Origin of the sequence: Moraxella sp. K127 (assembly GCF_015223095.1) — a bacterium.
Taxonomy (GTDB): Bacteria; Pseudomonadota; Gammaproteobacteria; order Pseudomonadales; family Moraxellaceae; genus Moraxella.
In genome coordinates, this window is record NZ_JADFBZ010000015.1 from 1 (window position 1) to 50367 (window position 50367).

Annotated in this window: 44 protein-coding genes and 1 pseudogene; 19 read left to right on the forward strand and 26 right to left on the reverse strand. The window is 44.8% G+C overall.

Features of this window, described 5'->3' with window-relative positions; all coding sequences use genetic code 11:
• Positions 1–192: hypothetical protein (locus IM753_RS12965; protein WP_227713075.1), on the forward strand; the 192-nt coding region annotated here is incomplete at its 5' end.
• Positions 193–241: 49 nt separating this feature from the next.
• On the opposite strand, the gene purF is transcribed toward IM753_RS12965, so the two are convergent.
• From purF to xthA, 11 genes and pseudogenes are all read right to left on the reverse strand, one after another.
• Complete coding sequence (purF, locus tag IM753_RS04700) at positions 242–1756, reverse strand: amidophosphoribosyltransferase (RefSeq protein ID WP_194108790.1); 1515 nt, start codon at positions 1754–1756, stop codon at positions 242–244.
• A 103-nt stretch (positions 1757–1859) separates the two neighbouring features.
• Complete coding sequence (locus IM753_RS04705) at positions 1860–2363, reverse strand: CvpA family protein (protein ID WP_062499396.1); 504 nt, start codon at positions 2361–2363, stop codon at positions 1860–1862.
• Between the two features lie 101 nt (positions 2364–2464).
• A pseudogene (locus IM753_RS04710) lies at positions 2465–3478 on the reverse strand (quinone-dependent dihydroorotate dehydrogenase); the annotation flags it as partial.
• A 474-nt stretch (positions 3479–3952) separates the two neighbouring features.
• On the reverse strand, positions 3953–6217 hold the full coding sequence (locus tag IM753_RS04715; protein WP_194108783.1) for a nitric-oxide reductase large subunit: 2265 nt from the start codon (positions 6215–6217) through the stop codon (positions 3953–3955).
• 458 nt (positions 6218–6675) lie between these two features.
• Positions 6676–7173 carry a phosphohistidine phosphatase SixA gene (gene sixA / locus IM753_RS04720; protein ID WP_065256850.1) on the reverse strand — a complete coding sequence of 166 codons (498 nt, stop codon included), beginning with the start codon at positions 7171–7173 and terminating at the stop codon, positions 6676–6678.
• Positions 7174–7280: 107 nt separating this feature from the next.
• Entirely contained in the window at positions 7281–8603 is a 1323-nt protein-coding gene (locus IM753_RS04725; RefSeq protein ID WP_065256851.1) for an NAD(P)H-dependent glycerol-3-phosphate dehydrogenase, read from the reverse strand.
• Between the two features lie 239 nt (positions 8604–8842).
• On the reverse strand, positions 8843–9415 hold the full coding sequence (locus IM753_RS04730; protein WP_115247404.1) for a nitroreductase: 573 nt from the start codon (positions 9413–9415) through the stop codon (positions 8843–8845).
• 211 nt (positions 9416–9626) lie between these two features.
• Positions 9627–10724, reverse strand: coding sequence for a cell division protein ZapE (gene zapE, locus IM753_RS04735; protein WP_065256853.1), 1098 nt, complete (start codon positions 10722–10724; stop codon positions 9627–9629).
• The gene (locus IM753_RS04740) at positions 10693–11247 is read right to left on the reverse strand and encodes a hypothetical protein (RefSeq protein WP_194092548.1); all 555 of its coding nucleotides are present in this window, start codon (positions 11245–11247) and stop codon (positions 10693–10695) included. The genes zapE and IM753_RS04740 overlap by 32 nt, the downstream gene beginning before the upstream one ends.
• 3 nt (positions 11248–11250) lie before the next feature.
• On the reverse strand, positions 11251–11877 hold the full coding sequence (locus IM753_RS04745; protein WP_065256855.1) for an alpha/beta hydrolase: 627 nt from the start codon (positions 11875–11877) through the stop codon (positions 11251–11253).
• Positions 11878–12144: 267 nt separating this feature from the next.
• Positions 12145–12960 carry an exodeoxyribonuclease III gene (gene xthA / locus IM753_RS04750; protein WP_065256856.1) on the reverse strand — a complete coding sequence of 272 codons (816 nt, stop codon included), beginning with the start codon at positions 12958–12960 and terminating at the stop codon, positions 12145–12147.
• A 245-nt stretch (positions 12961–13205) separates the two neighbouring features.
• Between xthA and IM753_RS04755 the strand changes: the two genes are divergently transcribed.
• Positions 13206–14432, forward strand: coding sequence for an NRAMP family divalent metal transporter (locus IM753_RS04755; protein ID WP_194108784.1), 1227 nt, complete (start codon positions 13206–13208; stop codon positions 14430–14432).
• Positions 14433–14508: 76 nt separating this feature from the next.
• Here IM753_RS04755 and IM753_RS04760 read toward each other — a convergent pair whose 3' ends face one another.
• From IM753_RS04760 to IM753_RS04785, 6 genes are all read right to left on the reverse strand, one after another.
• The gene (locus tag IM753_RS04760) at positions 14509–16107 is read right to left on the reverse strand and encodes an ABC transporter ATP-binding protein (RefSeq protein WP_065256858.1); all 1599 of its coding nucleotides are present in this window, start codon (positions 16105–16107) and stop codon (positions 14509–14511) included.
• Between the two features lies 1 nt (position 16108).
• Entirely contained in the window at positions 16109–17005 is an 897-nt protein-coding gene (gene oppC / locus IM753_RS04765; RefSeq protein ID WP_216635283.1) for an oligopeptide ABC transporter permease OppC, read from the reverse strand.
• A gap of 12 nt (positions 17006–17017) precedes the next feature.
• Positions 17018–17938: an oligopeptide ABC transporter permease OppB gene (gene oppB / locus IM753_RS04770; RefSeq protein ID WP_065256860.1), complete on the reverse strand. Its 921-nt coding sequence runs from the start codon at positions 17936–17938 to the stop codon at positions 17018–17020.
• Positions 17939–18146: 208 nt separating this feature from the next.
• The gene (locus IM753_RS04775) at positions 18147–19784 is read right to left on the reverse strand and encodes an ABC transporter substrate-binding protein (protein ID WP_194108785.1); all 1638 of its coding nucleotides are present in this window, start codon (positions 19782–19784) and stop codon (positions 18147–18149) included.
• 176 nt (positions 19785–19960) lie between these two features.
• The gene (locus tag IM753_RS04780) at positions 19961–21613 is read right to left on the reverse strand and encodes an ABC transporter substrate-binding protein (protein WP_065256862.1); all 1653 of its coding nucleotides are present in this window, start codon (positions 21611–21613) and stop codon (positions 19961–19963) included.
• A gap of 342 nt (positions 21614–21955) precedes the next feature.
• Positions 21956–23245 carry an adenylosuccinate synthase gene (locus IM753_RS04785; RefSeq protein ID WP_065256863.1) on the reverse strand — a complete coding sequence of 430 codons (1290 nt, stop codon included), beginning with the start codon at positions 23243–23245 and terminating at the stop codon, positions 21956–21958.
• A gap of 230 nt (positions 23246–23475) precedes the next feature.
• On the opposite strand from IM753_RS04785, the gene IM753_RS04790 reads away from it, so the two are divergent.
• On the forward strand, positions 23476–23913 hold the full coding sequence (locus IM753_RS04790) for an HIT domain-containing protein (RefSeq protein WP_065256864.1): 438 nt from the start codon (positions 23476–23478) through the stop codon (positions 23911–23913).
• A gap of 243 nt (positions 23914–24156) precedes the next feature.
• Here the strand turns inward: IM753_RS04790 and IM753_RS04795 are convergent, their stop codons facing one another.
• Positions 24157–24648, reverse strand: coding sequence for a septal ring lytic transglycosylase RlpA family protein (locus tag IM753_RS04795; RefSeq protein WP_065256865.1), 492 nt, complete (start codon positions 24646–24648; stop codon positions 24157–24159).
• A 589-nt stretch (positions 24649–25237) separates the two neighbouring features.
• On the opposite strand from IM753_RS04795, the gene IM753_RS04800 reads away from it, so the two are divergent.
• The 4 genes from IM753_RS04800 to IM753_RS04815 all read left to right on the forward strand — a co-directional run bounded on the left by IM753_RS04800 (position 25238) and on the right by IM753_RS04815 (position 28419).
• Complete coding sequence (locus tag IM753_RS04800; RefSeq protein WP_065256866.1) at positions 25238–25654, forward strand: DUF4377 domain-containing protein; 417 nt, start codon at positions 25238–25240, stop codon at positions 25652–25654.
• A gap of 164 nt (positions 25655–25818) precedes the next feature.
• Positions 25819–26664: a 16S rRNA (adenine(1518)-N(6)/adenine(1519)-N(6))-dimethyltransferase RsmA gene (gene rsmA / locus IM753_RS04805; protein WP_065256643.1), complete on the forward strand. Its 846-nt coding sequence runs from the start codon at positions 25819–25821 to the stop codon at positions 26662–26664.
• A 32-nt stretch (positions 26665–26696) separates the two neighbouring features.
• On the forward strand, positions 26697–27545 hold the full coding sequence (locus IM753_RS04810; protein WP_065256644.1) for a symmetrical bis(5'-nucleosyl)-tetraphosphatase: 849 nt from the start codon (positions 26697–26699) through the stop codon (positions 27543–27545).
• 37 nt (positions 27546–27582) lie between these two features.
• Complete coding sequence (locus IM753_RS04815) at positions 27583–28419, forward strand: peptidoglycan DD-metalloendopeptidase family protein (protein WP_172823644.1); 837 nt, start codon at positions 27583–27585, stop codon at positions 28417–28419.
• A gap of 151 nt (positions 28420–28570) precedes the next feature.
• Here IM753_RS04815 and IM753_RS04820 read toward each other — a convergent pair whose 3' ends face one another.
• Complete coding sequence (locus IM753_RS04820) at positions 28571–29248, reverse strand: TerD family protein (protein ID WP_065256645.1); 678 nt, start codon at positions 29246–29248, stop codon at positions 28571–28573.
• A gap of 15 nt (positions 29249–29263) precedes the next feature.
• Positions 29264–29488 (reverse strand): exodeoxyribonuclease VII small subunit, encoded by a 225-nt coding sequence (xseB, locus tag IM753_RS04825; protein ID WP_227514754.1) that lies wholly within the window; start codon positions 29486–29488, stop codon positions 29264–29266.
• A gap of 426 nt (positions 29489–29914) precedes the next feature.
• On the opposite strand from xseB, the gene IM753_RS04830 reads away from it, so the two are divergent.
• Positions 29915–31369: a DASS family sodium-coupled anion symporter gene (locus IM753_RS04830; RefSeq protein WP_194108786.1), complete on the forward strand. Its 1455-nt coding sequence runs from the start codon at positions 29915–29917 to the stop codon at positions 31367–31369.
• Positions 31370–31563: 194 nt separating this feature from the next.
• Positions 31564–33402 carry a phosphoenolpyruvate carboxykinase (GTP) gene (locus IM753_RS04835; RefSeq protein ID WP_065256647.1) on the forward strand — a complete coding sequence of 613 codons (1839 nt, stop codon included), beginning with the start codon at positions 31564–31566 and terminating at the stop codon, positions 33400–33402.
• A 231-nt stretch (positions 33403–33633) separates the two neighbouring features.
• On the opposite strand, the gene tpx is transcribed toward IM753_RS04835, so the two are convergent.
• The 4 genes from tpx to IM753_RS04855 all read right to left on the reverse strand — a co-directional run bounded on the left by tpx (position 33634) and on the right by IM753_RS04855 (position 38138).
• Positions 33634–34137, reverse strand: coding sequence for a thiol peroxidase (gene tpx, locus IM753_RS04840; protein WP_065256648.1), 504 nt, complete (start codon positions 34135–34137; stop codon positions 33634–33636).
• Between the two features lie 81 nt (positions 34138–34218).
• Entirely contained in the window at positions 34219–35085 is an 867-nt protein-coding gene (locus IM753_RS04845; RefSeq protein ID WP_065256649.1) for an SDR family oxidoreductase, read from the reverse strand.
• Positions 35086–35228: 143 nt separating this feature from the next.
• Positions 35229–36212, reverse strand: a complete 984-nt coding sequence (gene sohB / locus IM753_RS04850; protein ID WP_065256650.1) for a protease SohB — start codon at positions 36210–36212, stop codon at positions 35229–35231.
• A 63-nt stretch (positions 36213–36275) separates the two neighbouring features.
• Positions 36276–38138 carry a potassium/proton antiporter gene (locus IM753_RS04855; RefSeq protein ID WP_065256651.1) on the reverse strand — a complete coding sequence of 621 codons (1863 nt, stop codon included), beginning with the start codon at positions 38136–38138 and terminating at the stop codon, positions 36276–36278.
• A gap of 275 nt (positions 38139–38413) precedes the next feature.
• On the opposite strand from IM753_RS04855, the gene aspS reads away from it, so the two are divergent.
• From aspS to IM753_RS04880, 5 genes are read left to right on the forward strand one after another with little or no spacing between them, the layout of a single operon-like run.
• Positions 38414–40213, forward strand: coding sequence for an aspartate--tRNA ligase (gene aspS, locus IM753_RS04860; RefSeq protein WP_194108787.1), 1800 nt, complete (start codon positions 38414–38416; stop codon positions 40211–40213).
• Between the two features lie 17 nt (positions 40214–40230).
• On the forward strand, positions 40231–41148 hold the full coding sequence (locus tag IM753_RS04865; protein ID WP_194108788.1) for a lysophospholipid acyltransferase family protein: 918 nt from the start codon (positions 40231–40233) through the stop codon (positions 41146–41148).
• On the forward strand, positions 41145–41891 hold the full coding sequence (locus IM753_RS04870) for a glycosyltransferase (protein ID WP_065256655.1): 747 nt from the start codon (positions 41145–41147) through the stop codon (positions 41889–41891). Before IM753_RS04865 ends, IM753_RS04870 begins: the two co-directional genes overlap by 4 nt.
• Positions 41888–43480, forward strand: coding sequence for a glycosyltransferase family 2 protein (locus IM753_RS04875; RefSeq protein ID WP_227514755.1), 1593 nt, complete (start codon positions 41888–41890; stop codon positions 43478–43480). The genes IM753_RS04870 and IM753_RS04875 overlap by 4 nt, the downstream gene beginning before the upstream one ends.
• Positions 43477–44229 carry a glycosyltransferase family 25 protein gene (locus IM753_RS04880; protein WP_065256656.1) on the forward strand — a complete coding sequence of 251 codons (753 nt, stop codon included), beginning with the start codon at positions 43477–43479 and terminating at the stop codon, positions 44227–44229. Before IM753_RS04875 ends, IM753_RS04880 begins: the two co-directional genes overlap by 4 nt.
• Before the next feature lie 8 nt (positions 44230–44237).
• On the opposite strand, the gene IM753_RS04885 is transcribed toward IM753_RS04880, so the two are convergent.
• Positions 44238–45218 carry a glycosyltransferase family 4 protein gene (locus tag IM753_RS04885; protein WP_065256657.1) on the reverse strand — a complete coding sequence of 327 codons (981 nt, stop codon included), beginning with the start codon at positions 45216–45218 and terminating at the stop codon, positions 44238–44240.
• Positions 45219–45293: 75 nt separating this feature from the next.
• On the opposite strand from IM753_RS04885, the gene IM753_RS04890 reads away from it, so the two are divergent.
• From IM753_RS04890 to IM753_RS04910, 5 genes are all read left to right on the forward strand, one after another.
• Positions 45294–46124, forward strand: a complete 831-nt coding sequence (locus IM753_RS04890; RefSeq protein WP_065256658.1) for a glycosyltransferase family 25 protein — start codon at positions 45294–45296, stop codon at positions 46122–46124.
• 326 nt (positions 46125–46450) lie between these two features.
• Positions 46451–47539, forward strand: coding sequence for a chorismate synthase (gene aroC, locus IM753_RS04895; RefSeq protein WP_065256659.1), 1089 nt, complete (start codon positions 46451–46453; stop codon positions 47537–47539).
• Between the two features lie 17 nt (positions 47540–47556).
• Complete coding sequence (locus IM753_RS04900; protein ID WP_065256660.1) at positions 47557–48096, forward strand: hypothetical protein; 540 nt, start codon at positions 47557–47559, stop codon at positions 48094–48096.
• Positions 48093–48560: a Cys-tRNA(Pro) deacylase gene (gene ybaK, locus IM753_RS04905; RefSeq protein WP_065256661.1), complete on the forward strand. Its 468-nt coding sequence runs from the start codon at positions 48093–48095 to the stop codon at positions 48558–48560. The genes IM753_RS04900 and ybaK overlap by 4 nt, the downstream gene beginning before the upstream one ends.
• 20 nt (positions 48561–48580) lie before the next feature.
• On the forward strand, positions 48581–48967 hold the full coding sequence (locus tag IM753_RS04910) for a hypothetical protein (protein WP_065256662.1): 387 nt from the start codon (positions 48581–48583) through the stop codon (positions 48965–48967).
• Positions 48968–49081: 114 nt separating this feature from the next.
• Here the strand turns inward: IM753_RS04910 and prmB are convergent, their stop codons facing one another.
• Complete coding sequence (gene prmB / locus IM753_RS04915) at positions 49082–50203, reverse strand: 50S ribosomal protein L3 N(5)-glutamine methyltransferase (protein WP_194108789.1); 1122 nt, start codon at positions 50201–50203, stop codon at positions 49082–49084.
• Positions 50204–50367 lie beyond the last annotated feature (164 nt).

The window sequence follows — 50367 nt, forward strand, 5'->3', positions numbered from 1 at the left end:
GCAATTCGCCCAAAAATCAACACTTTATCAAAGGGCAAATGTACACCCAGCCAACTTGATATTTGCCACGGGTTTGCAGGTGTACTGAGTACACCCTTTGATGACATTACCACACAAGGCGTGCACAGCACGCCCCTACATCCAAACATCATTGTGTTTGCAGTAATTTTAAAGTTTCTTGGGTGTCTATAAAAATAGATCTTGACAGACAAGACCTATTTTCACAAAACAAAGCATGAACTTATTCCATAATTCCTGTAATGTCCACAGGGTTATTTGCCACTTGCTGTTTTTTGGCACCGTCATTGCGTTTGGCTTGTAGCTCTTGTAGATACTCTTCGGTAATCTGCCCTGCCACATAACAGCCGTCAAACACCGAGCAGTCAAAGCCATCAACACGGCTGTATTTGGTGTTGTTTACCGCTTCCACCAAATCATCCAAATCTTGGAAAATCAAGCGGTCAGCCCCGATAATCTCACGCACTTCATCAACCGTACGCCCCGATGAAATCAGCTCACTACGCACTGGCATGTCAATGCCATAGACATTCGGGAAAATCACGGGCGGGGCAACAGACGCAAAAAAGACGTTTTTCGCCCCTGCGTCTCGTGCCATTTGAATAATCTCATGGCAGGTCGTCCCACGCACGATAGAATCATCCACCAGTAGGACGTTTTTATTTTTAAACTCCAAAGGAATGGCGTTTAGCTTTTGGCGGACGCTCTTTTTACGCATGGACTGACCAGGCATGATAAAGGTACGCCCGATATAGCGGTTTTTGTTAAAGCCTTCACGGTATTTCACACCCAGATAAGTAGCACATTCTAATGCCGAGTTGCGAGATGTATCAGGAATAGGAATAACCACGTCAATCTCGTGATTCTCGCCCCACTCAGAGATGATTCGCTGAGCGAGCTTCTCCCCCATCCGCATGCGAGCCTTATGCACCGAGATGTTATCGATGATACTGTCAGGACGGGCAAAATAGACATATTCAAAAATACAAGGTGTGTGCTTGATTTTGTCGGTGCATTGTTTGGTGTGCAAGTTATAATTTAAATCAATAAAAATTGCTTCACCGGGGTTGATGTCTCGCACCACTTCAAAGCCCAACGCAGTCAGTGCCACTGACTCCGACGCCACCATGTACTCCACGCCAGCAGGAGTCAGACGGCGACCATAGACCAGTGGGCGAATGCCGTTCGGGTCTCTAAATGCGAGCATGCCATGCCCTGCTATCATCGCTACCACGCCATACGCCCCTTGACAGCGGTCATAGACAGCTTGTAAGGCGGTAAAAATATCATCGGGAGCAAGTTTGGTTTTGGTGAATTTTTGCAATTCATGAGCAAAGATGTTGAGTAACACTTCCGAATCCGAGTCGGTGTTCAAATGACGACGGTCATGCTCATAGACTTCTTTGGCAAGGGTTTCGGCATTGGTTAGGTTACCGTTGTGTGCCAAGGCAATGCCATAGGGCGAATTGACGTACAAAGGCTGAGCTTCTGCCGTGCTTGACGTGCCTGCGGTCGGATAGCGAACATGCCCGATGCCAAAATTCCCCACCAGACGCACCATGTGCTTATTTAAAAACACATCTCGCACCATGCCGTTGTCTTTACGCAGATACAGGCGGTCATCTTTTAGGGTCACAATCCCTGCCGCGTCCTGCCCCCGATGTTGTAACATGGTCAAGCCATCATATAACATCTGACCCACAGGCTCATGGGCACACACACCAATCACACCACACATAGTCACTCACTCCAAAAGTTTGGCAACACGCCAATTAGGTTAAAGAGATTTACCACTAATACAAAGTTAGTTTTAACAAATTTTTTGCATTAAAAAATCCGTCCTATTGATACGGATTTTCCACTTGGTTCCATGCTTCGCCAAGCACTTCGGTCAATAACGCCTGTGCCACAGGGGCAAGGGGCAGTAGGTTTTGGGCGAGAATGGACTCTTGCCATTGGGGCAATTTAACGAGCAAGGGGGATGCGATACTTAGGATAATCAGCACTTTTAATACGCCCTTACTTGCCCCCAAGATACCACCCAAAATGTTATCCAAAAAGCCCAATTTTAAAAATTTTAAGGTTTTTAATGCCAGCCACGAAATAACGTGCGTGATACTCACAATAATCAGCACAATCACCAAAAACGCCAGCGAAATCTGTAAGACTTCGTTATCCACCACACCCACGAACAAAGGCGAGAACTCTTTGGCAAGAGCTGATGCCACAATGAGTGCGACAAACCATGCCACCAGTGACATCGCTGTCTTAATCGCCCCTGCTTGAAAACCACGCCACAACCCAACAAGCACCATAAAGGCGATACCAATATCAAGAATGCTCATGCTTTGTTTGGCTCGCCCGAAGCATTTTTGTCTGGATCATTATCGTCCACGTTTTTATCCAAGCTATCAGATTTATCCGCCACGACCAAGGCACGCTCTTTGTAGTTGGCAATGCTTTGTACACAGTCCTGCACGAGCGAAGGACCTTTATAAACCAGTCCTGAGTACAGCTGTACAGCAGTCGCTCCCGCGGTCAGCTTACGCACCGCCAAATCGCCCGTATCAATACCGCCCACCCCAATCAAATCCACCTTGCCCGACAGTCGCTCGGCAAATGCCGTCAGTACCAACGTGCTTTGATGACTAAGCGGTCTGCCTGACAAACCACCATCTTCATGGGCATGCTCTTGGTCTTCGACACCCACTCGTGATAACGTGGTATTTGTGGCTATCAGCCCATCAATGTCAAAGTTGGTGAGATTTTTGGCGATGTCATCTATTTGGCTCTCGTCCAAATCAGGGGCGATTTTTAGGGCAAGTGGCACATAGTAGCCATGCTCGCTTGCCAGTTTTGTATGGCAAGTCTTAATGCCATCCAACAGATGAGCCAGCTCAGATGCCCCTTGCAGGGTTCGTAAATTGGCGGTGTTGGGGCTAGAAATGTTAATCGTGATATAACTGGCGTACGGATAAACTCGCTCCAAGCAGTACACATAGTCATCCAAAGCATTCTCAACAGGCGTGGTCGCATTTTTGCCGATGTTAATACCAAGCACGCCTTTGTATTTGGCACGCTCAATGTTGGCAATCATCTTATCCACGCCATCGTTATTAAAGCCCATACGGTTGATAATCGCCCCACTGTCCGCCAAACGGAACATTCTCGGGCGTGGATTGCCCGCCTGTGGTTGTGGCGTGACTGTACCAATCTCCAAAAAACCAAAGCCAAGCTCAGCCAAGGCGTCAATATACTCGCCATTTTTATCAAGCCCCGCCGCCAGCCCCACAGGGTTCATCAGGCTAATGCCCATGCAGTTGGTCGGCATTGACTGGCGTGGATAAGCAAACCCAAGCAGGCGTGCTTTGTGCAATCGCTCTAAATTTTCAAGCGTCCATTCATGGGCTTTTTCAGGTTGCATGGAAAATAGATAAGGGCGAAGCAAACTATATGACATGGGTCTCTCAAAATGGATAAATACATCTTTTGACATTATAACACATTCTATCAAAAGATTAAATATCACTCATGATTGACTTCAGGGCAATCGCACTACAAAATTTTACATGAAATTGATTAAAAATCAAGCAAATTTAGTATTTATAGTTAATTTTATCTAAATATATTTTTAATAAATTATTCAAAATATAATTGGTTTGGTGAGTTTTTAAATAATTTGTGTCTAAAAATTGCCAATTTCTTCAAAAACATAATTTTATTTGCTAAAAATTAAATATAGTGCGATTGCCCTGTGATTGACTTTTGATCGCCTTTTTACCATTAAATCTCTTTCCAAACTAAAAATAAACCCTTATAAGTATTGGGGTTGAGATTTTTAAAAATCCACAAAAATCGGGGTTTGGAAAGAAGTCTATTAAAAACCGCCACCCAGATTAAGTAGCGGTTATAATACTGACAAAGATTTAACGATTTACAGGGCATTAGGCTGATGATTATCATCACCTGCTTTGGCAAAGACCAATTTTACTACTTGCCATGCTACTGCTATCGCCCCGATAATAAAGACCACATCACCAATGGTGCGAATCCATCTTAGCATGACCAAAAAGTCCTGTTGCAAAAAGCCTTCACTGCGTGCATACCACAAGCCTTCGGTAATGGATGCATGGGCTTGATACACCCCGATAGGCAACAAACTTGTCATTATCATCAGCACAAGACCTGCATTCAGAGCCCAAAAACTCATCTTCATCAGACTGTCATCAAAGACATGATTAGGGCGAATATAACGCACAATCAACAGCACAAAGCCGAGAGCCAAAAAGCCATACACACCAAATAACGCCGCATGAGCATGGACGGCAGTCGTGTTTAGCCCTTGGATATAAAACAGTGCCAATGGCGGATTTAACATAAATCCAAACACGCCTGCTCCGACCATGTTCCAAAACGAGACTGCCACAAAATACAAGATGGGCCATTTTAACTTGTCCATCCACGGGGCTTGATGTTGTTTTTCCCAGTGTTCATAGGCTTCATAGCCAAGCACCACGAGTGGCACAACTTCCAATGCCGAAAATGACGCACCGATTGCCATGATTGGCGTAGTCGTTCCTGTAAAATACAGATGATGGAACGTCCCTGGCACACCGCCCAATAAGAACAATGCCGCTGAGATGATGGTCGCCCCTGTGGCGGTTTTATAACGCACCAGCCCAAGGTTATAAAAGATAAAGGCAAATGCTGCGGTTGCAAATACTTCAAAAAATCCTTCAACCCACAGATGTACCACCCACCAACGCCAGTATTCCATGATGGCAATGTTGGTGCGTTCACCATAGAACAGACCCGAGCCGTAGAACAGACCGACACACGCCACAGACGCCACAAAGATAAACAATAGGTTTTTATCGCCTTTTTGTTTAAACCCATAAGCCCAGCCACGTGCCATCAGTACAAGCCACAGCAAAATACCAACAAATTTTAAAATCTGCCAAAAACGCCCCAAATCAATAAACTCATAGCCTTGATGTCCAAACCAAAAATTAAGATGGGCAGGCATGATGTGTTTTAGGGCAAAGAACTGGGCGATGAACGAACCCACACACACGATGATGAGTGCCACCCACAAGATATCCACGCCCAGTTTTTGGAATTTAGGGTCTTTGCCACCATTGATGATGGGGGTCAAAAATAAGCCTGCCGCCAAAAATGCCGTGGCAATCCAAAACAGTGCCGACTGAATGTGCCATGTCCGCACCAGTGAGTAAGGCAACCAGTCCGCCACAGGAATGCCATAGAACGAATGTCCTTCTACCGTATAATGAGCAACAAAACCACCCAAAAATACTTGTAGTACAAATAACGCCACCACAAGCAGTCCGTATTTACCCAACGCTTTTTGCGATGGTGTTAGACTTATCTTGGTCAAAGGGTCAGACTCTGGCACCGCCAATTTGACATCTTCTTCTTTTTTGGAAAATGCCCACGCCCAAATCAAAAATCCCACGCCCGCAATCAAAAACACCACGCTAGCCACTGACCAAATGATGTTTTCGGCGGTTGGTACATTATCAATCAGTGGCTCATGTGGCCAGTTATTGGTAAATGTGGCATCTGTACCAGGACGATTTGCCGATGAAATCCACGCCGTCCAAAAATAAAAATTCGCCAAATGCTGCCGTGCGGTCAAATCAGGCAAAGTGTTATTTTTCATGGCAAAATTTTCCCGAGTTTTGATGTACTTAGGGTCATTACCATACAGCTTGACATAATAGGGAGCAACCTCATGGATTGCCTTGATGCGTGTATCAGAGAGTACCACGATTTGTGTGCCATCATTTGCACTTGTGCGGTATTCCTCTTTTAGGGCTTGACGCAGTCCTGCTTGCTCAGATGATGTTAGAGTATCATATCCCTTGCCGTAGGTTTCATTGGCACGAATGTCAAGCCATGCGACCAGCTCACGATGCAACCAATCAGCCGTCCAGTCGGGAGCTTGATACGCCCCATGCCCCAACACCGAACCCAACTGCATGCCACCTGTCGTCTGCCATGCTGACTGACCTTGCAGGATGTCATCATCTGTCATGATGACCTGACCTTGACTGTCCACAAACTGCTGTGGAATGGGCGGTGCAGAGCGATAAACTTCCGCCCCACCCCATCCAAGCAATGTAAAGGTGCAAAGTAGCACCCCAAACAGCACCCACCAGTGCTTTTTATACTCACCCATCTCTTGCTCCTTATCTCGTGGCTTGATTGGGAATTGTGATTGATAAGATAATCGCATTATCTTAATGACTGTTTTAAAAATATATTTTAAATATATCTTTAAAATGGCATTGTACGCCCACCCATCGCCAAAAGTCAATGCTTTATGACACAATTTTTAAAATTTGTTATGCTTATTAATAATTTGTTGTATTTATAAATAAAAGGTAACTTATTTTTATTAAAGGTAAATAGGGCGTGTTGAACATTGATAACATTTTATAAAATTAAGATAAAAATTTAACACTTTTATCAATTTTTGCATGAAAAATGGCTAAATCTTGTTTTTCAAGGAAAAAACTTGCGATTTTTCTCATTTTTCATTGCAAATACCAATATTCAACACGCCCTAAAAACCGCCACCCAAATAGGTAGCGGTTTATTAAATTAACCTACAAAGCGGTTATGTTTATCAATCCATCAAGGTTGCACAGGCGAGAATCTCTCGCTTTGACGTGCTAGACCTTGGGCGATGACATCGGCTGTCATAACCCGATATTCTGCCAAATCAAACATCGGCGGGGGCAAACCGTCTGTGTCCAGATACGCCACCATGCGAGCGACTATCGGCATGTGACATACCACCGCTATCGTTTTATCATGCTCATGTCCATAGTGCGATGTGATGATTTGCTCAATGTCCGCCACGCCTGCCACGGGGTCATCATCAGGGGTAATGCTACCCAACGTGATGAATGTGGGGTTTTGTCCTTTGTTATTTGCGATATTTTGTAAGATTTTGGCGGTTTGGTCGGCACGGTTAAAGGGGCTGGCGATAATCATGTCAAGACTGTATCGCTCGGTGAGATGCGTGGCAGTCTGGTTCGCCTGAGCTTGCCCAAATTCGGTCAAATCACGCCCAGCATCATCAGCACAATAGGCAGTTGCTTGACCGTGTCGGATAAAGATAAGTTTCATGGTAAATCCTTCTTTTAATATAGGGTAAATTGCAATTTACCCCTACACATTTAGTTAAAATTTCAAAGGTGCATTGTAAGAATACAACCCAATTTAACAATCACGACCTATTTATCAGTATCATCAACAGCTTCATCATCTTTGGGTTTATTCTCTTTACTTGCTTTTAAGACCTTATCAAACTCTTTTGACAGCTTTTCATTGCTCTCATCATGGGGCATGACAAATTCCACATCACTTCGAAACCCCGTTTCCATAAGGTTTACCGCCACACTCAGAGCCGATTTATTTTCGTATAACACCGCATATAGGGCGTGAGTGATTGGCATATAAATGCCTAGTTTTTTGGCTTGCTCTTCTACCTGAGCAATGGTATTGACCCCTTCGGCGGTTTGTCCGAGCTTTTTAATGGCGTTATCTAGCGTGATGCCCTTACCAAGCATATTGCCGATTTGATAATTGCGACTTAGGGTAGAATTACAAGTGGCATACAAGTCGCCCACACCCGACAAACCTAAGAACGTCAAGGGGTTTGCCCCCACCGCCACGCCAAATCGGCTCATCTCCGCCAACGCCCGAGTCAGTAGCATGGCTTTGGTGTTCTCGCCCACGCCATAGGCATTTGCCATACCCATTGCCACCGCATAGATGTTTTTTAAGGCTCCGCCTAACTCCACACCCTTGACATCATCGGACGCAAACACCCGAAAAAACGCACTGTGCAGTGCTGTCTGTACCGCCACTCTAAGTGGCTCGGACGGACTGGCAATCACACTGGCGGACGGCATATTATTCATGATTTCAAGAGCAAGATTGGGCCCGCTCATTACGCCAAAACTCACCTGTGGCAACTCGTCCTTGATGATGTCGCTCATCAGGGCAAACGTGCCTTTTTCTATGCCCTTGGTCAAAGACACCACCGCTTGATGTGTGATGTGTGGACGGATATTTTGCAAGGTCTCACGCACCGCCGAGCTTGGCACCGCCACAAAGATAATGTCTTTGTTTTTGACTGATTCTGCCAAATCATGACTAAACGCCAAACGACTATCTAGTACATGATTGGGTAGGTATTTTTTGTTAATACGGGTTTTTTGTAGGGCTTTGACCGTCTTTTTATCACGCACCCACAGGGTCGTCTCACAGCCGTTTTTGGCGGATAGATTTGCCATTGCCGTGCCAAAACTGCCCCCACCGAGTACCACGATACGCAGGGGCGCATCCATGTTCTTATCCACATGAACGCCAAATGTGTCGGGGTCTGGCTCTTTTTTGCGTTTTTTGGCAAGATGAGCAAGGTTTGCCAAAATTCCGCCTTCGGCTTCGGATTTTTCGAACAGATGACGGGCTTCTTCTAGGCCTTGATTGATGCTTTGGCTTGCCACATCGACAATTTTTTTAACTTTGGGGTTATCTTTTGGCAATTTCATGGGCTTGTCCTTTTTTAAATTTTCATTGATAAGTTATTATACCACTCTCAACTTTATTCATACTTACCGAACCTAAAATTTGATACGGCTTTGTACGGGCGAATTGCAATTCGCCCCTACGGTCAATGATAAATTTTGTATCATTTTTAAAGTTCTTTTGGTATATCACTGTTTTATCAAGGGCGAATAAATTACCCCTACCATTCAAAAACAATCAAAAATCGTTGAGATTGGGCAATCTATTGATAAAAATAAACAAATTCTGCCAAATCCACCGCTTCACGCTCAGGCATGACAATATCACTTGACCCAACATAAATAAATCCGCACACGGTGTTATCATCGCTAACCCCAAAATGGGCTTTGACGGCAGGCTCATTGCACAAATCGCCCGTACGCCATACCGTGCGATAGCCCATGCTTTGCAGTGCCAACAGCAGGTTTTGCACCACCGCCCCCACGCACAGAAGTTGCTCAAACTCTGGTACTTTTGGGTGTGATTTATAATCGGTTGCCACCGTGATAATCATCGGAGCTCGTTTTGGCATATTGATGAGCTTGGTGCGTGCGGTGTCGTCTAGACTCTCACCGTCCGTCTGGGCTTTGGCAAGCCCTGCTTGGAGCAGTACTTGTCCAAACTCATCAAGAGCCTTACCCACCATAACGCCAAACCGATAAGGGCGTAACACCTTATGGTCGGGGGCAGTCATCGCACACAAAAAGGCGGTGTTTAGCTCATCATGGCTTGGCATGGGTAGGGAGAGTTTGCCAATGCTACGGCGAGCATGGATAAGGGAGATTAGGTCGTTCATGGTTTTTCTCGTTTGATTTTTACTTTTAATCAGTTTGCAATATTATAGGTAGGGGCAAATTATAATTCGTCTAAAAAGCAAGGCAGTTTTCTAACATTGGATTTGCCGAACTAGGTTTTCCGTTCGCCCTGAGCTTGTCGAAGGGTGGCGGAAAACCGTTATGGTTCGACAAGCTCACCACGAACGGTTTTCTTTTGCCCTGTAAACACCCCTATTCTACCCTATGTTCTTCTGACAAATATTCCTCAGACTGCATTTCTAGCAGGCGTGAACGTGTCCGCTCAATCTCAAAGGCGAGTTTTTCGCCTTGATACAACTCCAAAATAGACTGCTCAGCACGCACGAGCAATTTGACACGGCGGTCATAAAACTCGTCCACCAAATAAATAAACCGTCTGGTCGGGTCCATAAATGTATCCGTCAAGGCAGGGACATTATCCACCATGACCGTATCAAAATCACTGGCAATCTCAATAAAATCGGACGCTGAACGGGGTTGCATACACAAATCCCTAAAACTTGCCAAAAGCATGGTCTCGGTACGCTTAATGATAGCAATCTCACGCCCACCGATGACAATGGGGTCGGTTACTACCTTTTGTCCGCCTGCCAGCGTATCAAACCGCTCGGACAGCCAGTCTTTGGTGTCGTCCGTTAGGGGCGATGAGTAAAGTTTGGCTTGCTTTAACAATCTTAGCCGATAATCCACGCCTGCGTCAATATTCATCACGGTCGTGTGCTTTTCAACCTGCTCAATGGCGGGCAAAAAGCGGTCTCTGTGAATGCCGTTTTTATAAAGCCCAGACGGCTCAATGTTGGACGTCGCCACAAGCGTAATGCCACGCTCAAAGAGCATACTAAACAAATCGCCCAAAATCATGGCGTCCGACACGTTGGAGACAAAAAATTCATCAAAACAAATGACAACCGCTTCGCTATGTATAATGTCCGCCACTTTTTGTAGGGGATTGACTTGCCCTTGCAATTTGACAAGCTCGGACTGTACTCGCTTCATAAAATGATGAAAATGCAGTCGCATTTTTCGCTCTATCGGCAAGCTGTCATAAAACATATCCATAAGCCACGTCTTGCCACGTCCGACACCGCCCCACATATACAAGCCTTTAGGGGGCGTAGGTTTGGCTTTGAACAGACTGGCAAAAAAGCCTTGATTGGTGTTTTGGCTTGCCATGATTTCATGGTGCAGTTTGTCAAGATAGGCAACTGCCTTAGCTTGCACGTCATCATGGCTAAAATTACCTGTGGCTAGGGCTTCATCATAGCGTTTTTGGGGGGATAAATTGGTCATTATTTTTCCTTAATTTAAGCTCGTTTTGTGAATGTTTTTTGGCAACCAAATAAGAATGTATGATTTTATAAACGGTCAAAAATAACAACAAACACGTACACACGATTATCATAAATACCGAATGCCAATGGCTTGGCACGCCACGTTGTAACTCTGTTTTAAATAAATTGATGTGCGGTTTGTCTTTTAAATAATACACTTCAACTGTATCGCCCAACGGCTTGCCACAAAACATTCCAACAGATTTAATATAACTTTTACCATTTACATCAAAACGATAAAATCTTTTAGCGTTTTTTCCGCAATGTTCACGGTAGGACGTGGCTAATATCAACACGCCATTGTCTTTTAATAACTCGTGTTTCTTTATGGTTTTTTGCTGATTGTGGTAAGCAATCCCACAAAGCACGGCAATTATCAAACCCGTAACCAAAACCACCACCCAAAATAATGCTTTATTGCTTGTTATTAAAGCAAACACTTCGCCGAGACTGACTTTGTTTGGGTCTTGTGATTTTGACATGGTTTATTTTTCAATCAATTCTTTTAACTCGCCAAGTCGCCCATGAAAAAAGTGGCTCGCCCCTGTCATCACTTTACGGCGTATGCCAAACTCATCGGCAAAATCCGCCATACTGCTTGGGCGGACAAATTCATCTTGGTCGCCATAAATCATGAGCGTATCGGTCGGTAGTGTTAGCCCTGTTGGGTCGTTTTTTTCAATGGACGGGGCGATGAGCGTGAGTTTTTGTAGATTCACATCTGTATCCGTCAACACCTTATCCGCCACACGGCACGCAATAAATCCCCCAAAAGAAAATCCTGCCAGCCACAGTGTCTTGGCATTCGTCTGCTTCAACGCCCAATCAAGCACGCATAGGCTGTCCAAATACTCGCCATTACCATACTCAATCTCACCGCTTGACTGCCCCACGCCCCGATAATTAAACCGCACGGTATCCATGCTAGCTTCTTTGCAAAAGCGGTATAGGGTCGTAACCACTTTGTTATTCATCGTCCCGCCTGCTTTGGGGTTGGGGTGTAATATCAAAGCCAGCGTGTCCGAGTTCGCCCAATGTGCGTCCACTTCAAGCACCGCACTGTCGCCCATGTGCGGGGCGGGGATTAGGGTTGTGGGTTTTAAGTTTTTCATGTTTTTAAAAGTATAAAATGAGCCATTATAGCATAAAATCAGGCTTATACAGGTGTTTTGTGGCAGGTTTTTATGATGAGATTTTTGAATTTCTTTGTAAAATAGGGGTAAATAATTAGGATTATGTTAAATAAATTTTTAAAATAAAAAGGGAAATTTGCCAATCAAGATGATTTTAAAAAATTGGCGTGTCAAACGTGTCAAATATGGGGTAAATTGCCATTTACCCCAATAAATACACCAATTATAATGACTGCCTTTGTGTTATCACACCCCAAACCTTGCCCAAATCGGTGCATGGTCAGACGGCTTTTCTAGCCCACGAATGTCATAGCTGATTCCTGCATCCACGCAGTCTTGGATAAGTCTGTCTGTACACAGAATATGGTCAATCCGCAAACCCCGTTTTGGCGTGTCATCAAAGCCTTTTGAGCGGTAATCAAACCAACTAAACTCGTCTGCACTGTCAGGCTTAAACTTACGGTAAGTGTCGTGCAAATCACGACTCATTAAGGCATCATACCACTCACGCTCTTCGGGCAAAAACGAACAAGTGCCATTTTTTAGCCAGCGTTTGGCGTTTGGCTCGCCAATGCCCACATCGTTGTCATGGGGCGAGATGTTCATATCGCCCATGATGACAAGCTCACGCCCCTGCCCTTTTAGCTCGTCAATGTAGCGGTTTAGGTCGGCATAAAAAGCACGTTTCATGGGGAATTTGGTCTCATGTTCACGGTTTTCGCCTTGGGGAAAATAGCCGTTGATAACATCAATCTCACGCCCATTGACATCAAATCGGGCATGAATGAGCCGTCTTTGAGCATCCACATCAGCAAAGGGAAAGCCCTTTTGCACAAAAATCGGCTCAAATTTGGACAAAATCGCCACACCATAATGCGACTTTTGCCCAAAAAATTCCACATGATAACCAAGGCTCTCCACGTCTTTTAGGGGAAAGGCATCATCATGGACTTTGGTTTCTTGCAAACCAATAACATCCGCCCCAAGCGTATCACGCACGGCAACGAGTTGGTGTAATCTGGCACGTAGCCCATTAATGTTAAAACTGACAAATGTGGTCATTGAAGCGGTCATTTACAATGGCTCTTAAAAAATAATGACATATGATGGGGGCAAATACTCAAATACAAAGGGTACGGCTTAAATAAATGACACAGTCAAGTGCATTCAGACCAAATTTGGCTCAATATATAACTGTTTGTATAAAAATACAAATAATTTATCATAAAAAATTATGAAATAATAAGATATAATATGTTAATATTCAAAAACTTTATTTTCTACTTTATGTTTACTTTGGGGTAATTATGGCAATTGGCATTAACTGGAAAGCCTTTGGGCCAGGTATTTTGATTGCATCTGCCGCCATTGGTGGTTCACACTTGATCGCATCAACACAGGCGGGGGCGTTATATGGTTGGCAACTTGCCATCATCATTTTATTGGCAAACTTTTTTAAATACCCTTTTTTTCGCTTTGCCACCGACTACGCTTATGAAACGGGTGAGAGTCTCATTGCAGGCTACGCCAAAAAGTCTAAATTTTATCTTTGGGCATTTTTCATTCTATCCATGATATCAGGCATGATCAGTACAGGGGCTGTGGTACTGCTGACAGCGGTGATTTTAAGTTATATGCTCCCCTTTGAACTCTCCACAGTTGTACTGTCGGCGGTGATGGTGGTGGCATCTTGGGCATTGCTTATCTTTGGGCATTTTCGGATGCTTGATAATGTGACCAAATGGATCATTATTTTGCTGACCGTTACGACCATCTTGGCGGTCATCATCGCAGGGGCAAAAGCACCACCACCTGCCCATGACTTTGTGGCAGTATCACCGTTTAACATGGCAGGACTTTCCTTCATCATCGCCTTGATGGGCTGGATGCCAACACCGTTAGAATTCTCCGTCATCTCATCGGTATGGACCGCCAAAAAAATTCGTGATGACCATCCAACACATGAACAAGGCTTGCTTGACTTTAATGTCGGCTATCTTAGCTCTGCCATTTTGGCGTTATTTTTCTTGGCTTTGGGAGTGTTTGTCCAATATGGCACAGGACAAGAAATTGCCATGCAAGGCGGTGCCTACATCGGACAGCTCATCAATATGTACACCAACACCATTGGCGAATGGTCAAGAGGTTTGGTGACATTCATCGCCTTTTTGTGTATGTTTGGCACCATAATCACGTGTGTGGATGGCTATGGGCGTGCCAATGCCGAATGTTTTGCACTCATCAGCGGACACAAATCAACAGGCAAAATCACGTCATTTTGGACGACGATTACCGCCATCACAGGTTTTGGGCTCATTACATTTTTTATGGGGCAGATGGCAACCTTGCTCAAATTTGCGATGATTTCAGCCTTTGTTACTGCACCGATTTTTGCCTATTTAAACTACTCACTCATCAAAAGCCGTGGCAAGAAACTCTCGCCTTTGATGAATATCTATGCCATCTGTGGCATTGTGTTTTTGGCAGGGTTTACCGTATTGTTTTTATTACAATTTTTTCAAATTATCGGCTAGGATGCTTAAACTGATTTTTAAGACAATCATCAAAAAACCAGTCGCCTGACTGGTTTTTGTTTGGTCAATGTTAAAGTTAAGACAAATTAGAGGCTTGTACCAAAAGCTGGGTATACTCATGTTGTGGCTCTTCAAAAATCTGTCTTGCCGTACCCATCTCCACCACCATGCCCTCACTCATCACAATCACGCGGTCAGAGAGTGCTTTGACCACCGATAAATCATGGCTGATAAAAATATAGCTTAGTCCATATTTTTTTTGTAGGTCATTTAAAAGATTGACTACCATGATTTGGGTAGAGCGATCAAGGGCAGATGTCGGTTCATCAAGCAAAACAAATTTTGGTTCTAAAATAATCGCTCGGGCGATGGCGATACGCTGACGCTGACCCCCTGAGAACTCATGCGGATAGCGGTTTATCATGGTGGGCGATAGATTGACTTCTTTTAAGATCTTAACCACCTTTTGCCGACGTTCTTCTTTGCTCATCTGCGGAAAATGTACAGTAAGCCCCTCTTCTATAATCTCACGCACGGTCAGACGAGGCGACAATGAGTTAAAGGGGTCTTGAAAGACGATTTGCATATCACGACGCAATGCTTGGCGTTTATCGCCCTTTGTGTCAATGATTTTTTCACCATTAAAACGAATATCGCCCACAGACGGTACAATCTGCATGATGGCACGTCCCAATGTGGATTTTCCCGAACCTGACTCACCGACAATGCCCAATGTCTCGCCTTTTTTTAGGTCAAGTGTGATGCCCTTGACTGCATTAAAGGTTTTGGTAGGCTTGCCAAAGAAGTTGCGTGCGATGACATAATCCACCTTAATGTCCTCTGCTGTGATGAGCTTTGGGGCGGATTCATCAAGGATGGGTTTGTGATTGTTGGGAATGGGGGTCAACAGCTCAACAGTATAAGGATGTTGTGGATTATCAAAGACCTCTTGGGTCGTGCCACGTTCAATAATCACGCCATACTGCATGACACACACTTGATCGCTGTACTTTTTGACCAATCGCAAATCATGAGAGATTAAAATAATCGCCATGCCCAAATCACGCTGCAATTCTAGCATCAAATCCAAAATTTCCGCCTGCGTGGTCACATCAAGTGCCGTCGTCGGCTCATCAGCGATAAGCAGGTCGGGCTTATTGATAATCGCCATTGCAATCATGATGCGTTGGAGCTGACCGCCTGAGAACTCATGCGGATATGCCGTCATTTTTTTGTCGGCATTGGGAATTTTGACCTTTTGTAAGGTGTCAAGTGCCAGTTTGGTCGCTTCGGACTTGCTCACGCTCGGGTTGTGAATGCTGACCGCTTCTGCCACTTGTTTGCCGATGGGGACAAATGGGTTAAGAGACGTCATCGGCTCTTGGAAAATCATGGCAATCTTATCGCCACGGATGGCACGCATCTCACGCTCCGATAAGCTAAGTAGCTCTTTGCCATCAAACAGTACTGATGAGTCTTTACCAAAACTGGCGATGTTTTTTGGCAAAAGTTGCATAATCGCCATTGACGTGACCGACTTGCCCGAACCTGACTCACCGACGATGGCAAGTGTCTGTCCTTTTTCTACGGCAAATGATGAGTCCTTGACCGCATGGACAAGCTCTTCATCGGTTTTTAAAAATACGTCCAAATTTTTTACTTGTAATAATGTCATATCATCTATCCTTTGGGTCTAGGGCATCACGCAAGCCATCGCCGATAAAGTTAAAACAAAACAGTGTAACCACCAAAAAGGTAGATGGCACAAGCAGTTGCCAAGGAGCGACTTGCATGGTCTGAGCCCCTTCTTGGAGCAGTGCCCCCCAACTGGTTCTCGGCTCTTGTACGCCCAGCCCCAAAAAGCTCAAAAATGACTCAAACAAAATCATACCTGGTACGATAAGAGACGCATAAATCACGACCACGCCCAGCACGTTTGGCACGATATGACGGGTCACGATTTGCCAGTTATTCACGCCTGTGACTCGGGCAGCTTCAATAAATTCCTTATTTTTTAGGCTCAATGTCTGACCACGCACGATACGAGCCACGTCAAGCCATGATACCAGACCGATTGCCACAAAAATCAAAATGATATTACGCCCAAATAGGGTTACCAATAAAATCACAAAAAACATAAAAGGAAAGGCACTTAGGATTTCTAAAAATCGCATCATGACCATGTCCACTTTACCGCCCAAAAAGCCAGAGACAGCACCATAGACCGTTCCCACCAGCACCGCCACCAATGCACCAGCAATCCCCACCATGAGTGAGATTTGCCCGCCAACAGCTGTCCGCACGAGCAGGTCTCGCCCTAAGGTATCCGTACCAAAATAGTGCTTGGTTTCCATAGACGGGGCGATACCCATGTTACTCCAATCTGTGTCAGCATAGCCAAATGGCGACAGCATGGGGGCGACAATCACAAATGCCGTGATAAGAAGCAACACCACACCACTTGCCATGGCGGCTTTGTTACGGCGAAAACGTCGCCATGCATCTTGCCATAGACTTCGTCCTTTCACCACAGGCTCTATGGCTTGCACTGTTTCGCTTGCATTCATAGACATACGCATTCCTTTTTAGTATTTAATTTTCGGGTCAATCACCGCATACAAAATATCAACAATCGCATTAAATAGGATTGTCAATACCCCCACCAAAATCGTCAAACTCAGCACAAGGCTATAATCACGGTTTAACGCACCGTTCACAAACAGCTGACCGATACCAGGCAGACCAAAAATCGTCTCAATCACGATAGAGCCTGTGACAATCCCCACAAAAGCAGGCCCCAAATACGAGATGATGGGCAACATGGCAGGACGTAAGGCATGTTTAAAGACGATGTGCGACAAGGGCAAGCCTTTTGCCTTGGCGGTGCGGATATAGGGGCTATTCATCACTTCAATCATCGACCCCCTTGTGATACGAGCGATACTTGCCACATAGCCTATCGCCAATGCTGTCACAGGTAGCACTAGATTCATGAATGCCCCACCATTCCAGCCCCCTGCTGGAAACCATTTTAAAATGACCGCAAAAATCAGCACAAGTAGCGGTGCTTTGACAAAGCTTGGCATGACCACGCCCGTCATCGCCAGCGTCATCAACACATAATCAAGCCAGCTGTTTTGTTTTAGGGCGGCGATGACCCCAAGACCAATCCCCAACACCACCGCAATGACAAAAGCATAAAAGCCAATCTCCACCGACACAGGTAGAGCTTGGGCAAGCAATTCATTGATGGTATGGTCTTTATATTTAAAAGATGGCCCAAAGTCCCCTTGGGCAAGTTGTTTTAGATAATTGACAAATTGAAGCCACATCGGGTCATTTAAATGATATTTTGCCTCGATGTTGGCAAGTACCGCAGGGGGCAGATTACGCTCGCCCGTAAAAGGACTGCCAGGGGCAAGTCGCATCATAAAAAATGAAATGGTAATCAAAAAGAGCATGGTTGGAATGGCTTCTAACACACGCTTAAAAATGAGTTTAAACATAAGCTCTCTCTTATTATTTGCAAATCCATGGCAAACACAAAGGCAGATAACACCTCAAAATACTGGCAATCATCTAGGGCGTATCGAGTATTGCTTGATATTAGAGCATGCCCGCCCCAATCATTTTTTTTGCACAGAAATTTTCTTGCAAACATCAAATCCTGATACACCCTATTGCAATCCACAAAAAACACAACAAACAGCAGGTTTATTCTGCATCACGGCTAAATGCCCAATCCTTGATTTGCCAGTTACTGCTCGGGTCATTTAATGATTCTGCTTGCAGATAAGGCTTTTGTAGACGCACCGACACGGCAGTATAAATAGGTAAAATGGCAGCTTCTTTGTCAAGCAGTTGCTCCGCTTGATGGTATCTTTCCATGCGGTCATTATCATTTAGGCTGGCACTCAAAGTTGAGTCAAGTAAACGATCAAATGTCTCACTGGCATATTTGCCCGAGTTGTTACTGTTGTCCGAACGCAACACATTTAAAAAGGATGATGGCTCGTTATAATCAGCACACCATCCTGCAAATGCTGTATCAAACTTACCTTGACGGCGAGTATCCAACATGGTTTTCCATTCTTGGTTGATGATGGAGACATTGACACTACCGCCGAACGATTCGTTGAGCATGGACGCCGCTGCTGTGGCAATACGCTTACCGGCTTCGCTGGTGCTGTACAGCAACTCAAATTTGAGTGGGTTGCCCGATGAGTAGCCAGCATCCGCCATCAGCTGTTTGGCATGCTCAATGCGTGCCGACCTATCCATCGCCATCCAGTCATGACTGACTTCGCCCATGTTATAGATGGCAGGCGGGGTAAACTGATAGGTTGCCCTCTCGCCACGACCCAACACTTTTTCGGCAATCGTCTCACGGTCTAATGCCATAGAGATGGCTTGACGAGCTTTAACATCATTAAATGGTGCTTTGGCGTGATTGTATTCTAGATAAAAGGTACACAGCTTTGGCGATGAATGCACTTCATCTGGCAGCTCATTTTTGATGCTGGTTAGATGCTCCGATGGAATGGCAGCAATCTCAACCTCACCTGCCTTATAACGATTGACCTCTGTGGATGCTGATGTAATGGGCAAAAAAGTTGCCTTATTGATATTGCCCGCCACTTCCCCAAAATAAGCAGGGTTTCGCTCTATTTTGATATGACTGTTAACCACCCAATCGGTCAATTTATACGCACCACTGACCACGATATTGGCAGGGTCAAGCCATTTGTCGCCATGGGTCTCAATGGCATGTTTTGGCACAGCATACGCCACAGGCAATACCAACAAGTCAGGCAAATAAGGTACGGTATAGGTCAGGGTAATTTCAAGTGTCTTATCATCAACGGCTCTGACACCGAGCGTCTCCACGCCTGCCCTACCATCAGATATTTGTTTGGCATTGACGACTTTGGCATCCACCAAATAGCTAGAATATGGTGATGCGGCATTTGGATCGGTCAGACGTCTAAAACTATATACAAAGTCCTGAGCGGTGATCGGTGTATCATCTGACCATTTGGCATCACGGATTTTAAATGTCCACACTTTACCATCGGCACTGTCCCATTCACTTGCCAATGCTGGTATGGTCGCTCCTTTTTCATCAGCACTGACCAATCCGACAAACATTTGGCGGATAATAGCAAATGAACTTGAATCTGATGCCTTATGCAAATCCAATGATTCAGGCTCTGATCCATTAGGAATGGTTATCTCATCTTTGGTTGTTGTCGCCAAAGATGGTGCAGACTGTTGGTTATCACTCCCACAACCTGACAGAGCAAGAACTCCAAATAACGTGAGTACGGCAAAACTTAGTGTTGATAATTTCATCTTACTTCTCCATGATGATGAACGGATGACAAATCTTGGCAGATGTCATCTAACTTAATATGTTTGTGTTAATCTGACTGATGACATGTTGCTGATTTTATTAATGGCATGATGGTCAAAAATCATAAACAGCAAACACAAATCACCAACAGGCGATTTGTGCTGTCATGACATGATTAGTGTTTGGCGATTTTCCAGTCTTTGACTTGCCATGTATTTTGTGGGTCGTTGCTTGAATAGCCCAGAACATATGGTTTTACCAAACGAGGTGATACATAGTGATAGACAAAGATGGTCGCGCTGTCCTTGTCCAGCACCGCCTCAGCTTGGTGATATAACTGGGCACGTTGTTCTGCTGTTACATCTCCCCCCAAAGTACCATTCATCAGACGGTCAAACTCCGGGCTGTTATATTTGCCATAGTTGTTAGAATCGGTTGAGACGAATGTATTTAGGAACGTTGATGCTTCGTTATAGTCAGCACACCAGCCCCCACGAGAGACTTGATGTTTTTGAGTACGCCGAGTTTCAAGATAAGTTTTCCACTCTTGGTTGTTAAGACTTACCTCAACAAAGCCCAAAGAATCCTTCCAAAACGATGCCGCTGCCACTGCCAGCTTTTTGTGTGACTCTGAGGTGTTATACAGCAGTTCAAATTTTAAAGGGTTAGATTCGTTAAAACCTGCTTCATTAAGTAGCTTTTTAGCCTCCTCTATGCGTTTGGCTTTATCCCATGCCCTCCAATCAGGTTCATAATCTATCATGCCTGCGATGGCGTTTGGCGTGTATTGATAAGCCACCGTCTGACCTTGTGCCAAGATATTGTCCGTGATGATGTCACGGTCTAGTGCCAATGACAACGCCTTACGCACACGTACGTCATCAAACGGGGCTTTGGTGTGGTTAAACTCATAATAATAAGTACATAACTTCGGCTGAACCTTGACCTGCTCGCCCAGCTCGGATTGGAGCTGTTTAAACTGCTCTGACGGCAAAGAATCTGCCGTGACGTCCACCTCGCCTGCCTTATAGCGAGTCACGTCGGTAACCTCCGATGGGATAGCCAGTAGCGTGACAGTATCGATGGTAGTCTTGGCATCGTCATAATAACTGGCATTACGCTCTAACACAATACGCTCATTAACCTGCCAGTCTTTTAGGTTGTAGGCACCATTAACGACATAGTTGCCTACCGCTGTCCATTTGTCGCCATGTTGTTCTACCGCTCTTTGATTGACTGGTTTGACAGATGTATGGATGAGCGTGTCAGGCAAATAAGGCACAGGCTCAGACAAGGTGATTTCAAGCGTTTTGTCATCAATGGCTTTGACACCCAGCGTATCAGGATTTGCCTTGCCATCCACGATGTCCTGAGCATTGACCACTTTGACCGCCGCCAAATAAGTAGCATAAGGCGATGCTGTTTCAGGATTTACCAGACGCTGAAAACTATACACAAAATCCTGAGCCGTCACAGGGTCGCCATTTGACCATTTGGCATCACGGATTTTAAACACCCACACTTTATTATCATCACTCTCCCATGATTCTGCCATGCCTGCCACGGTATTGCCGTCTGCATCCGTTGATGTCAGACCAACCAATAGCTGGCGGATGATATTAGACTCTGGCACGCCTGATACTTTGTGCGGGTCTAGCGACTCAGGCTCGGCGGCGTTGTTAATGGTCACCTCTTGTGTATCGGCAAGTTCGCCTGTCACAACTGATGCACTGCCTGATGCGTTGGTATTTGACTCGTTGTCGCCACAGCCAAATAAGGCAAGACTAAGCGAAACGAGCAAGGCTGATGGTGCAAATTTTGCATTCATGGGGATGTCCTTATGTCAGAAAAATGAATTGACTTTTGTAATCTGGGTCATGACACGCCACCGTTCATCCTTTTGCTAAGCCCTATCCATTTGTCAAGGTTTTATAAAGCAAAACCTTTTAAAAATCATTTTTAAAACAACAAATAACATGGCTCTTAAAAACAGAGAATCATTCTCATATTTACGGCAAATATAAAAGGTAGGCATGCCCCACGCCCAAATGACAACTAAATATAATCGTTTTACAACCCCAAAGTCAAGAATTTTTTAAAGATTATGACAAAATAATGACAACAAAAAACCACTTATTGTAAAAATAAGTGGTTTTTGTGTTAAAAAATATCACGCATCAAATGGGTCTCTTAGCACAATCGTTTCTGCTCTGTCCGCCCCTGTTGAGATGATATCCACAGGACAGCCCACAAGCTCTTCGATGCGCTTGATGTACGTTTTGGCGTTGTCTGGCAAATCATCAAACTTGGTGATACCGATTGTGGACTCCGTCCAGCCTTGCAAGGTCTCATACACAGGCGTTACTTTGGCATAATACTCAGCATCATACGCCCCCTTAATCTCGCCTTCTGGCAAGGTATAGTCCGTGGCGATTTTAATCTCGCTAAGACCGTCTAGCACGTCAAGCTTGGTTAGGCAAATACCGCTCATGGAGTTTAGCACGACCGCACGTCTAAGTGCCACCGCATCAAACCAACCGCAACGTCTGGCACGCCCTGTTGTCGCTCCAAACTCATGTCCCACCGTTCCTAGATGCTCGCCCACATCATCAAACAGCTCTGTCGGGAAAGGTCCTGAGCCGACACGGGTGGTATAGGCTTTGGTGATGCCAAGCACATAATCAAAATACAAAGGACCTAGACCTGTGCCTGTTGCCACGCCCCCTGCGGTGGTGTTTGAACTGGTTACAAAAGGATAAGTCCCGTGGTCAATGTCAAGCAAGGTACCTTGAGCCCCTTCAAACATCAAATTCTCGCCTGCCTGACGGCGTGTTTCTAGCTCGTCTGTTACGTCCACCACCAAGTCTTTTAGCTCGCTTGCCCATTCTTGGCATAGAGCAAGGGTGGCATCATAATCAATCGCTTCGGCTTTATAGTACTGGGTTAAAGCAAAGTTATGATATTCTAAGATATTTGCCAATTTGTCCGCCAAATCACTACGGAACAAATCCGCCACACGCAAGCCACGGCGAGCCACTTTATCTTCATAGGCAGGACCGATACCACGACCTGTTGTGCCGATTTTGCCGTTGCCACGCTTTAATTCACGGGCTTGGTCAAGGGCGGTGTGATAAGGCATGATGAGCGGGCAGGCAGGCGAGATACGAAGTCTTTCACGCACAGGCACGCCTTTTTCGGATAAGCCTTTCATCTCTTTTAGTAGAGCATCGGGGGCTAGTACCACGCCATTGCCGATAAAGCAGGTTACGCCTTCACGCAAAATCCCCGATGGAATAAGATGCAACACCGTCTTTTCGCCACCAACAACAAGCGTATGCCCTGCATTGTGTCCGCCTTGATAGCGTGCCACGGCAGTTGCTTTTTCGGTCAATAAATCCACGATTTTGCCTTTGCCTTCATCGCCCCACTGACTGCCAAGCACGACAACATTTTTACCCATGTCTTTCACCTTAATTTAAGTTAAACCAATGCCAAATTTTGGCGTTTTTCCTATCTAGTTTAACACACAATCAAGGGGGAAAACTAGCTTAAATTGAACAAATTTTGAAAATTTATCAAATCAATTTAAATTGATAAAAACTTGCAAAATTTTGCCAAAGCCCTTAAAATTTTTACCAAAATCATGTTACAATATCCTGTTAAAATTCATAATTAAAAAAAGGCGAATCCATGTTTCAGTTACACCCCACGCTTGCCAAAGACACATTTTTGGTTGGCGACTTACCGCTGTGTACCGTGCGTTTGATGAATGACTGTCAATTTCCTTGGCTGATTTTGGTGCCACGTGTCTCAAACATCAAAGAAATCTACGAGCTGTCTGACGCTGACCAAGTGCAATTTTTGCGCGAATCAAGCTGGGTATCTAGCCAAATGGCGAAAATCTTTGGGGCGGACAAAATGAACGTCGCCGCCCTTGGCAATCAAGTGCCACAACTACACTTTCATCATGTCGTCCGCTATCAAAATGACGCTCGCTGGCCTAACCCTGTTTGGGGTTGCCCTGCCATCGCCTACACCCCCGAAGTCTTGCAACACATGAAACAGACTCTGATGATGGCACTCCGTGGGCATCATGAAATGCCCTTTGACTGGAAATTCAACATTTAAGCTGTTGATTTTCCAAATTATACCCCATTCTCAACTTTATATCAGTGATTGATTTATTAAGGGCAAATTGCAATTCGCCCCTACGACCAAAAAATAATTATTGAAAAATCAACAAGTTACTATTTTAAGTTGAGAATGAAGTAAATTATATTGGCAGTTAGCACCAAAACGAAAAATCCGTCATTATGCCCAATGACGGATTTTTGTGGTCTTTAAAGATGATTTAATCGCTTGTCTTATCAATCACTTGTCTTGTTCAAGTGCCAAATTAATCGTGCCATCTTGATTATTTTCGCTTGTCTTTTGCTCATCTTGTGCCAATTTATCTTTGGCAAGGCTGTCTTTGGCTAGCATCACATCGCCAGCCTTATCTTGTTTGGTGTTTTTGGCATCTTTGTCCACAGGTTTTACTTGCACTTTTACCAAACCAACCGACAACGGAGCAAGCTGTTTAAAGGCGTTTTTGGTTAGGTCAATACGCCCTGCTTTACCAATGCGGTCATTGACTTTACAAGTGATGGATTTGCCCGTTTTGGCATTGGTAACTTCCACATACGTCCCAAGTTTGTAGCGGTTGGATGCACAGGTCATGCCATTATTGCTAAATACTTCGCCATTGGCAGTTTTGCGACCATTAAATTTATCAGCATAATAAGACGCCGTGGTTGAGTGGGCAGATGCCTGCATGCCGATTAGAGCGGTCAAGGTTAAGGTAGTGATGTTAAATAAACGCATGATTACTCTCTTGGTTGATGGTATTATGGATAAAATGAATAAAACACGCCTGCCATTGATGATGTTTTTATTAGGGCGTGCCTACCATTGATAACATTTTATAAAATAAGATGAAAATTTGACACGCCCCAAAACAAACAAATCCATTAACTGTCAATGCTACAAAAGTCAATGTCTACAAAAATAGTTTGGCAAGCAAAGGCTGACTATTATAACAAATTTATGGGCTTATCTTGTTAAGCGATTGCTATTTTTTGTAAAAACAACACCGATATGCAAACCAAAGAAGCAACATACAGCCTAAAACTTAGCACAAATCAAGATTGAGACAAAGCCATCCCATGCTTTTATTTTTTAAAATACAAATCAAAATACAATATATCCCAAATTAAACTCATCACATGTTCATTTTTTGTGAAAAAACTGTCTAAATATAAGGCAAAATCAACGCTTTATTACTTTTTATTACATTTTAAAAAGGATGTAGCAATAAAAAAGGTCTACAATAAATTTGCAGGCAATGGCTTATCTACTCATTTTGTCTTTGCCTTGCTAAATCATTTTATCACAAACACCCAAAGGATGTCCCATGAAAAAAATCATCGCACTATCATCTATTATTGCTTTAACACTAACTGGTTGTGCTGGCACTCAGCTTGACAATACTCGTGTTAAAACCGTTGAAGGCGAAGTCAAAGCCGTTAAAGTGGTTAATATTCCAAGTTTTGATATTGAAATCGCCCCACGCAAAGCCACTTGTCAGCTGACCGACACCGCAGGCAATGCCGTTGCCAGCGAATGCCTACAATACCGTCGCACCCACGAGCGTAACTACAATGTACTAAGTGGCAACATCGAAGGATTTACCTTTGAAGAAGGTAACCGTTATGTGCTAAACATCAGCCAAACGGCAGTCAATGACGAAGCTGCGGGCAAAGTTGTTCCTGTATGGAAACTAAACAACATCGTCTCAGTTACTCCTGAAATCATCAACCCTACACAGTAATTAGCGTTTGCCAATTATTGTTTGGTTGTAAAGACTTTGTTTTAAAAGTTAGTTCAACCCATCTTTGGGCGAGCTTACCGTCATAAAATGACTGGTTGGTTCGTCCAATTTTTATTTTTTGGCAAAGGGTGTTATAATTGGCTAAATTTTAAGACAAACGCATCATGACCATTCGCACGCCAAAAGAATTTAACCATGCCCCCAGAAAACGCTTTGGGCAAAACTTTTTACACGACACAAACATCATCCGCCAAATCGTTGATAGCGTTCGCTTATCTCGCACCGATAACTTGCTAGAAATCGGGCCGGGGCTTGGGGCATTGACCGAGCCACTATTGGCAGAAGTGGATGGCATGACAGTCATCGAGCTTGACCGTGATTTGGCAAATGGTCTAAAAATCAACATCGGGGCGAACAGCCATCCTGATTTTACCATCATCAATGACAACGCCATGCACATTGACTATCGCACGCTTGCCGAGCAGGTGGGGCGTGGGGCGTTTCGTGTGGTGGGCAACCTACCCTATAACATCTCCACGCCCATTTTATTTCGCTTGTTAGAATTTAGCGATGTCATCACCGACATGCACTTTATGCTTCAAAAAGAAGTGGTGGATCGCATCACCGCCGAGCCAAACACCAAAGCCTACGGGCGACTGTCTGTCATCATGCAGTATCATTGCACCACTGATTATCTTTTGACCGTGCCAAATGGGGCGTTTAACCCCCCGCCAAAGGTAACGTCTGCCGTGTTTCGCCTAACGCCTTTTAAGGTCAAGCCCTTGCAAGCCCAAGATGAGAAACTCTTTGCCGATGTCGTGCGTGAGACCTTTAACCACAGACGCAAAACTTTGCGAGCAATTTTTAAAAGTGTGAACATGTTGCCGATATTGGACGATGATGATTTTGCCAAGGCGAGCATCAACCCCCAAGCCCGCCCCGAAACGCTGAGTGTGGCAGATTTTGTGCGACTGTCCGATGTGGCTTTTGAAAAATTAAAGCAAACTTGATACAATAAGATAAATTGATATAATAAAACCATATGACAAAAAATTTACAAAAAACTTATCGCCATGAATACGTCATTGGCGACTTGCAGGGCTGTTTTAATGCTTTTAACCGTTTGCTTGTTGCTTTGGATTTTGATGAAACCCAAGACAAGATTTGGCTATGCGGCGACATCGTGGCTCGTGGGGAAAACTCCCTAGACACCCTAAGACAAGTCAAGCGTTTGTCCGACATCGGGGCATTAACCACGGTGCTTGGCAATCATGACATCACGCTCATTGCCACATGGCGGGGCGTTTTACCCATCAAACCCAAGGACAACACCGCACCGATATTTGTCGCTCCCGACTGTGATGAGTTGTTGGACTGGCTACGTCATCAGTCGTTTTTGGTATATCCCAATGACACAACGGTACTGACTCATGCGGGCATACCGCCCCATTGGAAGGTCAAAGATGCCAAAGGTTATGCTAATGAACTAGCACAAGCCTTTGGTGGTGATTTGGATGAGCTTGATAAGCTGTTGCCCAATTTATACAGTAAAGCCACCGAGCCTTGGTCGGATGAGCTGATAGGTCATACTCGCCTGCGACTGATTGCCAACTACTTGACACGCATGCGACTGTGCGACAAACATGGCACGCTTGAATTTTCTTTTAAAGAAAGTCTTGGCGACACCATGCCTTTGGGCTATCGTCCTTGGTTTGATTGGGAAGTGGCACGCAAACGCAAGATTCTGTTCGGGCATTGGGCAGCCCTAGAAGCAAAGATTGCCACCCAACACGTCCGTGCCTTAGATGGGGGCTGTGTGTGGGGCGGTAAACTTGTCGCCTATCGCCTTGCTGATGAGCATATTATTACCGTCAGTGGCTTTGATGCTTGACAACTATTTTACCAGATACTTGATAATGGGAGCAACCATGATTGAATCATCTTATTGTACCAACACCCCATCTCATGCCTTAACTGGGAAAAGTGGATTTTCTAACATGTCATTGGGAGTGGTCATCACGCTGGGACTGGCACTATCTGCCTGTGCCAACAAACCCACCTACCAACAAAATAACGCCCAAACCACCATCACGCCCCCCGTCAGCAGTCCTGCCAGACAAGGTGTACCCCAACGCTATCAAGTCCAACGTGGCGACACCGTCTCAAAAATCGCCGCTCGCTACGGTCTTAATTGGCGTGAAGTCAGTCGCATCAACCGCCTAGACAGCAATCACACCATCCGTGTGGGGCAGTGGCTGACCCTATGGCACACATCAAATCCCGCCCAAGCTGGCACAACCACCACCATCACCCAAACACCCGCCACAGCAACCACGCCTAGGGTCATCACGGTCAAAAATCCCATGGTCGGCAATGTTGGTGTCATGAAATTTGACTATCCTGTGGGCAGAAACAACAAAATCGTTCGTCACTTTGGCGAGATTAGCAACATTAACGGCATTAACACCAAAGCCGAAGGCATGTGGTTTACGGGCAGTAATAACGACATCGTGCGTGCCACTCGCTCAGGCACAGTCGTGCATGCTGACAACACTAACACAGGGGGTATTATCACCATCTCACACTCTGATGGCTTTGTCAGTAGCTATCTGCATGTCAAAGATGTGAGTGTCCGCAAAGGGCAGAACATCGGTGTGGGCGACCTCATCGCCAAAATGAAGCAACAACAAAACGGGGCAACCTTATTAGAATTTCGTATCGCCAAAAATGGCGTGTACATTGACCCTGTGACGGTATTAAAATAATCGGCATGATGGGGCAAATTGCAGTTTGCTCCATGCCAAGGCGTTGTGTTTACTGCATGGCCAGTTGCAAAAGCACCTTATAAACAACGCCAAATAACATCATCAAGGCGTGCTTATCTGGCACACCCTACATGCTACATGCCATAACGCATCAAAACCCACTTGCCAGTTTATCCAACTCATCAGCCAGTTTGGCAGGATTAAATGACGTGCCCAAAACTTTTTGTGGGGCGGATATTCTAAAATCATCGCCATCACGTTCAACGACCCACGCCACAACACCGTGCTCGCCTGCGGTGATTGTTGCCAGCTCATAGGCGTGAATGATGCTGTCGTCATCACTGATTTTTGTGATGCCTTTTTTGGCTTGGAAAAGCGGATGCTTGTGATGGCTTGACATGACAAACACCAACCGCTGTGCCTCACTGGGCAACTCATTTAGCTTAACACTTATTAACTCCTGTGGCATGAGCGTCTCTTCAAAGTGACCTGCCCCTGCCAGCGACCCAACATGACGCACGCTCTCATCAGCACTTCGCACATTGCCATACCAAATCTTGTCCAACACCTGATGTGAGCCATCTAGCATCACGCAGGACAAATCGATGTCCATGTCAAGCGTTGGCGAGCGAAACGGGGTTAGCCCCTTTAGCAGGGGGATTTTTCTGACAAAAGCAAGCACGCCTGTTTTTTCAAATTGACATGCTTCATAATTGACAGACACCGTCAAAGTCCGTCCATACACACCAAGCTCGGTCAAGGTTTTGGGTTCAAAAAAAGTTTTTAAGGACGGGTTGTCCTTGTCTTTGTGTTGGTTAAAATCAGTCATAAACTTATCAATGGGTTAGTTTTTTAGGGCGGTCTCATCAAAGGCATGTTTTAATGCCTGCTCTACGGCGTTAATGCGTTCTTGGCAGACTTTATAAGCATCAATGGACTGCTCTACCACGCTCACTAGGTTGTCAATGTCTAGTGTCTGACTTTGTTCTAGCGAGTCTGCGTTGTGCTTTAAGATGTCGTAGGCTTCTTTAAAAGTCATCAAAGATGGGGTATCACTGGCTTGGGACATGTCATTCTCAGGTAATTTTCTTGGATAATTTTAGACAAATAAAATCCCATTTTACCCAATCACTTCTTATCAAGCAAGTAGATTTTGTCAAGCCCACTGTCTTTATTGTAAGTATTTTTGTTACAAACGGACTTACCAAGAACGGATTTACCAAGTAAGTTGGGTACGATTCATTTTAAAAACAAAACCAACAAACTATTTTCAAACGATTACAATTCTGTTATCATAGCTTAAATTTATGTAAACGTGCCATTTTATCAATATTTGGCATGGTACAGTCAAACACGCCAATACCAACGCACATGACACCACAAGGAACCATCAGTCATGATGTGTTGATATTGGCATTTTTATGCATGCTCACTAATTGACCTTTCAATGACTGATTTTCAAGCGATGACATGTATTTGATGAAAAAGGAAAATCATGACTGACTCTAAAAAACCCCACAACGACGAACACGTCTCCGAGCTTACCTTAGACACCGACTTTATGGGTGACAGTAACGACGAAACGCCATCAGGTGTCATCACCAAAGACGCCATCAAGGGCATGATTATTTTTGCCGTCGCCACCATCGTCTCCATCATATTATATCAAGTCATGCCGTTTGGCACCGACGTCAATAAAGGCTTGGCGATACTTGTCTTTATCGGCACATTATGGCTGACCGAAGCCATTCACGTCACCGCCACTGCCATCTTAGTGCCGATTCTTGCGGTGCTGGTTGGCGTGCCTGAGTTTGACACCAAAAAAGCCTTGGTAAGTTTTGCCGACCCCATCATCTTTGTATTCTTTGGCGGTTTTGCCCTTGCTGCCACGTTGCATGTGCAAAAACTTGACCGCAAAATCGCTTTTGGCTTGGTCAAACTGGCAGGGGGCAAGCTGGGCTTGGCGGTGTTTTACATCTTTTTTGCCACCGCCATTTTGTCCATGTGGATTAGCAACACCGCAACTGCCGCCATGATGTTGCCATTGGCATTGGGACTTTTGGGGCAGATTGACAAAGAAAAAGACCGTTCTACCTTTTTGTTTGTCCTACTAGGTATCGCCTATTGTGCCAGTATCGGCGGATTGGGCACGATGATTGGTTCACCACCAAACGGTATTGCTGCCAAAGCATTGGAGCTTAGTTTTATAGAGTGGATGAAATTTGGTGTACCGATGATGCTTGTCATGCTTCCGATACTGCTTGGGGCGATGTACGTCTTTTTAAAACCCAACCTAAAACAGAATGTGGTCATGACCGATGAGATCATTCCATGGACACCATCACGCATTTTAACCATCGTTGTCTTCGTGGCTACTGCCCTATCATGGATTTTTGGCAAACAACTCGGTGAGATGTTCGCCTTTAAATCCCCCGACACCATCATCGCTCTATCAGCAGCGGTTGCGGTGCTTGCCTGCGGTTTGGTCAGCTGGAAACAAGTGTCTGATAATACCGACTGGGGCGTACTCATGCTCTTTGGTGGCGGTATCGCTCTATCTAATATCATGAAAGACTCGGGTGCCTCTGCCTTGCTTGGCGAGCAAATCGCCAATGCCTTATCGGTTGCACCGATATTTGTAGTTATTTTGGCAATCACTGCATTCATTATCTTCTTGACCGAATTCACCTCAAATACCGCCTCTGCCGCCTTACTTGTGCCACTATTTGCTCCGATTGGCGTACAGCTTGGTCTTCCCCCTGAGGCACTTATCATGGTCATTGGCATCGGCGCTTCTTGTGCGTTTATGTTACCTGTTGCCACACCACCAAATGCCATCGTCATGGGCACAGGATACATCAAACAAAAAGAGATGATGCAAGTTGGTCTTATCCTAAACTTCATATCCATTGCCATCGTTACAATATGGGCTTTTTTCTTTTTAAGATAGTCTCTTGACTTTAATATATCAGTACTTAACCTAAAATGAACATATTCAGATATGTTCATTTTTTTTGAAAATACATTCATTTTTTAAAAAAATAAATATTACAATTCATAAGAAAATATGGTTTAATAGCGTATTTTTTTAATTCTACTGATAAATAACTCACCATAAACCCACTTTTATCAAGCGAGATTTTTATGACCACAATCACTCTAAACACTCCTGATTTTGTTCGCCATCAAGCCATCATTGATTGGGTTGCTAAGATTGCCAAACTGACCAAACCTGCTCGCATTGAGTGGTGTGATGGTTCACAAGAAGAGTATGATCGCCTAATCCAACTCATGATTGATAATGGCACAATGGTCAAACTGAATGAAGAGAAACATCCTGATTCTTATTTGGCATTTTCTGACCCATCAGATGTGGCTCGTGTTGAAGACCGCACTTTTATTTGTAGCGAAAAACAGATTGACGCAGGAGCAACAAATAACTGGAAAGACCCAAATGAGATGCGTGCCATCTTAAATGACAAATTTGACGGTTGCATGGCGGGGCGTACCATGTATGTTGTGCCATTTAGTATGGGCCCTTTGGGCAGCCATATTGCCCACATTGGTATAGAGCTGACCGACAGTCCTTATGTGGTTGTCAGTATGCGTAAAATGGCTCGCATGGGCAAGGCAGTTTACGAGGTGCTGGGCACAGATGGTGAATTTGTTCCGTGTGTGCATTCTGTTGGCAAGCCATTGGCAGATGATGAAAAAGATGTGGCATGGCCATGCAACGATGATAAGTATATTGTTCACTACCCAGAAACTCGTGAAATATGGTCATTTGGTTCAGGCTATGGCGGTAACGCCCTGCTTGGTAAAAAATGCCTAGCCCTACGCATTGCATCTGTCATGGGTCGTGAACAAGGTTGGCTTGCCGAGCACATGCTTATCCTAGGCGTAACGAACCCCGAAGGCAAAAAGCACTATGTGGCAGCTGCCTTCCCATCCGCCTGTGGCAAAACCAACTTCGCCATGCTTATCCCACCAGCAGGCTATGAAGGCTGGAAAGTCGAAACCGTGGGCGATGACATTGCTTGGATTAAACCATCGGCGGACGGCAAACTATACGCCATCAACCCCGAAGCAGGTTTCTTTGGTGTCGCCCCTGGCACCAACACCAAAACCAACTCCAACTGCATGGCATCGCTATCGCATGATGTCATCTATACCAACGTTGCCATGACCGAAGATGGCGAAGCATGGTGGGAAGGCAAAACCAAAGAAGTACCAGACAATCTCATCAACTGGAAAGGCAAAAAGCATGACGGCACCGAGAAAGCCTCGCACCCCAATGCCCGCTTTACCGTATCGGCAAGCCAATGCCCATCGATTGACCCCAACTGGGAAAATCCCGAAGGCGTGCCAATCTCTGCCTTTATCTTTGGCGGTCGCCGTGCCGACACCGTGCCACTCATCTCTGAATCCCCCGATTGGATTGATGGCGTATATAAAGCCGCCACGATGGGTTCTGAAACCACCGCTGCCGCAGTTGGTCAGCAGGGCGTTGTCCGCAGAGACCCATTTGCTATGCTCCCATTTGCTGGCTACAACATGGCAGACTACTTCACTAACTGGCTAGAAATGGGCGAAAAACTAGAAAAATTAACTAAAGAACATGGCACGCAACTGCCAAAAATCTTTAAGGTTAACTGGTTCCGCCGTGATGAAAATGGCGACTTCGTATGGCCGGGTTTCGGACAAAATATGCGTGTGCTAGAATGGATCATCAACCGCTGTGAAGGCAATGCCAATGCTCATGCCACACCGATTGGTCTTGTGCCGACTTATGAAGACCTAAATTGGACGCATTCTGACTTTACCAAAGAAGACTTTGAAACCGTTACCCGTCAAAACAAAGATGAGTGGGTCAAAGAAATCCAAAGCCACAAAGAGTTGTTTGACAAATTGGGTGAGCGTATGCCACAAGCACTAATCGACCACGCCGACAAAATCCTAGAAGGCGTACAAACCATGTCATAAGCAATAATATGACATCTTTTGGTACAAAAAACGCTCCAATAAATTTGGGGCGTTTTTATTTGGTAACGGCTTGGATTGTCCGCTTAGAAAATCCCATTTAACGAACTTATTTAACGAACTTGATGTTTATCACAGATAATAACCAGATAAAAATTGGATTATGTTAAATAAATTTCAAACCGTTAAACAAATAGCCCATATTTGGGCTATTTTTTGAGCAAACCAAGTAAATCAAGCCAAAGATGCCAACGCCTTATCATAATCAGGCTCACTCTTAATCTCTGGCACAAGCTCGCTATGCAACACTTTGTTATCGGTATCTAGCACAATGACCGCACGAGCAGTTAGCCCTGCCAACGCCCCTGATGTCATGGCAACGCCAAGGTTTTTGGCGACATCAGCATTTCTAAAAGCGGACAAAGTTTTGACATTATCCAGTCCTTCCGCCCCACAAAAACGGGCTTGGGCAAAGGGCAAATCTGCCGAAATGCACAGTACCACGGTGTTATCAAGCTCACCTGTTTTTTGGTTAAACACACGCACGGACGTGGCACAAATGTCCGTGTCAATGCTTGGAAAAATGTTTAAAATCTTGCGTTTGCCGGCAAAATCAGACAATTTGACATCCGCCAAATCATTGCCCACTAAGACAAAATCAGCGACCGTCTCGCCCACTTTGGCAAACTCGCCTGCCACATCTACGGCATTGCCACCTAAGGTAATTTGACTGCTCATACGTACTCCTATATTATCGGTAAAGGGATAGTCTATATTACTCCGCTTTGGGATAAAATGCAAATCATCTATACCTTTTAATTACAAAAATTTGGTAATCAGTCTTAACGGTAAATATTTCATACCCAGTCCAATCGGCAACCACGGCCACGCAGGGACATAGGCTTCATCTACCTTGGCTTCAATGGCTTTAACAATCACGTCCGCCCCTTCGTCTTCTTCCACTTCAAAGGGCAGGTATTTTGCTCCGATATTTAGGTCGGTACGCACATAACCAGGGTAGATTGTGGACACCGTAATCGGCAGTTTTTCACTAATGGTATCAGCTCGTATCCCTTCGGCAAGAGCCGCCAAGCCTGCTTTGGCAGCGGCGTAAGTCGTCAAATGACGTGGTAAGCCACGCACCGCAGACATGCTAGATATGACCACCAGATGACCGCTGTTTTGACGGCGGAAAATCTGCATGGCGGATTCACACTGGGCAAGGGCGGAGATAAAGTTGGTTTCGGCAGTGGCACGATTTATCGCAAATCGCCCATGCCCGATGACACGGCTGTCGCCCACGCCTGCGTTTACGATAATTTTATCAAGTGTGCCACCGTCATTTTCCACATCTTTGGCAAAGTCTTCAAACACCGTAAAGACATCATCATACACCGTAACGTCCAGCGTACGCACATAAACCTTTACGCCAAATTCTTTTTCTAGCTCGGCTTTTAGGGTCTCCAAGCGGTCAAGTCGTCTGGCACAAATCGCCAAATCATAGCCCAAAAAGGCAAATTTGCGAGCCATCATCGCCCCAAGCCCCGAGCTTGCTCCTGTAATCAGCACCGTTTTGCCTTGACCGATACCACGAATGTCATTTAAATCTTTGATTTTGCTAAATCTATTGGCAACCACTCGTCCGAACTTATCGGCTTTGGCAAAGACTTCTTCTAATTTTTTCATAAACAACCCAAATCATACGTTAAAATCAATAAAAAAGCGAACAACCATTGTCCGCTTTTAAAAAGTTGAATGGCTTATTTTACACCATTTTTATCAAAATTTTAAGCAAAATGATGTGTACATTCAATCACTTGTAAGACTCTTTAAGGACGTTGATATTTGGCAAGTTGTTCGCCTACCGATGACACCATTTGTCCAACCATATCACCCATCTTTACGCCCATTTGTTCAGACAAGCCTAACTTTTCTGCCAAAGTCGGCTTGGTGCGAGTGTGTAATACAAAAACATCATGCTCTTTCATCAGTTCAAGCACATAGGCATCGGACGTACCAATTGCATCAACAAGCCCCAAATCCAAAGCGTCCTGCCCAAACCAAATCTCGCCTGTGGCAATCTTCTCCACATCTAGGCTTGGGCGGTGCGTTTTGACAAAGGTTTTAAACAATTCATGAATGCGGTCAATGTCCGCTTGGTGCTTGGCACGGTCTTCATCGTCATTTTCGCCAAACATGGTAACGGTACGCTTGTACTCGCCTGCGGTAAATTGCTCAAAATCCACATCATGCTTTTTAAGAAGTTTATTAAAATTAGGCAACTGGCTTACCACACCCACCGAGCCGATGACCGCAAAATCACTGGCGATAATCTTGTCCGCCACACACGCCATCATATAGCCACCACTTGCCGAGATTTTGTCCACGCAGACGGTGAGAATAAGCCCTGCTTGTTTTAGGCGAGCAAGTTGAGCACTTGCCAAACCATAAGCATTCACCTGTCCGCCACCACTCTCCAAACGTACCACCACTTCATCGCCTGATTTTGCCGAGCTGATAATCACGCTAATCTCTTCACGCAGATGAGCCACCGCAGACGCTTTGATGTCGCCGTCAAAATCTAGGACAAAGACGCTTTTGTTGTCGCCCTTGTTCTTATCGTCCGCCTTGTCTTTTTTGTCTTTTGCCTTATCTTTGGCTTTTTTGTACAATTTGCCAAACAGACCGCATTTTTTGTCGTCTTTTTGGCTGTTTTTTAGAGCGTCTTTGAGTTGCTCTTGGCGTTTGTCTTGGAGTTTATTAAGATGAATAATGGATAATTCAGTCGGCTTTTTTGATGAATGAAATAGCATGGTTTTACCTTTTTTGATAAATTTTAAAAAATAATGGGGTTTGTTTGGCGTTTTAAAAGTCCCTTATTCCTTTTTGACCGTATTTTTTAGCCCCACGCCACGCAGTCTGCCCCGATTGTCCACATCACGCACAATGAGACTCCAATGGTCGTTGAGTCGCACCTTATCGCCACTGACAGGCTCAGCATGAAAATGGTTTAGCATATACTCTTCGATGGTCTCATTTTTGTGCTTATCAAATATTTCAATCAACTCATCATCAATTCCGCCAAGCGTTGATTTGGGTGGGGTAAATACTTCAAAAAAGTCAAAGGGCGTTTTTTTGGTGGATTTGGACGTGCTGGGTCGGTCTGTTTTGAGCAAGGATTGCCCACCGCTAAAAAACGGCAAATCGGCAATTTTGATGTGGGGAGACAGTAGCCAATCGCCATAAAACTCGCTTGTTTTTTGGTATTGGGTGGCAGAGTTGTTAAAAATCTTTGCCACAGAGCTGGCATTGTCCCCACTCATGGCATACCACACCACATCGCCCGCTCGCAATGCCGTGTCGTCATTGACAACAAGCAAATGGTCGTTTCTTACCACCGCAAACAAATTGACATCATTAGCATTAAAACGGCTTGAGATATTGACAGGGTGTCGTCCCACGGCAAACGCCCCCTTGCCCACTTCAAATTCATAAAGCGTAATATTGGCATGGTCGCCTACCCAAATCTCATGCTCCGCCTTTGGTTCGCTATCGGTTGGCACCCATACCCCAAAGGCTCTGGACATAAAAGGAATGGTCGCCCCTTGGGCAAGTAGCGACAAAATCACAAGCCCAAAGGCGATGTTGAACGCCAAATTGGCTTGGGGAACTGCCATCATGATGGGAATAATGGCAAGGGTAATCGGTACTGCCCCACGCAGACCCACCCATGAGATAAAGCCAATTTCACGCCAATTAAAGCCAAAAGGCAACAGGCTTGTCATGACCGCAAACGGACGAGCGACAAACAACAAAAATAAAAACACAATCAAAGAGTAATGCCACACTTGCAAAAGACTAGATGGCGTAACCAGTAGCCCCAGCACCACAAACAGCACCGCCTGCGATAGCCACGCAAAACTGTCCATGACCCGAAGGACGTGTTCGGTGGCACGCACTTTGGTATTACCAATCGCCACGCCCGTCAAATACACCGCCAAAAAGCCCGAACCGCCCAACAGGTTGGTCGCCCCAAATACCGCCATGCCTGCTGACATAATCAAAATGGCATACATACCGTCCGCCAAATGCACCTTGGGGAGCAGTTTTGACAGCACAAAGCCCGACACCACGCCCATGACCAGCCCCACGCCAATTTGGGTGGCAAGTAGCGACAAAATTGTCCAGATTGTTTGGCTTTCGGGGTCAAGGTTTAGGGCAATCATGACCGTAACAAGCAAAATCGCCAACGGGTCGTTCGCCCCCGATTCAAGTTCAAGCGTTGCTTGCACACGGTCGTTGAGCTTGACCCCACCATTTCTAAGCAGGCTAAAAACAGCCGCCGCATCGGTACTGCCCACAATGGCGGCAATCAACAGCCCAAGTCGCCAGTCCACCCCCAAAAGATACGCAATAAACACCCCAAGCGTCAATACAGTTGCCACAACGCCCCAAGTGGCAAGGGTAACGGCAGGTTTTAACCCCACCCGAAACGAGTTGAGAGACGTTCTAAGTCCCCCATCAAGCAAAATGCACGCAAGGGCAGCTTGTCCGATAAAATTAGCAAGGGCATACTGCTCAAACTCAATCCCCAAAATCCCTTCTTCGCCAGCAAGCACACCCACGCCCAAAAAGAACAACAGCAAAGGCACGCCCAAACGAGCCGACAACTGGCTTGTCATAATACTTACAAAAATCAGCACCGCCGAGACAAGGTACAAAATATTTAGGGTGTCCATCACGCTCCTTTTTGGGTTGGGTAATTTGTGGGCAAAACTTGACAGCGGTCAATCGCCAAAGGGTAAGTCAAAAAGACTAATTGTAACACAAAATCGCCCCAAACGTGCCAATTTTTGTCCAAAAGCCAGTGTCAAAAATGCTCAAAGGGATAACTTGCTCCGTCATATCCTTTTGACAAATTTTTACAAAAAAACTTGCCCAAATTGCATTTTAAAGGCATAATAGCAGGTTTCAACTTTTTCAAAATTAAAGCAACTTTAAAAAAGGCAAATTTATGGCAATTCGCACAGAATATTGCGGTAGTGTTACCGAAAGCTACATTGACCAAACCATTACCGTTGTCGGCTGGGTACACCGCCGTCGCGACCACGGGGGCGTAATTTTCTTGGACATGAGAGACCGGGACGGACTATTACAAGTCGTCATTGACCCCGACACGCCAGAAGCCTTTGCCACCGCTGATAAGGCACGTTCTGAATTTATCCTAAAAATCACAGGGCGTGTGCGTGCCAGATACGAAGGCACCCAAAACCCCAACATGAAAAGCGGTCAAATTGAACTTCTTGCCAAAGAAATTGAAACCCTTGCCACGAGCGAAACGCCACCATTTCCGCTAAACGATGATTTTAGCAACGTTTCAGAAGAGCTACGCCTAAAATACCGCTTCCTTGACATTCGCCGTCCTGAAATGCTTGACCGCTTGCGTTTTCGCTCAAAGGTAACAAGCCTTATCCGCAACTACCTAGACGAGCATGGCTTTTTGGACGTTGAAACACCTATCCTAACTCGTGCCACCCCAGAAGGGGCAAGGGATTACCTTGTGCCAAGCCGTGTGTCTAATGGCGAGTTTTATGCCCTGCCACAGTCGCCACAGCTATTCAAACAGCTTCTTATGGTAGGCGGTATTGACCGTTATTATCAAATCGCCAAGTGTTTCCGTGATGAAGATTTGCGTGCCGACCGCCAGCCTGAATTTACCCAAATTGACGTCGAGACCTCATTCCTTGATGACAACGACATCATGGACTTAATGGAAGGCATGACCACCAAGCTATTTGATGAACTTTTGGACGTAAAATTTGATAAATTTGAGCGTATGCCGTACTCACAAGCCATGCGTGATTATGCGTCCGACAAGCCTGATTTGCGTATTCCACTAAAACTTGTGGACGTGGCGGACATCATGCAAAACGTGGAGTTTAAAGTATTCTCCGCCCCCGCCCAAGACCCCAAAGGTCGTGTGGTTGCCCTACGCATTCCAAAAGGTGGTGAGATTACGCGTCGCCAGATTGATGACTACACCAAATTTGTTGGCATTTATGGGGCAAAAGGTCTAGCCTACATCAAGGTAAATGATGTATCTAACATCAACAACGGCGTAGATAAAGAAAGCGGACTACAATCGCCTATCATCAAAAATATGACCGATGACGTGCTTGTAGAACTTATCAAACGCACAGGTGCCGAAAATGGCGACATCATTTTCTTTGGTGCCGACAAAGCCAAAGTGGTTAATGACGCTATGGGTGCGTTGCGTGTCAAAATCGGTCATGATTTAAATCTTTTGACCTGTGAGTGGGCTCCACTATGGGTTGTGGATTTCCCCATGTTTGAAGAGACTGATGACGGTAAGTGGACATCAGTTCACCACCCATTTACCAAGCCAAAAGGCACAGTAGAAGAGATGAAAAACAGCCCAGAGACCGCTCTGTCTATCGCTTATGACATGGTGCTAAACGGTACCGAGATTGGCGGTGGAAGTCTTCGTATCAATACCCTAGATATGCAAAAGGCAGTCTTTGAAGCACTAGGCATTAATGAAGCCGAAGCCGAAGAGAAATTTAGCTTCCTACTGAACGCCCTAAAATACGGTGCGCCACCGCATGGCGGATTGGCATTTGGTCTTGACCGTTTGGTCATGCTCATGACAGGAGCAAGCTCTATTCGGGACGTTATTGCCTTTCCTAAGACCAAAACGGCAGAATGTCCGCTCACCGAAGCCCCTGCTGGCGTGGATAATAAGCAACTGCGTGAGCTTGGCATTCGTGTGCGTGAAAAAGAAAAAGCTGAATAATCATAGACTTGTGATTTATGCTTAATCTTATCAAATTCGTGCCAATGTCCTTTTTGGGGGCATTGGCTCGTTTTGCGTCTTATCTTGCCAAATGGTCAAATGCCAGCATTTACCGCAGTATTTGCACCAATCTCATGCTAGTCCGCCCTTTTATGGATAAGGACGAGCGAGACAGGCTTGCCTTTACCGCCTTGCAAAATCAGCTTATCAGCACCCTAGACAGTGCCAAAAGCTGGGCAATGTCCCCAGAATGGTCTATCGCCCAAATCAAAACGGTGCATAACCGTGAGATTTTGGAGCGTGGTTTTGCCAATCCCAAGGGGCTGATTTTGGTGGTGCCACACATCGGCACTTGGGAGATGATGAACGCATGGCTGTGCGGTTTTGGCGATCTGACGATTATGTACAAGCCGTCTGGCAATCCTAGCCTTGACCGATTTATCCTAAGCGGTCGTGAACGGCTGTCCGCTACGCTTGTCCCCACCGACAGCACAGGCGTTAAGGCGATTTTTAAAACGCTAAAATCAGGCGGATTTACTGTGATTTTGCCCGACCATGTGCCTGATAAAAATGGCGGAGAGATTGTACCGTTTTTTGGCATTCCCACCATGACAGGCACGCTCACCACCAAACTTGCTCAAAAAACAGGCTGTGCGTTGGTTGGTCTGGCGTGTATTAAAGGCAAGGACGGATTTGAGATATTTTGTTATGATTTGACCGACCCCAATTTGTACGACAAAAACGACATCATCGCCACCACTGCTTTAAATAATAGTATGCAGATGATGATAAATGAGCATTTTGCCCATTATATGTGGGGCTATCGGCGATTTAAGACCACGCCTTTTGGCGAAAATCCCTATCTGTTGCCTTTTGATGATTTGCAGGCCCAAATAAAATCTTATAAAATAGACAAAAACAAGGAAAATCCATGACCGACAACCGCTATGTGATTTGCATGAAATGGGGAACCAAATACGGTGCCGAGTACGTCAATCGCCTGTATAATATGGTAAAACGCCATTTAACCCTTGATTTTCAAATGGTGTGCTTGACGGACGACCCCACGGGCATTGATGATAATGTCAAATGCTATCCCATTCCCGAGCTAAACCTACCTGCCAACCTGCCCGAACGTGGCTGGAAAAAACTCACCACCTTTAAGCCAGAATTGTATGATTTAAAAGGCACGGCGTTATTTTTGGATATTGACATTGTCATCGTGGATAATATTGACTGCTTTTTTACGCACAAAGCGGAGCATGATGACAGCGTGATGATTATCCGTGATTGGAAAAAGCCGTGGCGAATGGTCGGCAACAGTTCGGTATATCGCTTTAAAGTGGGGCAAAATACTTATCCGAACTTACTTAGTTATTTTGAACAAAATTTTGAAAAAATCCGTTCAGAAGTTCGCCACGAACAGGCGTTTTTATCCAATTATCTGCGTGAACATCATCATTTGGAATATTGGGACGCCAGTTGGTGTGTGAGTTTTAAATATCACTGCCTGCAAAAAATTCCCATGGCGTATTTTGTCCCACCCAAAAAACCACACGGGGCAAAAATCGTCATCTTTCATGGCGAGATTAATCCACCAGACGCCATCACAGGTGGGGGCGGTAAATGGTATCGCCATGTTTTGCCAAGTGAGTGGATTAAGGATGCTTGGCAATGAGTCAATACCCCCTATCAGTCGTCATGATTGTCAAAAATGAAGCCAAAAATTTGGCAATCAGCTTGCCTGCTCTAGACGGCTTGGCGGACGAGATTATCATTTTGGATAGCGGTAGCACCGACAACAGCCGAGAAATTGCCGAACAATATGGGGCAAAATGGCACGTCAATACCGACTGGCAAGGCTTTGGCAAACAACGCCAACTTGCCCAATCATACGCCACAGGCGAATGGATATTGGCATTAGACGCTGATGAAGAGATTACCGATGAGCTAAAACAGAGCATTTTGGCGGTCATTAAAAATCCACCCAATGATACGGTATATGGGATCAAACGCATAGACTGTATTTTTGGGCATGAGATTGATAACAGGCTATGGGCGGTTAAGGCTCATTGGCGACTGTATCCAAAAAAATATAACTATGACAATAACTTAGTGCATGAATCGGTCGTGCTAAATGGGGCAAGCACTGCCACGCTTGACGGCTTTATGCGACATCACACGGCAGACACGCCCCTATTTTGGCTCACCAAACGTCTAGAATACGCCAAAGCATGGGCGGACGATAGGCACAGACAGGGCAAAAAAGGCAAATTTAGTAAGGTAATTTTAAACCCGTTTTGGGCGTTTTTTAAACAGTATTTTGTGGACGGGCGTTTTTTGCAGGGCAGGTATGGGTTGATTTATTCGCTGATGTTTACCCAATACACCTTTAACAAATACGCCATTTTGTACGATTTGACCCACAACCAAGCCGAACAAGCGTTTTTAAAATCGGTAGAATTTGCCAAAAATCTCACGCCCATTGATTTGACCAACAAAAAAAGCACGCTGTCGCTTGTCATGATTTGCAAAAACGAATCCAAGCACCTAAAAGCGTGCCTTGATACCGTGCATGATTTGGTAGATGAGATTATCATTTTGGATAGCGGTAGCACCGATGATACCCGCAAGATTGCCGAATCTTTTGGAGCAAAATGGCACACCAATACCGACTGGCAAGGCTTTGGCAAACAACGCCAACTTGCCCAGTCTTATGCTACAAGCGATTATGTGCTGGTGCTGGACGCTGATGAACGCCTTGACCAAGAATTAAGGCAGTCTATTGCTGATATATTAAGGCAACCCGTGCAGACAGATAAGGTCTTTGCCATTGCTCGGGTCAATACCTTTTGTGGCGTGGAAGTTCAGCCACGCTCATGGTACACCGATAAGCTTGCTCGGCTCTATGCTCGCACGCAGTTTAAATATTCAGACTTAGAAGTGCATGAATCGCTTGACCAACAAGGCGTGCCAAGCGTGGTATTAAAGGGCTATTTGCCCCACATCACCAACGACAATCTGCATCATTTTTTGGTAAAAAATATCCGATACAGCCACGACTGGGCAAAAGAAAAACACACCAAAGGCAAAACCGTGAGCATGGCAGGACTGCTTGTTCGCTCGTGGTTTTCGTTTGTGCGTGAGCATGTCATCCGTGCCGACTTTATGGGCGGGGCGTACGGCTATATCTTGGCGGTGGCGTCTTTGGGTTATACCTTGGATAAATACATCATGCTGTGGCAGATGAATCGGAATAAGCCATGAAAAACTATGTCATCAGTCTAGCTACCGCTCATGACCGCCGAGAGCATATCAAGGCGGAATTCGGCAAACAAGGTATTGAATTTGCATTTTTTGATGCGGTTACGCCAGACAACATAGAGCGTATTTCCACGCAATTAAACATTCCTTTGGCAAACAACCAACGCTTGTCATTGGGCGAAAAGGCATGTTTTTTAAGTCATGTCTTTTTATGGCAAAAGATGATAGATGACAACTTAGAGCATATCGCCATTTTTGAAGATGACGTATATTTGGGCGAAAATGCCGTTGCCTTTTTACAAGACGACTGGTTAAACTTTCCTTTTGATATTATCAAGCTAGAAACATGGCATGAATTGGTGCATTTGGGCAAACCTATCATTCATCATCATGGCAGGGCATTACACCCCCTAAAAAGCACCCACGTTGGAGCATGCGGTTACATCATCTCAAAAGACCATGCTTGCTCGCTCATGGGTTATTTGCAACACGATTTTGATATTCACGGACAAGCCATAGACCATATTTTATTTGGAAACACTTGCATTAATTCAACCATCTATCAGCTAAACCCTGCTCTAGCCATTCAGTCAGATAGGCATGACAATACCCTAAAAAGCACACTCGAAGCCACTCGCAACAACCGTTATGAGCAACCTATGACTTTAATCCAACAATTTAACCGTCGCATGAAAACATGGAAGCGAAGCATTTTAAAAAGACTTGTCTACAAGATAGTACCATTTAAGTAGTTGACTGTCTACACTCTCATGTTTAGCCTATCCTTGATATTCGCCTTTGATTTTGGGCGTTGTGCGTTTAAATTCTCGCCTGCCAATACTCTTTCATAGCATTCCACATACGCCTTTGACATGGACAGATGACTAAAATGCGATTTGGCTCGCTCATGGCATGCTCGTCTGTCAAACTTATCAACATCTTTGACCGCTTCGGTCAGCACCGCATAACTGTCCGACAACACCCCCACGTCATCGCTGACAATATCGGGCATTGCCCCAAATGGCGTGGCAAATACAGGACAACCCAAATATAAACTTTCAATCATGGCAAGCCCAAACGGCTCATGCCACAACACAGGAAAAATCAGCCCTTTTGAATTTCTCACAAGGTCATTTTTAGCCATGCCACCCACCATACCGTGAAAAGTCAAATCCGATGATAAATAAAAATATGGATTGCGTTTTAGATTAAAGCGTTTACCGCCCAAAATATGTATGGGTATATTGGCATTTTTGGCGATTTTTATCGCTCCTTGTACGTTTTTGATTCGCCATGTCGCCTTTGCCAAATAATGCACATAATTTTGTGGCTTGTCCAAATTTGGCTCGCCATAATCCGCCCAATACAGCCCATTATGCACATAGCAATTGGCATGATAATTCTCAGCGTGTTTGGATGATAAATAAATGGTGTTGATATTAAATTCTTTTTCAATATCACTATTGCTATGCTCAGTACAGACAAATGGCGTATTTATCTCGCCATCATAGGGAAAATGAAAGTGAATAATATCCGCCCAGCCTTCTATTTGACCCTCCAAGGGTTTATTTTCATCATATATCAAGCCATCGGGATTTTTATTGTCGTATTTGGTCAAAAACCTAACATCATGCCCAAGCTCTTTTTGCCCTTGATATAACGCCCATAATACCCGTTCCGTCCCACCATAATCATTGGGCGGAATAGGTAGGGAAGTTAATAAAACGTGTAATATTTTCATGCAACTCCCAATCGTAGCTTGACAAAATGACGAAATTTAGGCAATATACCATAAATTTTCTCATTCGCCAACGCCATGCTTAAAAATTATGTCATCAGCCTTGCCAATGCACAAGAAAGACGTCTACATATTATACAAGAATTTGGACAAAAAGAGATTAATTTTGAATTTTTTGATGCTGTTACACCAGACCAAATTGATGAGTTAGCGACTAAATTTGGGCTAGATATCACCAATGCCAATCTAACCAAAGGAGAGTTGGCATGCTTATTTAGTCATGTTAGTTTATGGCAAAAAGCCATTGATGATGATTTGGAGTATATTGGAATCTTTGAGGATGATGTATACTTAGCCAATTCAAGCCAGTCATTTCTAAATAATACCGACTGGATTCCCAAAGATTGCCACATTATCAAAATAGAGTTGTTTGACAAAATCATTTTGTCAAAAGGCACTAAGATTTCTGCAAAAGACAGGTTTTTAATCCCTCTTATTGACATTCATCTTGGGTGTGCAGGATATATATTGTCCAAAGATGCCGCTATCAATCTTGTGGACTTTCATAAAGATTATACTAAATATAACGGCATTATTGCTGTCGATCACATTGTATTTGAACATTACATACAGCATGGCAAGTATCATCCATATCAATTAAACCCCTGTCTATGCATACAAAGCGACAGACAGACCAATCAAACTATTATTTCAAGTCAACTAGAACAAGATCGTCGAAACAGATTTGAAAACATACTTAGAATTGAGCGTGAAAAAATTCATCAAAATTTGTATAAAAAGATTTGGAGAGAGGTAAAAAGACCATTCTGGCAATTTTATAGATGGATAAAAAAAATTATCACCCATATAGATAGAAAGAGAAAAACTGTTTACTTGACACTTGATTAATACACTTGATATGGGGCGCACTGAACCTTTATAACAACATTTACAATTTAGACATATTTTAGAAACAAACCAACCGTTTTTGCATGAGAAACGTGCAATTCCCCTGCTTTTTTAAACGGGCATTTTTCATTGCAAATGCAAAAGGCAGGCACGTCCTAGTGACATTCACAAAAATTATTAGCTAAAAATTAATTGTAATTTAGAAAAGCAAGATTGCCAATATTGAAAGCTTTTAAATTTACGATTACAAGCTTCCAAGATCATCAAAAATCATTATGTAATTAATTATACTTATCCAAACATAAGACAATCAAAGAGAGCAACCCATGTCAGGCAACACAATAGGACAACTTTTTAGCGTAACCACCTGTGGCGAGTCGCATGGCGTGGGGCTTATGGCGATTGTGGACGGTGTACCGCCCAATTTGGAGCTGTGCGAGGCGGATTTGCAAGCCGAGCTTGACCGCCGTAAACCGGGGACTTCTAAATTCGCCACTCAACGTAAAGAAGATGACGTGGTGGAGATTATCTCTGGGGTGTTTGAGGGGCGTACCACAGGCACACCGATTGGGCTACTCATTCGCAACACCGACCAAAAATCCAAAGATTATGGCAATATCGCCACAACTTTTCGCCCCAATCATGCCGACTATACCTACACGATGAAGTACGGCTTTCGGGATTATCGGGGCGGTGGGCGTTCGTCTGCTCGTGAGACTGCCATGCGTGTGGCGGCAGGAGCGATTGCCAAAAAATATTTAAAAGAACGTTTGGGCGTTGTCATTCGTGGACACGTTACCCAAATTGGCACTGAAAAGGCTGAGAAACTAGATTGGGATATTGTAAACCAAAACCCGTTTTTTTGTGGAGATATTGACGCTCTGCCACGTTTTGAGGCGTTGGTTACGTCCTTGCGTGAACAAGGCACAAGCTGTGGGGCGAAATTGGAGGTTTTTGCCGAGAATGTCCCCGTGGGTTTGGGCGAGCCGATTTTTGACCGCCTAGATGCGGACATTGCCCATGCGATGATGTCTATCAATGCTGTCAAAGGTGTGGAAATTGGTGATGGGTTTGCGGTTGCCGAGCAGTTTGGGCATGACAGCCGAGACGAGCTAACCCCTGACGGTTTTTGTGCCAATCACGCAGGCGGGATTTTGGGTGGGATTAGTAGTGGGCAGGCTATTCGTGTTGCCATTGCCCTAAAACCGACCGCCAGTATCACCACCGCAGGCAAGACGATTAACCTAGATGGTGAGGCAACAGACGTCATTACCAAAGGTCGCCATGATCCTTGTGTGGGCGTGCGAGCCACACCGATTGCTGAGGCGATGCTTGCCATTGTCCTACTTGACCATTATTTGCGTCATCGTGGGCAAAATGCCGATGTTGTGCAACCATTAAAGCCGATTGAATAAAAGTTATCATGTTTAAGATGAAAAATAAACTTTTTAAAATCATCGGCTTGGCATTATTATTGGTTGGGCAGTCGTCTGTTGCCAGTGAGCCTACACTCATGGATTGGTACAAAGTCATGCCCCCAAATTACGCCCAATTTCAATCGGTTTATGGGTCAGATTTGGACGGTACGGTATTTTCGCAAATGCTACGCCCCAGCGATGAGCAATATTTTTCAGATGAGCCGTTAAGTTCAGAAAAAATACAGCTTGGGGCGAAACTCTCCGATGAAGCCTATTATCATTGCATGGTGTGGGGTTATCATCGGCTAACTTTGATGTATGGCGATGATGATTTAGACGAGATTACCAACCAACTGTTGCAATTATACCAAAGCCACGAGGATGTGTATGACATTTATAATATTTTGCTCGCATCTGACCGCTATCATTTCCCCATGACCGAACAAAAGGCATGGCAACGTATCCAACAAAACCGAGCAAATGGCTATGATAATCGCGATTTTCACAAAGTCGTGCGAGAGCGAATTTCTCAATTAAAAGATAATCAACAATGACCCCTGCCATTCGCCTATTAAAAAAGCAAAAAATCGCCCATAGCGTCCACGAATACGACCACGACCCAAATAACACAAATTTTGGGCTAGAAGCGTCCGAAAAGTTAGGTTTGTCGCCTGATACGGTGTTTAAAACCTTACTCGTTACGGACGGTAAGGCGTATTTTGTGGCGATATTGCCCGTGTGTCATCTGCTTAATTTGAAGAAAATGGCGAATGCCGTGGGTGTAAAAAAGCTTGTTATGGCAAATCCTAGCGACGCCGAACGTTTAACAGGTTATATCGTGGGCGGGATTAGCCCCATTGGACAGAAAAAACGCCTAAAAACCGTGATACATTCTTCCGCCCAAAACCTTGATAAAATGTATGTGAGCGGTGGCAAGCGTGGACTGGATATTGGCATTGCCCCTGATGAGTTAGCAGGTGTTTTAACGGCACAGTTTTGTGATATCATAGATGAGTAATTTTTAATCAGAGAGGTTTTATGAAAAAATTAATGCTTAGCATGATGGCGAGTGTTGCCATGCTAACAGGTTGTGCTACCACAGGCACGGATGGCACAACCAATGCCATCAATACCGCAACCAATGCTGGTATGGCAGTATTTAAAAATGCTGTGGACATCCAATGTCGCACTCAGCTCAATGGCTATAATGCCTACAAAACCATTACCATGCTGATGCCTGCCGAGCAAAAGACAGCTCTTGAAAACAAAGTATGTGGCTGTGTCAGCGAAAAAGCCCCGCAAAGTGTCACCCTTGCCGAACTAGGTCAAGCTGTGATTGATGAAAATGCTCGTGTGCAAATCGCCACATCTGCGGTAAGCAAGACGATTAATGCCTGCGTGAGTGAGTTTGCTGGCGGTATTTGATAAGCATAAACCCAAATCTAGTGATTTGGGTTTTTAAAATACCCACTTATCGCTCAGCAGTCATAACGTCAAAGCGATAAATAAAACCTTATCATCAATAAAGCAATTCATCCATTACTCCCCCTTCACCCTATCCACCTGTCTTTTGAACTCATCACGATACTCCAAAAGCTCCTCGCAGGTAATGGCAAAAATCCCGCTTCCGCCCTTTTCAAAGGTAAGCCAGTCAAACTGAATCTCAGGATAGGATTGACGTAACGCCCATTCGCTATCGCCCACTTCACACACCAATAGCCCGTCTTTTGTCAGATAATCGGGGGCGTGGTACAAAATCTGATGTACCAAATCCAAACCGTCTTGTCCTGCCGCCAAGGCGTGTTCTGGCTCATGCAAAAACTCTGGCGGTAGCTCCGCCATGACCGCCGCATCCACATAAGGCGGATTGGTTACAATCAGCTCATACTGATTTTCGGCAGGGATTTTGGCAAACAAATCACTCTCAATCAGATTGACTTGATGAGACAGTTCATGGTGTTCCACGTTCGTCCATGCCACTTCCAAGGCATCTTTATCAATATCCGCCCCGTCCACATTGGCATCAGGGAATGCCACCGCCAAAGCAATGGCGATACAACCCGACCCCGTGCATAAATCCAAAATCCGCTCAGGCGGAGCCAGTTGCAACTCTTGCAAACCGTGGGCAAAAAACTTGGTTTTATTGGCATTATCCACATCAAAATACGGGTAGAAGTTTTGATTGATAAGTTCGGCAATGGGCGAGCGTGGGATAAGCACCCGTTCGTCCACATAAAACGGCAAATTACAAAAATACGCCAAATTAATGAGATATGATAAAGGCTTACGTTGAATAATCCGCTCGGAAAGTAGGTCAAGCACCGCCTGTTTTTCGCTGTCGGTCAAACGACAATCCAAAATCTCAGGATTCGCCCCCCAATCTAGGTTTAGCGTATGCAGGACAATGGCAGAACTTTCGGCAAATTCATCAGTCGTCCCCTGTGCCACCACCACGTCATATTCACGCAGTTTGCTCACACAAAAACGAATAAAATCCCGAATGGTACGCAAATTGCGACCTGCTTCATCAAGCTGAATATGTAGCTCATCAATTTGGGCAGGGCTTAATTTGCCATTTTCTAGCTCGTCTAAATTGTCCGAGCCGTCAAATTCTTGCTGAGTATCATCGCTAAACTGGTCATCTAAATGGGTATCTGGCATGGTATTCTCTTAATTGGATAAAATTGCCATTATAAAGAAAAATCGCCCATTTTTAAACCGCTTTTTAAATCAGCCATTAAATTTTATGGCAAAAATGGTTTTTTTGGGGAAAAATTGATAAAATAGATAAGATTTATAGCAATGTTCTGAAAAGTATATTTAAC

Coding starts and splice junctions, on each gene's coding strand:
- ybaK (WP_065256661.1), top strand. CDS start 48,093: ATGACCCCTGCCATTCGCCTATTAAAAAAGCAAAAAATCGCCCATAGC.
- IM753_RS04855 (WP_065256651.1), bottom strand. CDS start 38,138: ATGGACACCCTAAATATTTTGTACCTTGTCTCGGCGGTGCTGATTTTT.
- aroC (WP_065256659.1), top strand. CDS start 46,451: ATGTCAGGCAACACAATAGGACAACTTTTTAGCGTAACCACCTGTGGC.
- oppC (WP_216635283.1), bottom strand. CDS start 17,005: ATGTCTATGAATGCAAGCGAAACAGTGCAAGCCATAGAGCCTGTGGTG.
- IM753_RS04845 (WP_065256649.1), bottom strand. CDS start 35,085: ATGAAAAAATTAGAAGAAGTCTTTGCCAAAGCCGATAAGTTCGGACGA.
- IM753_RS04760 (WP_065256858.1), bottom strand. CDS start 16,107: ATGACATTATTACAAGTAAAAAATTTGGACGTATTTTTAAAAACCGAT.
- IM753_RS04885 (WP_065256657.1), bottom strand. CDS start 45,218: ATGAAAATATTACACGTTTTATTAACTTCCCTACCTATTCCGCCCAAT.
- sixA (WP_065256850.1), bottom strand. CDS start 7,173: ATGAAACTTATCTTTATCCGACACGGTCAAGCAACTGCCTATTGTGCT.
- purF (WP_194108790.1), bottom strand. CDS start 1,756: ATGTGTGGTGTGATTGGTGTGTGTGCCCATGAGCCTGTGGGTCAGATG.
- IM753_RS04890 (WP_065256658.1), top strand. CDS start 45,294: ATGCTTAAAAATTATGTCATCAGCCTTGCCAATGCACAAGAAAGACGT.
- IM753_RS04730 (WP_115247404.1), bottom strand. CDS start 9,415: ATGAACGACCTAATCTCCCTTATCCATGCTCGCCGTAGCATTGGCAAA.
- IM753_RS04910 (WP_065256662.1), top strand. CDS start 48,581: ATGAAAAAATTAATGCTTAGCATGATGGCGAGTGTTGCCATGCTAACA.
- rsmA (WP_065256643.1), top strand. CDS start 25,819: ATGACCATTCGCACGCCAAAAGAATTTAACCATGCCCCCAGAAAACGC.
- IM753_RS04865 (WP_194108788.1), top strand. CDS start 40,231: ATGCTTAATCTTATCAAATTCGTGCCAATGTCCTTTTTGGGGGCATTG.
- IM753_RS04755 (WP_194108784.1), top strand. CDS start 13,206: ATGGCAATTGGCATTAACTGGAAAGCCTTTGGGCCAGGTATTTTGATT.
- zapE (WP_065256853.1), bottom strand. CDS start 10,724: ATGACCAATTTATCCCCCCAAAAACGCTATGATGAAGCCCTAGCCACA.
- IM753_RS04740 (WP_194092548.1), bottom strand. CDS start 11,247: ATGTCAAAATCACAAGACCCAAACAAAGTCAGTCTCGGCGAAGTGTTT.
- IM753_RS04800 (WP_065256866.1), top strand. CDS start 25,238: ATGAAAAAAATCATCGCACTATCATCTATTATTGCTTTAACACTAACT.
- IM753_RS04880 (WP_065256656.1), top strand. CDS start 43,477: ATGAAAAACTATGTCATCAGTCTAGCTACCGCTCATGACCGCCGAGAG.
- IM753_RS04875 (WP_227514755.1), top strand. CDS start 41,888: ATGAGTCAATACCCCCTATCAGTCGTCATGATTGTCAAAAATGAAGCC.
- IM753_RS04870 (WP_065256655.1), top strand. CDS start 41,145: ATGACCGACAACCGCTATGTGATTTGCATGAAATGGGGAACCAAATAC.
- IM753_RS04830 (WP_194108786.1), top strand. CDS start 29,915: ATGACTGACTCTAAAAAACCCCACAACGACGAACACGTCTCCGAGCTT.
- IM753_RS04785 (WP_065256863.1), bottom strand. CDS start 23,245: ATGGGTAAAAATGTTGTCGTGCTTGGCAGTCAGTGGGGCGATGAAGGC.
- oppB (WP_065256860.1), bottom strand. CDS start 17,938: ATGTTTAAACTCATTTTTAAGCGTGTGTTAGAAGCCATTCCAACCATG.
- prmB (WP_194108789.1), bottom strand. CDS start 50,203: ATGCCAGATACCCATTTAGATGACCAGTTTAGCGATGATACTCAGCAA.
- IM753_RS04820 (WP_065256645.1), bottom strand. CDS start 29,248: ATGACTGATTTTAACCAACACAAAGACAAGGACAACCCGTCCTTAAAA.
- IM753_RS04815 (WP_172823644.1), top strand. CDS start 27,583: ATGATTGAATCATCTTATTGTACCAACACCCCATCTCATGCCTTAACT.
- IM753_RS04790 (WP_065256864.1), top strand. CDS start 23,476: ATGTTTCAGTTACACCCCACGCTTGCCAAAGACACATTTTTGGTTGGC.
- IM753_RS04775 (WP_194108785.1), bottom strand. CDS start 19,784: ATGAAATTATCAACACTAAGTTTTGCCGTACTCACGTTATTTGGAGTT.
- IM753_RS04835 (WP_065256647.1), top strand. CDS start 31,564: ATGACCACAATCACTCTAAACACTCCTGATTTTGTTCGCCATCAAGCC.
- xseB (WP_227514754.1), bottom strand. CDS start 29,488: ATGTCCCAAGCCAGTGATACCCCATCTTTGATGACTTTTAAAGAAGCC.
- IM753_RS04900 (WP_065256660.1), top strand. CDS start 47,557: ATGAAAAATAAACTTTTTAAAATCATCGGCTTGGCATTATTATTGGTT.
- xthA (WP_065256856.1), bottom strand. CDS start 12,960: ATGACCACATTTGTCAGTTTTAACATTAATGGGCTACGTGCCAGATTA.
- IM753_RS04745 (WP_065256855.1), bottom strand. CDS start 11,877: ATGAAAAACTTAAAACCCACAACCCTAATCCCCGCCCCGCACATGGGC.
- IM753_RS04780 (WP_065256862.1), bottom strand. CDS start 21,613: ATGAATGCAAAATTTGCACCATCAGCCTTGCTCGTTTCGCTTAGTCTT.
- sohB (WP_065256650.1), bottom strand. CDS start 36,212: ATGCTATTTCATTCATCAAAAAAGCCGACTGAATTATCCATTATTCAT.
- IM753_RS04715 (WP_194108783.1), bottom strand. CDS start 6,217: ATGGGTGAGTATAAAAAGCACTGGTGGGTGCTGTTTGGGGTGCTACTT.
- IM753_RS04705 (WP_062499396.1), bottom strand. CDS start 2,363: ATGAGCATTCTTGATATTGGTATCGCCTTTATGGTGCTTGTTGGGTTG.
- aspS (WP_194108787.1), top strand. CDS start 38,414: ATGGCAATTCGCACAGAATATTGCGGTAGTGTTACCGAAAGCTACATT.
- IM753_RS04725 (WP_065256851.1), bottom strand. CDS start 8,603: ATGAAATTGCCAAAAGATAACCCCAAAGTTAAAAAAATTGTCGATGTG.
- IM753_RS04795 (WP_065256865.1), bottom strand. CDS start 24,648: ATGCGTTTATTTAACATCACTACCTTAACCTTGACCGCTCTAATCGGC.
- IM753_RS04810 (WP_065256644.1), top strand. CDS start 26,697: ATGACAAAAAATTTACAAAAAACTTATCGCCATGAATACGTCATTGGC.
- tpx (WP_065256648.1), bottom strand. CDS start 34,137: ATGAGCAGTCAAATTACCTTAGGTGGCAATGCCGTAGATGTGGCAGGC.